The 57,671-nt window shown below is 40.7% G+C and carries 42 protein-coding genes and 1 riboswitch (2 of these 43 cut by a window edge); of the genes, 23 read left to right on the forward strand and 19 right to left on the reverse strand.

The features are described 5' to 3' along the window. Nucleotides 1-432, forward strand: the 3' portion of a protein-coding gene (locus Q0486_RS08720) for a DUF4831 family protein (RefSeq protein ID WP_299232132.1). 636 nt of this gene lie to the left of the window's left edge; 432 of the gene's 1,068 nt are visible here — the last part of the coding sequence; its start codon lies off the left edge, out of view; the stop codon is at nucleotides 430-432. A 90-nt stretch (nucleotides 433-522) separates the two neighbouring features. Further along, nucleotides 523-1,080: a DUF3332 domain-containing protein gene (locus Q0486_RS08725; RefSeq protein WP_299232134.1), complete on the forward strand. Its 558-nt coding sequence runs from the start codon at nucleotides 523-525 to the stop codon at nucleotides 1,078-1,080. 95 nt (nucleotides 1,081-1,175) lie between these two features. Here Q0486_RS08725 and Q0486_RS08730 read toward each other — a convergent pair whose 3' ends face one another. Then, complete coding sequence (locus Q0486_RS08730; RefSeq protein WP_299232136.1) at nucleotides 1,176-1,487, reverse strand: hypothetical protein; 312 nt, start codon at nucleotides 1,485-1,487, stop codon at nucleotides 1,176-1,178. 126 nt (nucleotides 1,488-1,613) lie between these two features. Next, nucleotides 1,614-4,412 (reverse strand): TonB-dependent receptor, encoded by a 2,799-nt coding sequence (locus Q0486_RS08735; protein WP_299232138.1) that lies wholly within the window; start codon nucleotides 4,410-4,412, stop codon nucleotides 1,614-1,616. Between the two features lie 188 nt (nucleotides 4,413-4,600). Here Q0486_RS08735 and Q0486_RS08740 point away from each other — a divergent pair, with 188 nt between their 5' ends. Both Q0486_RS08740 and Q0486_RS08745 read left to right on the forward strand, forming a co-directional pair. After that, nucleotides 4,601-5,647, forward strand: a complete 1,047-nt coding sequence (locus Q0486_RS08740; RefSeq protein ID WP_299232140.1) for a histidine kinase — start codon at nucleotides 4,601-4,603, stop codon at nucleotides 5,645-5,647. A gap of 2 nt (nucleotides 5,648-5,649) precedes the next feature. Continuing rightward, complete coding sequence (locus tag Q0486_RS08745) at nucleotides 5,650-6,363, forward strand: LytTR family DNA-binding domain-containing protein (RefSeq protein ID WP_299232142.1); 714 nt, start codon at nucleotides 5,650-5,652, stop codon at nucleotides 6,361-6,363. 7 nt (nucleotides 6,364-6,370) lie between these two features. Here Q0486_RS08745 and Q0486_RS08750 read toward each other — a convergent pair whose 3' ends face one another. Both Q0486_RS08750 and Q0486_RS08755 read right to left on the reverse strand, forming a co-directional pair. Then, nucleotides 6,371-6,949 (reverse strand): Crp/Fnr family transcriptional regulator, encoded by a 579-nt coding sequence (locus Q0486_RS08750; RefSeq protein WP_299232144.1) that lies wholly within the window; start codon nucleotides 6,947-6,949, stop codon nucleotides 6,371-6,373. Between the two features lie 52 nt (nucleotides 6,950-7,001). Beyond that, nucleotides 7,002-8,342, reverse strand: coding sequence for an MATE family efflux transporter (locus Q0486_RS08755; RefSeq protein WP_299232146.1), 1,341 nt, complete (start codon nucleotides 8,340-8,342; stop codon nucleotides 7,002-7,004). A gap of 132 nt (nucleotides 8,343-8,474) precedes the next feature. On the opposite strand from Q0486_RS08755, the gene Q0486_RS08760 reads away from it, so the two are divergent. The 8 genes from Q0486_RS08760 (at nucleotide 8,475) to Q0486_RS08795 (ending at nucleotide 18,799) form a co-directional block, all read left to right on the forward strand. After that, a complete protein-coding gene (locus Q0486_RS08760) occupies nucleotides 8,475-10,463 on the forward strand; it encodes an alpha/beta fold hydrolase (protein ID WP_299232147.1) in 1,989 nt (662 codons plus the stop codon). Between the two features lie 48 nt (nucleotides 10,464-10,511). Next, nucleotides 10,512-10,937, forward strand: a complete 426-nt coding sequence (locus Q0486_RS08765; protein WP_299232149.1) for a PaaI family thioesterase — start codon at nucleotides 10,512-10,514, stop codon at nucleotides 10,935-10,937. Then, on the forward strand, nucleotides 10,934-12,049 hold the full coding sequence (locus tag Q0486_RS08770; protein WP_299232151.1) for an isochorismate synthase: 1,116 nt from the start codon (nucleotides 10,934-10,936) through the stop codon (nucleotides 12,047-12,049). The genes Q0486_RS08765 and Q0486_RS08770 overlap by 4 nt, the downstream gene beginning before the upstream one ends. A gap of 75 nt (nucleotides 12,050-12,124) precedes the next feature. Beyond that, nucleotides 12,125-13,789: a 2-succinyl-5-enolpyruvyl-6-hydroxy-3-cyclohexene-1-carboxylic-acid synthase gene (gene menD / locus Q0486_RS08775; protein ID WP_299232153.1), complete on the forward strand. Its 1,665-nt coding sequence runs from the start codon at nucleotides 12,125-12,127 to the stop codon at nucleotides 13,787-13,789. Nucleotides 13,790-13,796: 7 nt separating this feature from the next. After that, nucleotides 13,797-14,618 carry a 1,4-dihydroxy-2-naphthoyl-CoA synthase gene (gene menB / locus Q0486_RS08780; RefSeq protein ID WP_154043278.1) on the forward strand — a complete coding sequence of 274 codons (822 nt, stop codon included), beginning with the start codon at nucleotides 13,797-13,799 and terminating at the stop codon, nucleotides 14,616-14,618. Between the two features lie 169 nt (nucleotides 14,619-14,787). After that, on the forward strand, nucleotides 14,788-15,831 hold the full coding sequence (gene menC / locus Q0486_RS08785; RefSeq protein ID WP_299232156.1) for an o-succinylbenzoate synthase: 1,044 nt from the start codon (nucleotides 14,788-14,790) through the stop codon (nucleotides 15,829-15,831). An 11-nt stretch (nucleotides 15,832-15,842) separates the two neighbouring features. Further along, entirely contained in the window at nucleotides 15,843-17,678 is a 1,836-nt protein-coding gene (locus Q0486_RS08790; protein ID WP_299232278.1) for an endonuclease/exonuclease/phosphatase family protein, read from the forward strand. A gap of 53 nt (nucleotides 17,679-17,731) precedes the next feature. After that, the gene (locus Q0486_RS08795; RefSeq protein ID WP_299232158.1) at nucleotides 17,732-18,799 is read left to right on the forward strand and encodes an AMP-binding protein; all 1,068 of its coding nucleotides are present in this window, start codon (nucleotides 17,732-17,734) and stop codon (nucleotides 18,797-18,799) included. A gap of 13 nt (nucleotides 18,800-18,812) precedes the next feature. On the opposite strand, the gene Q0486_RS08800 is transcribed toward Q0486_RS08795, so the two are convergent. Beyond that, nucleotides 18,813-20,075, reverse strand: a complete 1,263-nt coding sequence (locus Q0486_RS08800) for an ATP-binding protein (protein ID WP_299232160.1) — start codon at nucleotides 20,073-20,075, stop codon at nucleotides 18,813-18,815. Between the two features lie 247 nt (nucleotides 20,076-20,322). Here Q0486_RS08800 and Q0486_RS08805 point away from each other — a divergent pair, with 247 nt between their 5' ends. Then, nucleotides 20,323-22,458, forward strand: a complete 2,136-nt coding sequence (locus Q0486_RS08805; protein WP_299232162.1) for a sodium:proton antiporter — start codon at nucleotides 20,323-20,325, stop codon at nucleotides 22,456-22,458. A gap of 97 nt (nucleotides 22,459-22,555) precedes the next feature. On the opposite strand, the gene Q0486_RS08810 is transcribed toward Q0486_RS08805, so the two are convergent. The 3 genes from Q0486_RS08810 to Q0486_RS08820 form a co-directional block, all read right to left on the reverse strand. Continuing rightward, on the reverse strand, nucleotides 22,556-24,856 hold the full coding sequence (locus Q0486_RS08810; protein ID WP_299232280.1) for a family 20 glycosylhydrolase: 2,301 nt from the start codon (nucleotides 24,854-24,856) through the stop codon (nucleotides 22,556-22,558). A gap of 91 nt (nucleotides 24,857-24,947) precedes the next feature. Then, on the reverse strand, nucleotides 24,948-25,946 hold the full coding sequence (locus Q0486_RS08815) for a metallophosphoesterase family protein (RefSeq protein WP_299232164.1): 999 nt from the start codon (nucleotides 25,944-25,946) through the stop codon (nucleotides 24,948-24,950). Between the two features lie 135 nt (nucleotides 25,947-26,081). Next, nucleotides 26,082-26,618, reverse strand: coding sequence for a methylated-DNA--[protein]-cysteine S-methyltransferase (locus Q0486_RS08820; RefSeq protein WP_299232166.1), 537 nt, complete (start codon nucleotides 26,616-26,618; stop codon nucleotides 26,082-26,084). Nucleotides 26,619-26,727: 109 nt separating this feature from the next. Here Q0486_RS08820 and Q0486_RS08825 point away from each other — a divergent pair, with 109 nt between their 5' ends. Next, nucleotides 26,728-28,527: a MutS family DNA mismatch repair protein gene (locus tag Q0486_RS08825; protein ID WP_299232167.1), complete on the forward strand. Its 1,800-nt coding sequence runs from the start codon at nucleotides 26,728-26,730 to the stop codon at nucleotides 28,525-28,527. 2 nt (nucleotides 28,528-28,529) lie between these two features. On the opposite strand, the gene Q0486_RS08830 is transcribed toward Q0486_RS08825, so the two are convergent. From Q0486_RS08830 to Q0486_RS08875, 10 genes are all read right to left on the reverse strand, one after another. After that, nucleotides 28,530-28,835: a GNAT family N-acetyltransferase gene (locus tag Q0486_RS08830; protein ID WP_299232169.1), complete on the reverse strand. Its 306-nt coding sequence runs from the start codon at nucleotides 28,833-28,835 to the stop codon at nucleotides 28,530-28,532. Between the two features lie 18 nt (nucleotides 28,836-28,853). After that, nucleotides 28,854-32,246, reverse strand: a complete 3,393-nt coding sequence (locus tag Q0486_RS08835) for an SbcC/MukB-like Walker B domain-containing protein (protein ID WP_299232171.1) — start codon at nucleotides 32,244-32,246, stop codon at nucleotides 28,854-28,856. Beyond that, nucleotides 32,230-32,808, reverse strand: a complete 579-nt coding sequence (locus Q0486_RS08840) for a DUF4194 domain-containing protein (RefSeq protein WP_235326476.1) — start codon at nucleotides 32,806-32,808, stop codon at nucleotides 32,230-32,232. Before Q0486_RS08840 ends, Q0486_RS08835 begins: the two co-directional genes overlap by 17 nt. Beyond that, nucleotides 32,805-34,265, reverse strand: coding sequence for a DUF3375 domain-containing protein (locus tag Q0486_RS08845; RefSeq protein WP_299232175.1), 1,461 nt, complete (start codon nucleotides 34,263-34,265; stop codon nucleotides 32,805-32,807). Before Q0486_RS08845 ends, Q0486_RS08840 begins: the two co-directional genes overlap by 4 nt. A 176-nt stretch (nucleotides 34,266-34,441) precedes the next feature. Then, nucleotides 34,442-36,634, reverse strand: a complete 2,193-nt coding sequence (locus Q0486_RS08850) for a family 20 glycosylhydrolase (protein ID WP_299232180.1) — start codon at nucleotides 36,632-36,634, stop codon at nucleotides 34,442-34,444. 278 nt (nucleotides 36,635-36,912) lie between these two features. Continuing rightward, nucleotides 36,913-37,221, reverse strand: coding sequence for a hypothetical protein (locus tag Q0486_RS08855; protein WP_299232182.1), 309 nt, complete (start codon nucleotides 37,219-37,221; stop codon nucleotides 36,913-36,915). 272 nt (nucleotides 37,222-37,493) lie between these two features. Next, the gene (locus Q0486_RS08860) at nucleotides 37,494-39,062 is read right to left on the reverse strand and encodes a peptide chain release factor 3 (protein ID WP_299232184.1); all 1,569 of its coding nucleotides are present in this window, start codon (nucleotides 39,060-39,062) and stop codon (nucleotides 37,494-37,496) included. A gap of 16 nt (nucleotides 39,063-39,078) precedes the next feature. Continuing rightward, nucleotides 39,079-39,936 (reverse strand): dTDP-4-dehydrorhamnose reductase, encoded by an 858-nt coding sequence (rfbD, locus tag Q0486_RS08865; RefSeq protein WP_299232186.1) that lies wholly within the window; start codon nucleotides 39,934-39,936, stop codon nucleotides 39,079-39,081. Next, complete coding sequence (locus tag Q0486_RS08870) at nucleotides 39,933-40,475, reverse strand: DUF4924 family protein (protein ID WP_299232187.1); 543 nt, start codon at nucleotides 40,473-40,475, stop codon at nucleotides 39,933-39,935. Before Q0486_RS08870 ends, rfbD begins: the two co-directional genes overlap by 4 nt. 1 nt (nucleotide 40,476) lies before the next feature. Beyond that, nucleotides 40,477-41,136 carry a LysE family transporter gene (locus Q0486_RS08875; protein ID WP_299232188.1) on the reverse strand — a complete coding sequence of 220 codons (660 nt, stop codon included), beginning with the start codon at nucleotides 41,134-41,136 and terminating at the stop codon, nucleotides 40,477-40,479. Nucleotides 41,137-41,335: 199 nt separating this feature from the next. Between Q0486_RS08875 and purL the strand changes: the two genes are divergently transcribed. The 9 genes from purL to Q0486_RS08920 all read left to right on the forward strand — a co-directional run bounded on the left by purL (nucleotide 41,336) and on the right by Q0486_RS08920 (nucleotide 57,181). Next, a complete protein-coding gene (purL, locus tag Q0486_RS08880) occupies nucleotides 41,336-45,040 on the forward strand; it encodes a phosphoribosylformylglycinamidine synthase (RefSeq protein WP_299232189.1) in 3,705 nt (1,234 codons plus the stop codon). Nucleotides 45,041-45,253: 213 nt separating this feature from the next. Next, the gene (locus Q0486_RS08885; protein ID WP_299232190.1) at nucleotides 45,254-49,213 is read left to right on the forward strand and encodes an ATP-binding protein; all 3,960 of its coding nucleotides are present in this window, start codon (nucleotides 45,254-45,256) and stop codon (nucleotides 49,211-49,213) included. Nucleotides 49,214-49,225: 12 nt separating this feature from the next. Further along, nucleotides 49,226-49,768 (forward strand): chromate transporter, encoded by a 543-nt coding sequence (locus tag Q0486_RS08890; protein WP_299232191.1) that lies wholly within the window; start codon nucleotides 49,226-49,228, stop codon nucleotides 49,766-49,768. A 124-nt stretch (nucleotides 49,769-49,892) separates the two neighbouring features. Beyond that, entirely contained in the window at nucleotides 49,893-50,456 is a 564-nt protein-coding gene (locus Q0486_RS08895) for a chromate transporter (protein ID WP_299232192.1), read from the forward strand. A 96-nt stretch (nucleotides 50,457-50,552) separates the two neighbouring features. Next, a riboswitch (cobalamin riboswitch) is annotated at nucleotides 50,553-50,760 on the forward strand. 66 nt (nucleotides 50,761-50,826) lie between these two features. Beyond that, a complete protein-coding gene (locus Q0486_RS08900) occupies nucleotides 50,827-52,848 on the forward strand; it encodes a TonB-dependent receptor (protein ID WP_299232194.1) in 2,022 nt (673 codons plus the stop codon). 18 nt (nucleotides 52,849-52,866) lie between these two features. Next, nucleotides 52,867-53,949, forward strand: a complete 1,083-nt coding sequence (locus Q0486_RS08905) for a hypothetical protein (RefSeq protein ID WP_299232195.1) — start codon at nucleotides 52,867-52,869, stop codon at nucleotides 53,947-53,949. 8 nt (nucleotides 53,950-53,957) lie between these two features. Further along, nucleotides 53,958-55,097 (forward strand): ABC transporter substrate-binding protein, encoded by a 1,140-nt coding sequence (locus tag Q0486_RS08910; RefSeq protein WP_299232196.1) that lies wholly within the window; start codon nucleotides 53,958-53,960, stop codon nucleotides 55,095-55,097. Nucleotides 55,098-55,136: 39 nt separating this feature from the next. Continuing rightward, entirely contained in the window at nucleotides 55,137-56,168 is a 1,032-nt protein-coding gene (locus tag Q0486_RS08915; RefSeq protein WP_299232197.1) for an iron ABC transporter permease, read from the forward strand. Next, nucleotides 56,168-57,181 carry an ABC transporter ATP-binding protein gene (locus Q0486_RS08920; RefSeq protein WP_299232199.1) on the forward strand — a complete coding sequence of 338 codons (1,014 nt, stop codon included), beginning with the start codon at nucleotides 56,168-56,170 and terminating at the stop codon, nucleotides 57,179-57,181. The genes Q0486_RS08915 and Q0486_RS08920 overlap by 1 nt, the downstream gene beginning before the upstream one ends. Nucleotides 57,182-57,187: 6 nt before the next feature. Here the strand turns inward: Q0486_RS08920 and Q0486_RS08925 are convergent, their stop codons facing one another. Further along, nucleotides 57,188-57,671, reverse strand: the 3' portion of a protein-coding gene (locus tag Q0486_RS08925) for a nitroreductase family protein (RefSeq protein ID WP_299232201.1). Its footprint extends 26 nt past the window's final position; 484 of the gene's 510 nt are visible here — the last part of the coding sequence; its start codon lies off the right edge, out of view; it ends in the stop codon at nucleotides 57,188-57,190.

The raw sequence follows: 57,671 nt of genomic DNA on the forward strand, positions 1-57,671 counted from the left end.
GAAATGTTCATCGGAAAAAAGATTACTGAAGACAAACTTTTCACTGCGGTAATATTGCCAGAAAAAGAAGTGACCAGTAATGTTGTACTTAGATTTTCTAAAAAGCTTGGTATACTGTCATCCGACAATCTGGCAGGTGAACCTATTTATATCAAAATAGAAAGCCGTAATCCTATACAGACAGTAGCTGTAAACGAAGAAGACAGCAAGAAAAAGAAGAAAGCCCCCAAAGGAGTTTTATACAATATTCCTGGTAAAGCAAACGTATCAATAACTTTCAAAGGCAAAACAATTTTTGAAGACAAAAACATGATGTTTGCACAATTTGGAAACACCGAACTCCTTGTGGACGATCTTTTCAATAAGAAAGTGAATACACGAGTAGTTTTCGATTCTGTTACAGGAGGAATACAAAAAATAGACAAAGATTAATTAAATTAGAATATAGGTAAAATATTTGTTTTTTAGAAAAAATAGTCTAACTTTGCGTATAGTATTAATACAACTATTTATACGTAGATTATGAAAAAACTAAAAATTAAAGTAGCATGTGCTTTACTAGGTGGAAGCCTGCTATTCTCTTCTTGTATCGGTTCTTTTGCTTTATGGAACAACTTAAAAGACTGGAATCAAGGTATCGGTAACAAATTTGTAAACGAGTTGGTATTTTTGGCATTCAACATAATCCCTGTTTATGGTGTTGCATACTTTGCTGACGTTGTAGTTCTCAACTCTATCGAATTCTGGAGCGGATCTAACCCTCTAGCTGATGTAGGAACTACAAAAACCGTAAAAGGAGAAAATGGTGAATACCTAATCAGAACAAACAAAGACGGATACAGTATCTCTAAAAAAGGTGAAGATGTTTCTATTGACTTGGTTTACAATCAGGAAAACCGTACATGGAACGCTTCTTGCGATGGTGAGTCATACGAACTTATGACTATGAACGAAGACGGAACAATAACTGTAAAACTACAGGACGGAAATACTGTAACAGTTCTTCCTGACCAACAGGGTTTAGCATCAATTCGCGCTATCAGCGGCTCACAAACAGGTCTGTTTACAGCTGCTAGATAATATATAATCTGATTGATACACAAAAACTTTCAGGCATCATAAAAAAAGTGTTTTTTATGATGCCTGTTTTTATTTTTGAGCGTGCATATAAATTGTTATTTTGTCCTCTTTCTAGGTTGAGATTTCATTTTATCAAATTTTGCTTTCTGCTCGTCAGTCAATAACGATGAAATTTTAGAGTTCAATTCATCCATTTTTGTCTTCCTGTCCTCACGTGATACTTTCTGATTGAAAAAATCCTTATACAATACTGTTATCTGTTTTTCCTGTTCATCTGTCAGATTCAGCTTTTTGTCAAGATTCTCTACTACCTGTTCCGGAGTTCTCTTTTCTCCACCTTTGCGCTGCGCGTCTATTGACAGAGTGCACATAACTGCCATAACGGCTAAAAATAAAATCTTTTTCATGTTGTCAAATTTATAAGTTTATAAAAATAAATCATCTGAATCAATAAGATTTAAACAGTGTTTAAATACCATTTAAATGCTTTTTAAACACTGTTTAAAAGGTTTTGCAAGAACTTTGCAAAAGCTTTATCTGATAGTATATACAAAGCTGACCATTGCGTATGGCTTAAGCACATTGCTGTTTATATAGTCATAATAATTGCTTCCGGTACTGTGCGTAAATGCCTGGTTCTGTTTCAGAATATCGAAAGCCTCAACCTTTATTTCCGCCGCATTGTTCTTCAGGAATTTCTTTCCCAATGACACATTCCACAGGAAATAATCTTCATTACCTGTATCAAGTCCTGCATAACCTATATAATTGAATGTACTGCGTAATGTCAGTCCCCAGAAGAATGTCCACCCCAACTTGGCAGAAGCATTATGAGTGATATAATCACCAGTTCCGCTGGCTGTATTGAGAGAGCTGTATATCTTGTTTATCCCTGCCGAATACGAAGCCGTGAAGTCAAGGTTCTGACTGATATTGCTACCTATAATCACTTTCGGAATGATATTCAGTTCGTTTGTTTTGCTCTTCTCACCGTTGAAAATGGTAGGTACATTAGAGTAATTAGCCGAAACACTGAAATTAATGTTACTGCGAATCAAGTCGAGCGGAAAACCGTATGTAAGCATTGATTGCAGACTGTAATATCCATCCATATTAACAGGTTTAGTAAATTGCGAACCTTTATTAAGAGTAACATTATCAGATATCTGTATATCCTCTTTTGCAATAAATGTACTATCGGCTACATAGCCTAATTTCGCAGTACCTCCAATCATTGCAATAAATGTCTGTCCTGACTTGGTAGTACGGATGTATCTGAGATTTGCCGTATGCGAAATCTGCTGGTCCAAATCCGGATTACCTGTTGAAAGGAATAAAGGATTTGAATTATCAACCACACTCTGAAGATCAGTAACCGACGGTGATGACGAACTGCTTCTATATCGTAACATGAATGAGTTTGTTCTGTCAAGAGAATATCTCAAATTGAATGAAGGCAGGAATGAAAAATAGTTATTGTTCATTTTGTCCGGATTAGGATATACAAGATCACCAGACAATTCAGACCACTGCACATCTGCCCCAATCATGGCATTAAGTTTTCCGGCATGGTAACGAAGCCCGATATTACCGGCATGAGTTGTATATCCAGTCTGATATACATTCGACAGACTTTCATCCAACTGATCATAAAGATCTGTTACAGACGATTTCATATAAGTTTTCTTATCCGAATCAGAATCTGAGTATGAGAATTTATAACCCAACTGTAACTGCATATTGTCAGTCAGTTTTTCAGTATAACTAAGGTTTGAACGGAAACTGTACTGCTTGTTCAGTGTATTCTTATACTGGCTGTACTCCTCAGTTTGTGGAGTACCTGACAGCATGTTCAGTGTATTCAAATAGTCTGTATAAGTTCCCCCCTCAGTATTGCTTATCTTTCCGTTCATCATGAGTGACAATGTTCTACCTTCAGTAGGGAATCTGTGACGCAGAATAATGTCCGCACCTAAATTATACGCATCTGTACCACCACTGGTATTGGTGTGTGTTTCTGCATCTGTCTGTCCGTTAATCATATTTTTCCCATCAAGCAATGATATATTATCATTGTTCTGAAAACTCAATGTAGGACGGAACTGGAGTGATGTCCTGTCCGAGATTCTGTAATCAAGTTTCATATTGAAACGGTGATTCCAGTTTTCCATTGTCCGTTCCTGATATTCGTCGTATGTCATACCCGGAAGCACAGATTCAAAATATTCGCGCTCAGTCTGCTGCTGTGTCAGATTTTCAGACTGGTTGAAGAAATAACTTCCTGTAATATTCACCTTTTCACCCCATTTGTCAACATAGTTAAGTCCCACACCATTTGTAGAAGTGATACCTCCCATGCTGCTTACCATGAAATCAGAGGTATTGCCACCTCCTCCGGAACCGCCACGGCCTCCTCCGCCACCGCCACGTCTTCCGCGTCCACCACCTTTGGCAGATGATGACATGACTCCGGCAAGGTCTTCCTGAGAGAAATTCTGCTGATTGACATTATTCGACATTCCGAGAACAGAAATTCTGCGGTCATCATTAAAGAAGTTTATGTTACCGTTCACCTTATATCTGTCTTCTGTACCATATCCGGCAGAGACCTCACCGAAAGTACCCTGACGATATCCTCCCTTTGTTATGATATTGATAGTCTTTATCTCCTCACCGTCATCGAAACCGGTAAATTCAGCCTGCTCGCTCTTTTTATCAAACACCTCAATACTTGCTATGACATCAGAAGGCAGGTTTTTGATGGCAAGATTTACGTCACCCTCAAAAAACTCTTTTCCGTCCACCAATATTTTCTTTACATTCTCTCCCTGAGCCTGAATAGTTCCACCTTCAACTACTATACCTGGCATTTTAGCCAACAAGTCCTCAGCCGAACTTCCCTGCATGACCTTGAAAGCCTCGGCATTATAGAACAGACTGTCACCTTTCTGTTCGGCACGAGTGGCACGTCCCTGCACAGATACTTCTCCTAACATCAGAGCGTTTTCATCAAGTTTGAAAGTTACGATATAGCTGTCTTTCTTATCAGTTACTTTCAATCGTTTTTCATCATCCTTATAACCCACGTATGTCACTCCGATGACATAACTGTCGTAAGAAACAGATGTGAATACGAATTTACCGTCCAAATCTGTTGAGGTATATTTCTTCTCATTCTTATCTGATGAAGGAGCTATACTTACAGTAGCCGATGGCAACGGTTCACCGGTATTCTTGTCTGTCACGGTTCCGCTCACCGTAACCCTCCCCTGTGCCACCAACATCAGTGGCAATAACAAGAAAACAATAGATGTAAAAAATTTAAGTTTCATATAATGTTATATTTTTCGTTTCTGATACAAAGCTACTCAAAGAATATACTACTGAAAACACCTCCTTACGAATGCAGTGGCGAACGACACACTTCAAGTGGCAAACGACAATAAGCGTTTTTTTAACATTTCATTTATTCGCTTTTTCAGCATATTTATTTTACATTTGCATTATAACTCTATACGATATGAACAACAAGTACTTACCAATAGGCATAGACCTATTCTTCTGTATCATTCTGCTGCCTGCCATGATGATGATGCTCCCTGTGGACAAATGGCTGGAAAGCAACTCACTTTTTGTAATTTCCCTGATAGCATGGCTTTATGCCGTATATTTCTGTATCAAGCAAATCAGCGTTCCTATGGCGCTGAAAGACAGAAAACATCTGCTAATAGCAATAGCAGTTCTATTAGGTACGATATTCATTACATGGCTTATTACGCAGTATCAAATGGACTTTCCTTTCAGAGGTCACAAGCCTAAAATGGACAAGTTCATAAGAAAGACCATGAGTCTAAGCAGAATAAAGCAACATCAGCAAGCCACATGGTTCATGTATCTGGTAACAGTATGTTTCAGCATAGCCGTAGGTCTTCTGACAGAACTGTACAAGCAGATTATGGCAAGACAAGCCAGTGAGTTCGAGAAGAAGAAAGCCGAACTGGCACTATACAAGGCACAGATAAATCCGCATTTCCTTTTCAACACCCTGAACACCCTATACGGACTGATGATAACCCAAAGCCAGAAGGCTGAAACAGCCTTTATGCAGTTCATTGATCTGATAAAATACATGTACACTAAGGCAACACAGGATACTGTAAGCATTGACGAGGAAGCAGAATATATCAGCCAGTACATAGAATTACAAAAGAACCGTATAGACGAAAACCGTACCCATATATACTATTCATATTCGGCCGACGAGTCAGCGAAAAATACCAAGATAGCACCGATGATACTTATAACTTTCATTGAGAATGCACTTAAATACGGAGCCTCGTCGCACATAGAAAGCGACATCATAATAAGCCTGAAGGTGAACAATGACACACTGACGCTGTTCACAGAAAACCATACAGTGAACCCGAAACCGGAAAACAAGGAACCAGGAATAGGTATATCCAATTGCAAGAAAAGACTTGAACTCTTATATCCCGGGAAACATAATCTGGAAATAAGCAATACAAACGGTATTTTCACCGTAAACCTTATTTTAAAACTGAAATGACCATGAAGTGTATAGCAATAGACGATGAGCCTGTAGCTTTGAGTATTATAGAACAGTTCTGCAAACGCTGCGGCGATCTTGAAGTTACATCATATACAGACCCGATAACAGGACTGGAGAAAGTAAAGTCATCCAGACCTGATATAGTATTCCTCGACATAGAAATGGGAGGAATAAACGGAATTGACATAGCACGCGAACTTCCGGCAGGTATATATCTGATATTCACAACCGCCTACGCCGAATATGCCGTTGACGGATTCGAACTGAATGCTATTGACTATCTTCACAAGCCATTCTCATACTCCCGTTTCGAAAAGGCTATAGAAAGGGTACGCAGGATGAAAAAGCTGGAAAGCCTTTCCGCCGCCCCCGTACTTACGGAAAAGGAAGAGATAACCCTAAAAGTGGAATACAAAAATGTGAAAATAAAAATAGCCTCAATAGAGTATATCGAAGCTATGGACAATTATATCAAGATTTATCTTACAGACGATGACAGGCCGGTTCTTTCTCAAACCAGCATGAAATCAATCATGGAAATGCTGCCTGAGGACAGATTCATGCGTGTACATAAGTCGTATATAGTTCCATTGCACAAAGTGGCAAATTATACCCGCCGCCAACTGACCTTATATCACCGCGCAGTTGAAATACCTATCGGCCGTGTGTATGCCGATGAGTTCATAAACCGTGTAGGCGAAATGAAATCGTAAGGATATTCTATTTTTCCTTTGCCAGTTCAGCCCGTATGCGGCTCAACGACTGCGGAGTGATGAACAGATAGGATGCTATATATTTCAAAGGCACATGTTTCAACAGCATAGGATCGCGTTTCAACAGGTCGAGGTATCTTTCTTTAGCCTGGGGGATTGAGCCGGTGGCGACAATACGCTCCTCGGCCACAAGGAAATCCTGCTCAACCAACTTCCTGCCTAAGTTCGCACTTTCTATCGAGGAATTCAGAAACACTTCCATCTTTGATTTGCTTATCACATACAGTGTACTGTCCGTCATAGCCTCAATATATATCGGCGACGGACGACCGGCCATATATCCCCAACTGGAGAAAACCGTCTCGCCTGTTATTGCAAACCAGACTGACAGTTCCTCTCCGTCACGGAGTATATACCCACGCCATATCCCTTCTTTAATAAGATAATATGAACTGTTGGTCTCGCCCTCACGCACCAGGAAATCACCTTTCCGGAAACAAACTTCTTCCATATTATCAACGAGCTTCATACACTCATTCTCGGTAGCACTGTATCTCTTGCAAAAAGCATCAATAAACTGCCTCATGAAATATCACTAATTAAATTCACTGATGCAAAAATAAACATTACTTTCAAGACTATCTCTTTCTTCTGCAATAAATGGTAATGACAAACAGAAAAGTGACAAATTCAGCCGCAGGGACAGACAGCCATATTCCGGAAACTCCCAATAACCTAGGCATAATCCAAAAACACGCCAGAATAAGGATATATCCGCGAAGTAATGTCACGGCCATGGCAGGACGGTCGCGCTCCACACTCTGGAAGTATCCTATGGAAACCATATTTATCCCGAAAAATATAAACCCGGAAGCAAACAGCGGAAGACCGCTTTCGGCAATATTATATGCGGGATATGCCGGATCTATAAACATAGATACAATCTGTGGCGAGAATACTTCTGTCAGAACAATAACCACCGCACCGAAACCTACAGCAGAGAAAAGAGCCAGCCTAAACGCGTGATTTACCCTGACATTATTACCCTGACCAAAATTATAGCTCAGTATCGGCTGTGCAGATTGGGATATCGCATTATATACCATAAATATTATCGGGAAAAAATAACAGGCTATACTATATGCAGCCACACCGTCCTCGCCAGTGTAGCGCATAAACACATAGTTACCGACAAACATCATTGTAGCGATTGCACCTTCACATAAAAAAGTTGATAACCCAAGACGACACATATATCCCACATTCCGTGCAGTAAGCATAAGACTCTTCCGACTGAGTTTCACCCGCACCATATGTATGACATTTTTCCTGTTAAAAAGATATATCAGAATCATAGCCGCACCTACTATATATCCAAGACTTGTAGCAAGTGCTGCCCCGAACATTCCCCAACCTAATACAAAAATAAAGACATAATCCAGAACTATATTGATGACAGCCGGTATGATATTACAGAACATGGCATAATTGGGAGAACCGTCAAGACGGACAAAGAACATTCCTGAACTAAGCAATGCACTGAACACCAGGAACGGAATAAACCAGTTCATATACTCCACAGCCAAAGGCAAAAGTCTTTGCGAACTACCAAGTAACAATGCCACCTCCTCAAGATTCAGCATTATAGCCAAAGCATAAAGTATTAGTAGCAATGACGATACTACCACAGCCTGTGTCACATTGATACGTGCTACCTTGATTTTACCGTGCGACAAATGTATAGACGCCACCACCGAAGCACCTATACCGAACATCAGAGCCACACCGGTATTTATCAGAAACAGCGGAGCCGTGATATTAACGGCTGCCAGTGCGTCACTGCCTATACCCTTTCCTACAAATATTCCGTCGGTTATTATAAATATAGCAGAAAACACCATTCCCATAACCGTAGGTATCAGAAGTTTGACAAACAACTTCGATACATCCATTTTTCCGAAATCAATACTATCTTTCATACTCTCATTTTTTCAGGGCGCAAAGATATGACAAAGAACCAGTCAGAAAATTAACATTTGGTAAAAACGTATTAATCAATTATATTTTATTACATTTGTGACATATTCAAACTCTATTATAATTGAAAAACCATGAAGAACATTTTTATCAGAATCAAACTGCTTTTTGTATTTCTCATCATCGGTACATCATTTGCAATTGCGTCAGAACTGGACGTTGTACGTTCAGAATGGAAAGGTCATACCCGATACGATTTTAAATTCAATGACCGCCAAACCATCATAGTCCTACCTAATAAACCGGCCGACGGGAAACCATGGATATGGCGTCCTGCATTCTTTGATGCTTTTTCATGGGTTGACGAGGCACTTCTTGAAAAAGGATTTCATGTAGCATATTACGATGTAACACACCTTTATGGCAGTCCGCGTGCCGTGAAATTAGGAAATGAATTCTATAATGCCATGTGCGAACATTTCCAACTATCTGATAAAGTAACACTCGAAGGATTCAGCCGTGGAGGATATTTTGCATTCAACTGGGCAGCCGCCAATCCGGAAAAAGTGGCATGTGTATACGTAGATGCACCGGTGTGCGACATAACAAGTTGGCCGGGAAGGGAAAGAGAAAATCTATGGAATGATTTCCTTAAAGAATGGGGTATCAAAGACGAAGATGTCTGCAGCGGATTCCGTGGGAATGCCATTCAACTGTTAGACAAGATGATTGATGCACAAATCCCGATTATTGGAGTTTGCGGAGACAGCGACAAGACTGTTCCATACGAAGAAAATTTCAAAAAGGTAGCCGACTATTACCGGTCAAACGGTGGAATAGTTGAATCTATCGTAAAGCCCGGCGTTGACCATCATCCACACAGTCTGGAACAGCCTGAAGCCATAATAGATTTCATTATTAGATATCAGAAAGGATACACAGACAAACAACATATCTCATTCCGACACGACCTTACCAACTCATTCCATAAATTCATAAAAGAGAAAAAAGGATGTGTAGCATTCCTAGGAGGCTCGATTACCGAGATGCGAGGTTGGAGACAACAAGTACAGGAAGACCTGCACCAGCGTTTTCCTGATACAGAATTCACATTCATTGATGCCGGAATCGGTTCTACAGGTTCTGTTCCACACTCATTCAGAATGACACACGACGTACTTGAAAAAGGCATCCCTGACCTTATGTTTGTAGAAGCTGCTGTTAACGATTTCACCAATACTCCAAATCATACGCAGCAGTTAAGAGGTATGGAGGGTATAATACGCCATGCACGTATGGTGAATCCATACATGGACATCGTGATGCTACATTTCACCTGCGACGGTTTTATCGATTATTTTAATAACGGAATAATTCCGGATGTGATAATGAATCATGAAAGAGTGGCCAACTATTATTCAGTAACGTCCATAAACCTTGCCCAAGAGATAAACGAACGTATTAACGCAGGCGAATTCGATTGGAAAACATTCGGAGGAACACATCCGTCATGGTTTGGTCATAAGTTTTATACCGCAAGTATAAATAGAGTTTTCGACATCAGCTCCACTCATATCAACAAACAACAGCCTTCAATATATTCCATTCCAAAGAAACCTATTGACAAATATTCATATTTCCCGGGACGCTTTTTAGATATAAAATCTGCCACCAGACTAAAAGGATTTAAAATCGTTGATAACTGGCAACCCGAAAATCCACAAGGAAGTACCAGAAAAGGATTCTGTGATGTTCCAATGCTTGTAGGACTTGATGAAGGATGCTCTTTCGAATTGACTTTCGAAGGAAGAGCTATAGGATACTTTGGAGTTTGCGGTCCTGACGCTGGTATAATTTCCTACAGTATTGACGGAAAGAAATACAATGAAATAAACACATATACACAATGGAGCAAACGTCTTTATATACCTTGGTTATATATCTTGGCTGATAACCTTTCCGAAGGAACCCATACATTAAAAGTCAAGATCAAGAAAGGAACCGGAAGCGCTTGCCATATACGCAACTTTACCGTTCTTGAAGATGAGAATATGTACGGAAAAACGAACTTGAGGGAAAGTAAAGAGAACAAATCTTACTATTTTGAGGATTACAAGAAATAAATCCATTTTTTTTAATTAAGTTTGCATTCGGATAAAAAAGGAAATAATATGCAAGACAGTGACAATATGGCAAATTTACTTCCCGATTTAAAAGGTTCTATGGGAGAACATCTTGGCATAAAGTTCATAACCATGGAAGAAGGAAAAGTAATTGCCACCATGCCTGTTGACCATCGCACCTGCCAGCCGTTCGGCATACTGAACGGTGGAGCCTCACTAGCACTGGCAGAAATGGTTGCAGGACACGGCTCTGTTCCGCTCTGCGCACAAAACGAAATGCCGTGCGGCATTCAGGTCAGCGCCAACCACGTAGGAATGGTGCGAGTGGAAAAAGGAGCTTTCGTTACAGCCACAGGCACAATAGTACACCGAGGCAGAACAACACATATTTGGAACGTAGACATAACAAACCAGGATGGAAAACTCATTTCCACTGCAAGAATAGTTAATCAAATAGTGAAAAAACGGATATGAACAAACCCGATTCACACATATATAAATTTATTGACCAAATGACATGCAGCGACATGTCGTTTGCCATTTATCGCCTTCCTTGGACTGATATACCTATTCTGGTAATGCAGAATGGAGGCGAGCCTCAGACATTCAACTGTCTGAAAGAACTGAACGGACAAAAAGGATTCGTCATCTCTCCTTTCAAATTCACATGCCAACATCCAGGAATTATTATCAATCCTGACATCACAGCTACAGGCTGGAATGAAATTTCAGAAAAAATTTCATCAGTAACATTACCAGGCATAGAGCAGAAAAACACTTCCATAGATATTGACATAAAACCTGAAATAGAACTTAAGGAAAAATATATGGAAGTGTTCGCCAATTTTATATGTCCGCTAAGAAGCAAGAAAATAGGAAAACTTGTGTTGTCACGCAATGCTTCATACAAACTCAACGATAGTTTCTCACCATTGGAAGCATTCATCACTGCATGCAACAGCTATCCACGAATGATGATTTCGCTGTCGCACACTCCCGTAAGCGGAACATGGATAGGTAGTACTCCTGAAATAATACTTAGTGGCGAAGGAGATATATGGAACACAGTAGCTCTGGCAGGAACAATGCCAATGCAAGGCGAAGTAATGCCAACTGAATGGCATAAAAAGGAAAAAGACGAACAGGCTTTCGTGAGCGAATATATAAACAAAGTGATTAAGAAATTCAGCAGCAAGACTACAGTCAAGGGTCCTTACACCACACGTGCCGGACAGCTGGTGCACCTGAGAACAGATTTTCAGTTTGGACTGAAAAAGACTTCAGAACTAGGCAATCTGCTCGATGCGCTTCATCCAACCCCTGCCGTATGCGGAATGCCTAAAGAAAAAGCATACGATTTCATCATCGAAAACGAAGGTTACGACAGGAAATACTATTCCGGCATAATAGGATGGCTGGACCCCAACGGACATACCACACTTTATGTCAACCTCCGATGTCTGAACGTAAACGGAAAATACGCGACATTATATGCAGGAGGAGGAATTCTTCCTTCATCGGATGCAAACTCAGAATGGGAGGAGACACAGCATAAAATGAATACTATAAAGTTAGTTCTTAGTTGATAGAATCAACAACTTTCATTTTTAATTAACTTCGTTGACTTTTAGTTCTTAATTATTAATTTTTAATTCCCCAAAGTGTACACCGATAAAAAAAGCATACTTCAACTGGCTGCCCTGCTTAAAGCACATGGGATAAGGAAGATAGTACTTTGCCCCGGTAGCCGCAACATACCAATTGTGCAGACATTCGCCAATATACCGGAATTCACATGTTATCCCGTAACGGACGAACGTAGTGCAGGATTCTTTGCACTAGGTCTTGCCCTTCATGGAGGAAGTCCGGCAGCTATCTGTTGTACTTCGGGTACAGCCCTGCTGAATATTCATCCGGCTGTAGCAGAAGCGTTCTATCAGCAAGTGCCGCTTGTGGTAATCTCTGCCGATCGCCCAGCAGCATGGATAGGTCAGATGGACGGCCAGACATTACCACAACCTGGAGTTTTCGGAAATCTTGTAAAGAAATCCGTCAACCTGCCTGAAGTAAATACCGACGAGGATGAATGGTACTGTAACCGCCTGATCAACGAGGCTCTTCTAGAACTGAACCATCACGGAAAAGGTCCTGTTCATATCAATGTACCTGTAAGCGACCCTTTCTTCCTGCTTCCGGTAAACGAACTTCCAGAAGCAAGAGTAATTACCCGATATCAGGGACTGAGTTTTTACGACAAAGACTATGAGCCGCTTATTGAACGCCTGAACAAATACCAGCGTAGAATGATGGTAGTGGGACAAATGAATCTTATTTATCTGTTCGACAAGAAGTATACAAAATTGCTTTACAAACACTTCGCATGGTTCTCAGAAAATATAAGTAACCGTACCATACCCGGACTCCCAATAAAAAACATAGAACCACTTCTTTGCTCAATGGACTTTGAAGCTCAGAAGAAGATGCGTCCGGAACTGCTCATCACATACGGTGGACACGTCATATCCAAGCGTCTGAAGAAATTCCTTCGCCGACATCCGCCTGTAGAGCACTGGCATGTATCAGCTGACGGTGAAGTAATGGACCTCTACGGCTCTCTGACTACAATAATAGAAATGGATCCGTTCGAATTCCTTGAAAAGATTTCGTCGCGCATGGAAAACCGCACTCCTGAATATCCGCGCCAGTGGGAAGCACTGTCGAAAGCTATACCTCAGGCAGAATTCGAATATTCGGAGATGAGTGCCATAGGAAAGGTTATAACCGAACTTCCGGCACCATGCTCATTGCATCTTGCCAACAGTTCGGCTGTAAGATACGCACAGCTTTTCGATGTACCGCAGGATGTTGAAATCCTGTCAAACAGAGGGACAAACGGTATAGAAGGCTCACTGTCAACAGCCATAGGTTATGCCACAGCATCGGACAAACTTAACTTCATCATCATTGGTGACCTGAGTTTCTTCTACGACATGAATGCCTTGTGGAACAACAACTACGGTTCGAACATCCGTATACTGCTCCTTAACAACAGCGGTGGAGAGATTTTCCACGCACTGCCCGGACTGGAACTGCACGAAAATGCACGCCGTTTCGTGACAGCCACCCACACAGCATCGGCAAAGGCATGGGCTGAGGACCGCGGGCTGGAATACCTGTCTGCTCATAATGAAGAAGAGTTGGACAGCGCCACAGCACGTTTCCTCGAACCGTCTGTAACAAACCGTCCTATGCTGTTAGAAGTGTTCACGGAGAAAGAAAAAGACATAGAACTGCTTAAGAAGTATTATCATAATCTGAAAAAATAATTACATCATGGAAAAAAGAGAATGGAAAACCATAAAGGAATATCAGGATATTCTTTTCGACTTCTATAACGGAATAGCGAAAATCACTATCAACCGTCCGCGATACAGAAACGCATTCACTCCTACCACCACATCCGAGATAAGCGATGCCTTGCTTATCTGCCGCGAATGTCAGGACATCAATGTAGTAGTACTGACAGGTGCCGGCGACAAAGCATTCTGTTCAGGCGGCGACATGCATGTGAAAGGGCACGGAGGATATATCGGAACAGACGGTGTACCACGCCTCAACGTGCTTGACGTACAGAAGCAGATACGTTCCATTCCAAAACCTGTGATAGCAATGGTAAACGGTTATGCTATCGGTGGAGGGCACGTGCTTCATGTGGTTTGCGACTTGTCAATCGCATCGGAAAATGCAATTTTCGGACAGACAGGTCCTCGTGTGGGTAGCTTCGATGCCGGTTTCGGTTCTTCATATCTGGCCCGCGTAGTAGGTCAGAAAAAGGCTCGCGAGATATGGTTCCTCTGCCGCCAGTATTCCGCACAGGAGGCCCTTGAAATGGGACTTGTAAATAAAGTTGTTCCTTTCGACCGTCTGGAAGACGAAGTAGTGGAATGGGCAGAAACAATGATGCAGCACAGTCCGCTTGCACTTCGCATGATTAAAGCAGGTCTGAATGCCGAACTAGACGGTCAGGCCGGTATACAGGAACTGGCCGGCGATGCCACAATGCTGTATTACATGACCGAAGAAGCACAGGAAGGCGGAAAGGCATTCCTCGAAAAACGTAAACCAGACTGGAGCAAATTCCCGAAAATGCCTTAATTTAAGGAAAAAAGATGAGACATAATTATCTCCACACGGGCGTGTGGAGTACTCGACACGAGCGTGTGGAGATCTTGACACGGCCGTGTGGAGAACTCGACACGAACGTGTGGAGAACAAAATATATACTTGTTTCTCCAAATTAAACAGCCCTTTTATATAGAAATCTATGATTAAATCAGAAATAATTCCTTACGAACTTCACTTCAAGCAGCCTGCAGGCACGTCACGCGGTGTTTATACAACCCGCAAGGTATGGTACGTCCGACTTACGGATACAGAAACCGGAAAATCCGGAACAGGCGAGTGCGCTCCACTTCCCAACCTTAGTTGCGACGACATTCCCGAATACGAAGATGTGTTGCATTGTCATTGCCTGCAAGTAGAGAAAACCGGTTCTATAGATTATAAGAGCCTGCGTCCTTACCCGTCGATGCTGTTCGGTCTGGAAACAGCCTTTTATCATCTTCATGCCGGCAGCCTTGCTTTCTGGGACACACCGTTCTCGCGTGGAGAAGAGGGAATTACCATAAACGGTCTGATTTGGATGGGCAGTTTCGACGAGATGTATGCCCGTATCCGAGAAAAAATGAGTACAGGATTCCGCTGCATCAAACTGAAGATTGGTGCCATAGATTTCGACAAAGAATTACAGCTGATTGAATTTATCCGCAGCCATTTCGACAAGGATGAGATAGAGCTCCGCGTGGATGCCAACGGAGCATTCAAACCGTCTGACGCAATGTCCAGACTTGAAGCGCTGAGCAAGTTCGACCTTCACTCCATAGAACAGCCCATCCGTCAGGGACAATGGGAAGAAATGGCGAAACTCTGTGCCACTACTCCACTTCCGATAGCTCTAGACGAAGAACTGATAGGTGTAAATACCGAAAGCGAAAAGATTCGACTTTTGGAAACTATCCGTCCACAATATATCATTCTTAAACCGTCTCTGCATGGCGGAATTGCAGGCTCTGAGGAATGGATACGACTGGCTAAGGAAAGGAACATCGGATACTGGATAACTTCCGCACTGGAATCAAACATCGGATTAAATGCTATTGCACAATGGACAGCTACACAGGAACACACCTTACCACAGGGACTAGGTACAGGACAGCTGTTTACTGACAATATTGAATCTCCACTATGTATTAAGGGAGAGAGGTTGTGGTTTGATGCAGATAACAGAAAAATAATGCTAAAAATTTAATTTCTATGAAAATAAAAAAAACACTTGCGTTAATCTATATACTTTTGAGTATAGGTATTCTAAATATTTCTGCCCAGGAGAAAATAAGATTAATGAGTTATAATGTACATAATGGGATTGGATTGGATAATAAAACGGATTATGTACGTATAGCTGAAATTATAAAAACTTATAACCCTGATGTGGTTGCAATCCAGGAATTGGATAGCGCTACAACAAGAAGTAATAGGGCTGTCGTTCTGAATGAAATTGCCTTGAGTTCCCAAATGTACCCTACTTATGGTGCTGCTATAAACTTTTCAGGAGGTAAATATGGTTTGGGGATTTTGAGTAAGAAAAAGCCATTATCTTTTAGAAATATACCTCTTCCGGGAAGGGAAGAGGCACGTACTCTTTTGATAGCAGAGTTTGAGGACTATATTTTCGCTTGCACTCATTTGTCACTTACCGAAGAAGACCGAGATTTGTCTTTGGATATACTGAATAATGAATCGAAGAAACACAGTAAACCATTCTTTATTGCAGGAGATTTTAATTCTCAGCCTGAAGAACATTTTATGAAGAGTTTTCAGTCATGCTTCAAACTGCTTTCAAGCCCCAAACACCCCACTTATCCCTCTGATGAACCCAATATTACTATAGATTATATAGCTGTTTCTTCTAAAGATACTTCTGCTGTTGTTACAACTAAAAAAGAAGTTTTAAAAGAAAATATAGCTTCAGACCATCGCCCCGTATTGTGCGATGTGATGTTAAAATGTCCGTCAGAAAAGATATTCAGGATGAAACCATATTTACAGAATCCTTTCAACAATGGCATAACAGTGATGTGGCAGACTACAGTTCCAGCTTATAGTTGGGTAGAGTATGGTACAGATAAAAATAATTTTAAGAAAGCTCATACTCTGGTTGATGGTCAGGTGATATGTAATGACATTCAGCATAAAATAAGGTTAGAAAATCTTAAACCAGGGGAGACATATTATTATAGAGTCTGCTCTAAAGAAATATTGGTTTATCAGGCATATAATAAAGTTTTCGGCAATACTGCTTATTCAGAGATTTACTCATTTACTATGCCCGATGAAGAATCTTCAGACTTTACAGCCTTAATCTTTAACGATCTACACAAGCGGTCAAAGACATTTCAGGCTTTATATAGCCATGTGAAAGATACAGATTATGATTTTGTTGTGTTTAATGGTGATTGTGTAGATGATCCGGCAAACCATAATCAGGCTACAGACTATATAAAAGAACTGACAGAGACAGTAAAGAGCAGCAATATTCCTACTTTCTTTATTCGTGGTAATCATGAAATAAGAAATGCTTATTCCATAGGCTTAAGAAGCTTGTTCGATTATGTAAACGACAAGACATATCATGCTTTCAATTGGGGAGATACCCGTTTTATTGTTTTAGACTGTGGTGAGGACAAACCGGATGATCATTGGGTATATTACGGATTAAATGATTTTACTCAACTGAGAAAAGACCAGACAGAGTTTCTGAAGAGTGAATTGAAATCAAAAGCTAATAAAAAGGCGGCAAAACGTGTATTACTGCATCATATACCTTTGTATGGCTTGGACAGCAAGTATAATCCTTGTAAGAGTACCTGGGAAGAGATTTTAGTTAAATCTAAGATTGATGTTAGCATTAATGCACATACCCATCGTTTTACTTATCATCCTAAAGGTGAATGCGGCAATGTTTACCCTGTAATTATAGGCGGTGGTCCCAGTATAGACGATGCGACAGTAATACTGCTCAAGAAAAAAGGCGACGTTATTACACTTAAGGCTTTTAACAGTCATGGAAAAGAATTATTAAGTATAGAGTTATAAACATATTTATTACTTCCCCCAATTCATTGGCTACTGTAAAACGATAATTCCATATGCACCTACACATCACCATAAACGGAAAGACTTACACCCCCGAAGAAACATCAAACATTAAAGACAGCTTCGCAACTGAATACGGTGAAAATAGCTTCATGGCATCACTTGGCGAATTCCTTGCCGAATGGTACAACGAAAGTCCACTGCTGAAAGTACATACTTCCGGCTCTACAGGTACTCCTAAAGAACTATGGGTGGAGAAGAAAAGGATGATGAACAGCGCACGCCTCACTGTATCATTCCTGGGACTTAAGGCCGGTGACAGCGCATTACTATGTATGCCACTACCCTACATAGCCGGAAAAATGGTTGTTGTACGAAGTATAATATCAGGTCTCAACCTTATGGTGGTTACTCCATGTGGACGTCCTTTGCAGGACATAACAGAAATACCGGACTTCGCAGCCATGATACCGATGCAGGTATTCAACTCACTGCAGCATCCTGAAGACAAAAAGAAGTTGATGCAAATCCGTCACCTCATAATAGGAGGAGGAGCCATAGACAAGAATATGGCAGAGGAATTGAAATCTTTCCCCAACTCTGTATGGAGCACATACGGAATGACAGAAACACTGTCGCACATAGCACTGCGACGCCTTAATGGCAGCAATGCGTCGGAATGGTACACACCCTTCGACAATGTATCCCTTAGCCTTTCAAATGAAGGAACACTTATCATCTCCGCTCCATCAGTAAACCCTGAAACTTTAATAACCAACGATATAGTAGAATTCAACGACAAAGGACAGTTCCGAATATTAGGACGCAAGGATAATACCATCAACACCGGAGGAGTGAAAGTACAGATAGAACAGGTGGAAGAAAAACTTAGTCATTACCTGCCGGAAGGTTTATATATGATAACCTCCGTACCTGATGCCAAGTTTGGCGAAAAGATAGTAATGTTAGTATCACGCGAAATGGATACGGACGATGCGATAAACAACCTTCCGCATTACTGGCGTCCGAAACATATCATTCTTATCCCGGAACTTCCGCTTACAGGAACAGGAAAGCCGGATAGAGCGAAAGCGAAGGCTATTGCGGCGGGAATGATTTGAAACAGAATTCGTATCATTCCCTCAAAAGCCATTTCCAAACAGGAATTACTTCTATAACCTTATCATTATTAGTGATAGTCTGCTCCTCATCACGCGTGATTATGACCAAACGTCTGCATTCTATAAAGTTTGACAATTTAATCAATGCTTTTACTTCACGTTCATAAGTTTCCTTATCTGAAATAGTATAGCTCACCTGTATTGCCATCGCTGCTTCCGGAATGTAGAAATCCACTTCCACACCATCATTATAGAAGAAAACGGCATCCTCTCTACCGTATTTTCTCAACAAACTGATTGCTACAAGATTTTCCAACAAAGCAGCATTGTTATTAATAAGGAAAAGGTTCAAAATACCATTATCTGTAAAATAGTATTTGGGATTTGTTTCTTTGTCAACCAGTTTACCGGCAAAATTTGAAATCAGATTTATCAGCCAGGCATCTTTAAAATATTCTATATAATTTATCAATGTACTTTTCCCGACCTTTACTCCCGTGGAAGTTATTATATTTGCCAAACGGCTGAAAGACAAGGGCTGCATCACGCTTTCTGCAATCTTTTTGAACATCACTTTCAAGGCAAATGTATTTTCTATAGAATGTCTGGCTGCAATGTCGCCTAAATATATTTTCTGGTAAACGCTTGACAGATAATCACGTTTTGATGCCAAAGAAGCCCCTTCCGGGAAACCGCCAAAACTGAAATAGTCATTAAACATTCTCAAGACTTCAGCCCTTGACTCAGTGCCATACAATGTTGTAGGAGAGATTTTAATATTATTGGCTGTCAGGAATTCCTCGAATGAATATGGAAACACATCTACGGCTATATATCTTCCCCCCAACGTACTTTGTATCTCTTTACTCAACATCTTCGCGTTACTACCAGTTATATATACGCGATATTTTGAATCTGCAAGACGTCTTGCAAATTTTTCCCAACCATCAATGTTCTGTATCTCGTCAAGAAACAGAATAGGACGCTTACCGTACATTTCCATGTGTATCTCCAACAGTACATTAAGGTCTTGTACTGACATCTTTTCGATACGCTCATCTTCAAAATTCATATACAGAATTTCATCCCAGCCTGTTCCTGATGCAAGAAGCTGTTGAATACACTGATAAAGAAGATAAGATTTTCCGGCACGTCGGATACCGACAAAAACATAATTGCCAAATTCTTCAATCTGGAAATTACGGGGAATTACCTTATGTCGCGGAATTTCAATCTGATAATCCACTAAAACTGACCTTAATATTTCCTTATCCATACCTTTGTACTGTTAACAAGACAAAAATAAGTATTTTTTGTCTTATAAACAAGACAATAATAAGCATTTTTTGTCTTATCCACAAGACAAAAGCACAGCTTATTTCATATAAAGTAACTGAATTTTATCACATAATCCTGACAAATGAAATTATATCACATTTTTTCTCCCGAAACATCATTCTGTATTCATAATTTATTACCTTTGTTAAAACCGTGAAATTAAATTATAATTAATAATCATTACCATGGAAGAATTTGCATTTCTGCAACCTTTGCTGCTCACTATAACAGGGTTGATTATAGGAGCGCTACTCAAATCATTACTAAAACACAGTCGTTTCCCCTACACAGTAGGACTATTCGCAATAGGTCTGCTGGTAGGTATTTTGAACCGTTCCGGAGTATTTCACTCATTGCCTCAAATATCAGAAGCAGTGGACAGCGTGGCTGATATAAATCCCGATCTGATACTGTATCTTTTTCTCCCTATACTTATATTCGATGCAGCATACGAGCTGAATATGCATATTTTCAAGAAGACACTGGCCAATGCAGCCTTACTGGCAGCACCAGGACTTGTTATTTGCATGATTCTCACCGGAGTGCTTATGGTAGGTATCGGACTGACCATCCCCGGATATGAAAACTGGTCGTGGGCATTTGCCCTTATGTTCGGAGCCCTGATTAGTGCCACCGACCCTGTGGCTGTAGTCGCTCTGCTTCACGAGTTGAAGACCAGTAAACGATTCTCCACACTGGTTGATGCCGAATCTCTCCTAAACGACGGTACAGGTATCGTATGCTTCATGCTGTTCTTCGGAGTATATGCCGCAACAGGTGGATCAGACAGTTCGCCTGTCATGGAATTCATCAAGGTGATAAGTATCAGTACCATACTGGGATATTTTCTTGCACGTGTAGTGATATGGTTTATCACACGAATAAACTCTGAAGAGATGATACAGAACAGTGTAATCATTCTTTCGGCATACGTAACTTTCATCATTTCGCAATTCTACCTTGGCGTTTCAGGAGTTATAGCACTAGTAGCATTCGGCCTTACAGTGACATATACAGGAAAACCACGACTCAAACCGCAGGTAAATAATTTCATGGAACATTTTTGGGAACTTGCTACATATATAGCAAACACACTCATCTTCATAATCGTAGGTATAGTGATATCCGAAAAAGTGACATTTTCATGGAGTTCATTCGGAGTACTCATACTGATATATATATTCCTGAACCTGTTCCGCTACGCAATGATTTCAATGCTCTATCCGGTGATGAAAAGAATGGGTTACGGACTGACAAAACGCGAATCGGTAATTCTTACATGGGGAGGACTACGTGGAGCACTTGCCATGACATTGGCATTGATGGTATCATATACAGAAGCAATACCTGAAGACATAAGAAACCAAATACTATTCTTCACAGCCGGTATAGTAACACTTACGCTCTGCATAAACGCCACTACAATGCGCTGGCTGCTCAACAGACTGGGACTGATCAGTGTTCCCTCGGCAAGAGTAAAACTGGAATACAACATTCATAAACATATCAGGGAAAACTCTGAAAAATATCTGGAAAGGCTGAAGGCAAGAGATCACCTGACAGGAGCAAACTGGAGAAAAGTGGAACACTATATGGCGTCTGCTCCAGTTACCCCCATTGTTGAAACAAAGGAAAAAGATGTAATATCCGAAATACGTCTAAAAGTTCTTGACAAGGAAAAAGCAACGTGTAAAGCAATATACGAAGAAGGAATCATATCGGAAACCGCTTTCCGCCGCTTAATGAACTCTCTGGATGAATTATACGACCACGATGGGAAATATACCCTAGACTTCAGAAACTCAATCTTCAAATTCTGTGATCGCAGCAATACTATCAATACATTAAGAAAAGTCCCGGTTATACACGACTGGATAAGCTTCTATTTTCGCGAACGCATCACTGTGGTGTACGATTTGGGACGGGGTTTCATCATTCTTCAAAAAGAGGATTTAAAGTTGATAGATGAACTGTTGGCTTCAAAACTTCTGGATGACGAACAGAAATCCGTATTGCCAATTCTGAAATCGGAAATAGAAAATAACATCTCACGTATGGACGTGGTAATAAACACCCTTGCAGATGAGTTTCCGAAAGCATACGGTCATGCCCTTACGCTCAAATCAATACGTATGCTGCTCAGCAATGAAAAGCGTACAGTCAAACAGATGATAAACAACGGTATCATTAGCGAAAAAGATGCTGAACCACTTATAGAAAACATAGAGGAACGTGCGGACGAAGTAAACTCGTTCAGCCATACCATTCCGGCATCAATACTACGCTGGATGTTCTTCGTAAAGAACAAGAAAGAATGGTAATAATTTATTAATAGACAGATAGAATAAGGGCTGTTTCTTTTGTAATAATATATTACACAAGGAACAGCCCTTATTATTCTATGTCATTTCATTAAGATTAATGAAACAGTCTTTCTGGTTCTATCTTTCTGAATGAATCCTCATCAGACTTTCTTATTTTAATGCTTCCGTCATTCCAGTGTGTAGGATAACCTCCGTAAGAATTTCCAAGGAACACTACCTTGAACTCGTGAAGTCCGGCAGAAAGAGCTACAGACTTATCTGTAGGACAGAAATGTTTCACCAATCCACCGTTATCGATAAGTTTCTTACCGTCAATCCAAACTTCTTCCAAATCCGATGAGAAGAAATAAACACCGTCAGCAGGAATATCAACATATCCGGTAGCGATAGCAGCATACTGTTTGAAACCTCTCATTGTTTCTTCTGAGAACTTTCTGTATGTAGTAAGTTCGCGTGTGTCCTTAATTACTTTCTTATCTGCTACTTTCATTCCCGACTTTTCAAGCTCTGACATATTCAGATATGTTCCGTCGATAACTTCCATGTTAAGTCCCTGAGTCTTCTTTTCTACAGCGACAGCAGGAGAAAGTATCTGTTTTTCTACAGTTACAGTACGAACTCTACTCATCTTGCCTGAAGGAAGAACTGAAGCTATTTTAACAGTAGCATTTTCAGTAAAGCTCAACGGAGCATTATAAACTGTAGAATTCAAAGTTGGTTCTGTTCCATCAAGAGTATAAACCATTTTTACAGGTCTTGTAGTCTTGAATGTCAACGACACATTATCTGTGAAAGCAACATAGTCACTTGAACCATTCAGTTGTTCCGGCATAGGAATATAGTAGTTTATGCCATGTCCGTCAAGACGTACGCAAGCGTTGTCAATACGTCTGACAAAATCATTATAGTCTTTCAGTTCTGTAGACGTCCAACCTGTTTCAGCTATAGCTATTGCACGCGGGAAGGTGCGGTATTCTCTAATATCATTAGTATAAAGATATTCACTCCATACATTACCCTGAAGACCTTTAATGAAGTTTTCCTTACCCATTGTTACAAGAGTATCTGGTATAGGATTATAGCTGTATGTCTTTTCAAGTGTCGCATATCCGCCGATACCTACAGGGCCCACTTTACTGTCACCTTGATAATGGTCAAGATACATACCGTTTGAACCAGGAGTCATAATTACATCGTGATCTGTTAAAGCTGCAGCAATACCTCCCTGCTCGCCACGCCATGACATAACTGTAGCAGTCGGCGACAAACCTCCTTCAAGGATTTCATCCCATCCGATAATTTTCTTTCCGTACTTGGCTGCAACCTTCTCCATACGCTGTACAAAATAGCTTTGCAAACGTTCTTCTGCTGTATGGTTCTTGTCTGCAAAAAGTTTTTCGTCACGAATTCTTTTCTGACACAACGGACATGTTTTCCAACTTGTCTTCGGACATTCGTCACCACCTATGTGAAGATATTCGCCAGGGAACAGAGGAGCAACTTCAGCAATAACATCCTCAAGGAACTGGAAAGGCAATTCCTTACCGGCACACATCACTACGTGTTCCACTCCCCAAACAGTACGCGGAGTGATAGGCTGTCCTTTGCACGATAATTCAGGATAAGCTGCAATGGCTGCCAGTTCGTGACCAGGCAATTCTATTTCAGGAACTACAGTGATAAATCTGTCAGAGGCATATTTCACTATTTCCTTCACTTCTTCCTGAGTATAATATCCTCCATACTCGGTTCCGTCTGCCTCGATTCGTTTTGATGCCACTTCAGCCAGCTTAGGATATTTCTTAATCTCAATTCTCCAGCCCTGGTCTTCAGTCAGATGCCAATGCATACGGTTCATCTTGAAGAGAGCCATAACGTCAAGCTGTTTCTTTATCTCGTCTACAGTCATGAAATGACGGCAAGGATCAATCATCAGACCTCTATACTCGAACTTTGGTTCGTCTGTGATATTCACAGCCTGTGCCATCCATGGGACATTCTTCACAACAGCAGGACTCTCAATCTCTGCCGGGAGCAACTGCATGAATGACTGCATTCCGTAGAAGAGTCCCTGAGCTGTCTTAGCTTTTACTACCACCGATTCTGGGGTAACATTCAATGTATATCCTTCGTCATCCATAGAGGCAGAAGGGTCTAGTTCCAGACGGATACATCCGTTTTCCTTAACCTGAATGTCAAAACCTGTCGCACGGTTGATTTTTGAGATAAAATATTCGGCAACAGTCTTTTCCTCCTGACCTGCAGCATGAACAGACATACCGTCTTTCAGTTTGAAACTGCCATTACCAACCTCCATTGAAAGTGGTTTAGGTATAATATTTATACCCTCATTGTAAGATTTGATTTCTGTAGCAGAATTACCGCACGAAATCATAACACCTGCTGTAAATACAGTACAGATAGCTTTTAGACAGCTTTTTTTCATAAGCATTTAAATTACAAATTAACAATACAATATAGATTTATTACATATTCTTGTTTTTATCTTTGGTAAAATCGTCAGGACAAACTACCTTGTTTATTCTTTCGCCTTTTTCCAAAGTTATCCATGTAGTAAAAGAGGTTCCGTCTTCTGATAGTTCAATCACACGGGCACCATTCGACAAATGATTATAAACGGTATTTCCTCCACTATATCTTCCGTATGCCAATAATACCTTGTTCCAATATACAGCATAATCATTATCATGATCATGACCGACGAAAACACCTCTTACATCTCCCATTTCTTTCATCGCAGCAAACATTCCCGAATTCAGCTTTGGAGAACAGGCCGGTTCCATACGTGTACCTACCATAACAGCACTCTGTTCTTCAACAGCGTATGCATACTCCGGAAGAGGAATATGGAAAAAAGCAAATGACTGTACAGGCTTTCCTCCATTGGATGTTGTAAATTTCTTACTATTGTCACGATACCATGAAATTTGATCATGATTTATAAATCCATATCCTTTTACCCCCTCAATTTTTGAATATGAATTAGAATCCAAACAATAAAGAATTGCAGCATCCTTAGTCAAGTCATTAGACTTAACAGTCAATACATAATTCGAAAAGCCGGATATACCTTTTGCAGTCGAAGTCAGATTATAATCAAAAGAAGAAGTTATATCAAGCAACTGCTGACGCGACATACCCTGCTCATCATCGTGATTTCCAAAAGTAATTCCGAAAGGAATCTTAAATTCAGAAATCAAGGAAAGTACTTCACGAAAACCTTCCTCGGCAGGTTTACCGTATATCACATCACCGGTTATTATAACCAAGTCCGGTCTTTCAGCTGTAAGGACTTCTCTAATTCTCTGCAATGAAACTTGTGAACGTGAATCTTTGTAAATATTATGTACATCAGTAAACTGTACAATCTTGAATTTTCCTTCTTTATTGAACTTTAAAACATTTTGAGCCTCCAAATTCAAAATACTACATAAAAGGCATAAAAAAACACATAAAATTTTCATTATTACTAGATTTTTAAAGTAAATATTTTTTGCTCGGCAAAGTAAATAAATTAAATTGCAAAACACAACAAGACATTCATAATATTTTCATTTTTCTATATTTATAATACTACAATAAATTAAAAAAACAATTCTTCAATACTTTTCCCATTCCAAAAGTATCTTCTTCTTTTCTATTCCCCAGTAATATCCTCCAATTCCACCATCCGAACGCAAAATCCTATGACAAGGAACAAGTATCGCAACCGGATTCCGTCCTATGGCAGTTCCTACAGCACGCAATGCCCGCGAGTTATCAATAGCTTTTGCTATATCACTATAAGTAGAAGTTTCTCCAAAAGGGACATCAAGCAAGGCTCTCCATACCTCTATCTGAAAATCCGTACCATACAGATGCAAAACAATTTCATCGGAAGACTGTCTTCCATTTTTACTGAAAAATCGTAAAGCCCAATCGTGATATTCCGTATGACACATTCTTTGAAAAGATTTTGCAAACCTCTCGAAAAGCAGTTGCAAAGCTTCATCACGGTCATCGGCCAGTTCAATACAACATATTCCACGCACCGTTGATGCAATCAATATTTCTCCAACCGGTGTACTGTAAAATCCGTAATAAATATTCAGGTTCCGGTATTCACAATCTGTCATTCTTTCTATTCTGAACCTCATTTCTTAACCTTGATTTATATTATATCACAAAATAAATGAAATCCGCCGCATAAAACAAACAGACTTTCAAAACTTTATTATCTTCGCAGGCAAAACAAAAACAAGAATCATGAGACCACAGGAATGGTATGACAACAATCTATCTGTTACAAAACAGAACCTTAACAAAGTAAACAAAACCATATTATATATAAGTATTATAAGAATACTGCTCTTCGTGGGCTGTATATCGACTGTCATCGCCTTATGGAGCTATAGCGCTCAGACAATCATTATCGGAGCCTGCTGCACACTCATCCCTTTCCTTATAATGATAAAAGTACACAGCCGTTTTTTCATGCGCAGACAATGGCTGGAAGTAAAGGATGAGATTCTGACAAAAGAAATCAAGGGACTAAATAATGATTATTCAGAATTTGATGAAGGTAAGGAATTTGCAGATGCAGAACATCTTTATTCATTTGATCTTGATATTTTCGGTCGCAAATCACTATTCCAGGCAATAAACCGTACATGTACGCACATAGGAAAAACTATTTTGGCGGAATGGATGAAAAGCCATTTGCGTAAAAAAGAAGACATAGAAGAAAGGCAGGATTGCGTAAAAGATTTGGCAGGAAGGAACGACTTCAGACTGGATTTCGCTATCACAGGACTTATAAACAGAAGTGAAAACAACGATGACAGCGATATCCGCAAATGGGCAGAAACAGAAAGTTCTCTCACAAAATCCATTTGGGCTAAAGCCTTGACATGGCTGGTTCCTTCTGTAAATATAATACTGCTGATGTGCGGACTGGCAGACATAATATCCATGTCATGGTTCGGACTTGCTTTTTCTTTATTCGTAATACTTAGTTTCAGCGTTATCAAGCGTGCCACAGCACTTCAGGAAGAGTATGGCAAGAAACTCAAAACACTAAGCACATACGCCCGCCTGATAACATTGGCACAAAACGAGAAATGGAATGCCAAAGGAATAAAGGATATAATAAAAAGACTTGAGATAGAAGGTAAATCTCCAGCCGAGGCCCTTAATGCGCTTACTAAAGAATTGGACAGGCTAGACCTGCGTAATAATCAGATTCTGTATGTAATACTTGAAGGAAGCATGTTCTTCCAATTGCGCCAGATGATACGTATCGAGGCATGGAAAGACAGGTACGGGAAATACCTCTCAGGATGGCTGGAGGCAGTAGGCGAACTGGATGCACTCTGTTCGCTCGGAACATTTGCCTATAATCATCCCGGATACCAGTATGCCGAAATCACAGATACTCCATTCTGCTATGAGGCCGAAGAGCTGGGACATCCGCTGATGCCTGAGGAGCAATGCGTAAAAAATGATGCACTGATTCCATCAAGACCTTATTTCCTTATTATCACAGGCGCTAATATGGCAGGAAAAAGTACATACCTGAGAACAATAGGCGTGAACTATCTGCTGGCATGTATCGGTGCTCCGTCATGCTGCAAAAGAATGAAAATCTATCCGGCACAGCTGATAACAAGTCTGCGTACATCGGACTCGCTGAGCGACAACGAATCGTATTTCTTTGCAGAACTCAAACGTCTGAAAAGAATAATAGACATGCTAAACAGGGGCGACGAACTGTTTATCATACTCGATGAGATTCTTAAAGGAACAAACTCTACTGACAAGCAGAAAGGTTCGTTCAGCCTTATACGCCAGTTTATGACTCTAAAGGCAAACGGTATTATTGCCACTCACGATTTGCTGCTCGGTGAACTGGTAAAATATTTCCCTGACCAGATAAGGAACTACTGTTTCGAAGCGGACATAAAAAACAATGAGCTATACTTCAGTTACAAGATACGTGAAGGTATAGCCCAAAATATGAATGCATGCTTCCTTATGAAGAAGATGGGGATTGTGATAGAGGAGTAATATCAGATTGCGCAAGTACCTTTACCACCATAATCACAACTAACATCGCCCTGATATTCCGGATGACGCTGTAACCACACTACGGCATAAGCACATGTAGCAACCGGTTTCAGACATTTACAGCGTGCATAATCGTATGCAGCCTTTACAAGGGCTGATGCAATTCCGCGTCCGCCTATTTCTTCAGGCACTATGGTGTGGCGGATATCAAGACCGCCGTCTTCTGTCAGCTGATAGGCTACGTGAGCGGTATAACCGTCCACTTCTACCTTGAACTGTTTCTTTGATTCGTCATGTACAATTTCCATAAGATATAAATTTTAGTGTTAAAACAATGTTCCCGGATTCTTCTCAGCCCTCCACTGCTCTATAGGCATACTGTAGAGCCATGAAGTCTTTTCTTCCTTACGCTCGACGAAATACACATACGAGATGTCATTCTCTACGATATGTATATTGTCGTTCGGAGTAACCACAAGGAGCTGCAGATGAAGCTGTTTGCACAAGTCTATCAGATAGCGTGCCTTGTCTTCATCCTGTGCCTTGAAGGCTTCGTCAATGGCAATGAAACGGAACGAATTGTCCTGCATTCCGTTCTTTGTCAATCCGAACTGGTATGCAATAGCAGAGCCTAGAATGGTATAAGTAAGCTGAGCCTTCTCTCCTCCAGAAAGGTGTCCCATATTTTCGTATGTGGTTTCCTTCGTACCTGTTGAGCGATTGAACTCCTCTGCCTTATAGGTGAACCATGAACGCACATCCATCACCCTGTTTCTCCACTCCTCATTTTCCAGACGTTCCATGAATGGCTGGATATGATCGCGAAAATGAATCTTTCGTCCGTCAACTGTAGAGTTGATTTTCTGAACATTTGGCATAGCCTCATCCATAAGACGGCGGAACTCTCTGACTTCTTCATTTATCCTGGTCTGCATAACCAGTTGAATATAGGTAGCCGGCTGCTTGCGGTAATCAATACCATGAAGCGATTCATTTAGCATGCGGATATTATCATCTATCGCACTCTTCCAGTTGATAAAGAACATACGGAAATCTCCCACCTTGTCAGTAAGTGTTTTCTGCAGATAGTTGTCGAACTGCTTTTCGTATTTCGGAAGGTTTTCTTTCTGCAGACGATACAACATTTCCTGATACTCGTCTATAAGATCGATATTGTCGGCATCAGGCAATGCATTAACGTCCGAACGCCAGTCCTTGAACTTCTCAGTGATATATTCCGAAGGATATTTGAAATCACGGATATGATTCTTCGCCTTGTCTTCCGCATCGCGTTTCCTGGTGAACAGCTTGTTACGTTCACGGTCATTGCGGCTGATGAATGACTTGTATTCTTTATCTAGGTCTTCGTATGTACAGTTTCTCAGTTCTTCGTAAGCCTGTTCAAAGTCTGAGAGCAAGATAGAGCGCATTGACGAAATAGCCTTCTGGCATTCTTCCATCTCATGTTTCGTTTCCTTTATCTTGGATTTTATATCCGAAATCTGGCTCACCTTATCACGTATCTCTTCCAGCGAAATCTTGCGTATGGCCTGACGAACCTGCTCCAACTGTTTTTGCAGAGTCTGGATGGTATTGTTGTTCTTCTCAAGCTCAGCCTTGTCGGAAAGTTTCTCCTGCAGACGTGTGGCATATTCTTTCCAGTTAACGACATCGAAGTCCTTAAACATATCCACCAGTTTCTTGCTCATGTCGTAGTCATACTGGAGTTTCTGTTTCTCGGAATTTATATCATTCAGCTTAGCCATCAGCTCTATGTCTTTCTCCTGAAGTTCCTTTATCTCATGTTGCAGCAGGGCTATCTTTTCCTGATTATCCCAGCCGAGAATATAATTTGCCTTGCTCACCACCTGAGGGCGGTCATCCTTCTCATGTCTGTCATGCGAGAACTTAATAAGCCCCTCACGCGTAACAGCCTTTTCCTGATAGCGTTCAAACTCTTCAAGATTTTCCACGCATGCATAGTTGTATTTTTGGAATATAGTATCGCATATCCACTCCTCATATTCAGAGTCGGGACGTATTTCAATCTTATCGAGTAGTCTGGCGTCATCGGATGTGAACGTATCCATTCCTGCAAGCGAGTTGTAAGTGCGATAGCGGTAATAAGTAATTCTTCCCTTCAAGTCGTTGGAGTTAAGGAACTTGTTTACCTCATGATAATACTGGTCAGGCACAAGCAGATGCAGGGCAAAGTTGTGAAGGATTTTCTCTATGGCACCTTCCCACTCCATTTCCGCAGGATTTACCCTTATCAGCTCGCCGATAAAAGGTATCTCATCCTTGGTGGCTCCGGTATGTTCGAGTATCATTTCGCGTATCTCCGACTCACGTCCTGAAATATTGTTCTTGTTCTTCTTCAGAGAGTCAATGGTCCTGATATACTCATCTATTCTCTGATCTATATCTTTTCTTTCGTTTTCGAAAGTTATCGTTTCTCTGATTTTCTGCTCTATACCGGCATTCATGCTTTCCAGACGTCCGGCTACTGAGTCACGCTGACTTATGAAAGTATCCTTGTCGGGGTCTGTAGTGAGCGACAGAACGGATGCCACTTCATTATATTCGTCCATGTGCGACACACGCTCGTCACGAAGTTCTTCCAGACGCTTGATTTCCTGCTCCATTTCCTTTATCTTCCTGCCCACCTCATCATTCTCTATGGCAAGTGCAATGGAACGTTCATCCTGACGCATTCTGTCCTCATCGTCACGAAGTTTCTTTTCTTCTTTTTCAAGATGTTCCTGCTCCTCCTCCAAAGAATCTACACGTTCCTTACCCAGTTCAATTGTCTTACGGGCAAACCAGTAATCAATGCTTTCCCTGTCCATGGAAAGCTGTTTGATTTTCTGTGCATATTCTTTTATCTCGTCTGCATATTCCGATATAGGAGTAAGCAATTCAATCTGTTTTCCTGCTTTTTCGATATTGGTCTTTGCCTCCATTAGAGTCTTAAAGCTGTCTTTGAGCATTATATACTGCGACTCAGCATGCTGCTCCTCAAGCATATTGGTACGGATAAAATCATCAAGGTCGTCGAGAACCTTCACACCCACTATCTGATTGAACAGTGAAAGAGCCTTGACGGAACGCATACCGAAAAGCTGTGTGATACGGTCAGCATAGCCTACAGGACCTTCGAAAAATTCCACCATAGTGCGGTTCCCCTTATGCGAGCTTTCCAGACGGCGGCGCCACATACCCTTGCCGTCGAATGGCTGGAAGTCGGTCTTTATATCCAGTTCGCAATGAGCCAGACCGAAGGTACGCCTCAACTCACCACCAGAGAACCAGCGAACCTGAAACACAGTAACCACACGAGTATCGGTATTTGTAAAAGTGGCAAGAAGCACAGAGTATGCAGAATGATCGCGCAATGACTGTGTGCTTGCACCGCTTTCGCCATCGCGCTGAATATTTCCATAATTACCAAGAACGTATGTCTCCTCTGTTCGGTTACCTTTCTTCTCTACTCCCGACGACTGGTTATAGAACCTGTCTTTCTTGGCAGGTACCATCAGAGTAAGAAGAGCATCTATTATGGTACTCTTTCCCGAAGCGTTTGCTCCCGTAAGCAGGGCATTGTTTCCCTGGGGCTCCATGCGGAAAATTCTTTCGTGGAATGTTCCCCAGTTATATATTTCCATGTATTTCAGACGAAATCCCGACGTATCGGAACCGGTACTAAACAGACTCAACATATTCTTGCAGTTTATCCTTAAATTCTTGTAGTTTGTCCAATGTTACTTTCTCTTTTATTATTCTGTGAATCTGGTATGTATTCACATTGTCGCGCTTTATCAGTTTCAGATATCCCAGCGACACTATACGGTTAATATATGTGTCTATCTCGCTGAGTAGCTTCACTCTGTTGAAACGCTCCGGAAGGAATATCTCTATTCGTTCCTTCAACTCGTCGGCACTGACAAAACGCTCTGTGGCATACAGCTCGTCCATATTGCTGTCGAACTCTTCAAGCATCTGCCTGAGAATTATCAGAATCACCGATATCTCGAAACCAAGCTGCTGGCGAGGGATAAGTCCGGTAGTCCTGTCTTCGTCATCTACTATCTGCTTGATATATGCAAAACCTTCATCGCGTTTCACTATCAGTTCTATACCTATATTCATGAGATATTTGTTTATCTCCGACTGATAATTAAGGATATCCTCCCACGCATTAGTATCTGTAGCCTCAACGGGACCTTTCAGCAGACGCACAACAGTACGTCCGTAAGGTGCTATTATAGAATCTATATTCATTTTAAGATAATAATTTCCGGTATTACTATTGATTTTTTCAACTCGCTGTTAAACGGTATAACCTGTGTACGGTCGGCATTGATAGTATGCCTGAATCCGCGTATCACACTGATATATCCGAACAGCTCTGCCAGTCCTTTTTCCAGTCCTCCATTTTCCTCTACCACATCGGACAGAGAAATCTGCTTGCGGCGCTTCAATGAATCTTGAATTCTTTGTTTAAGAATCGAACGGTCAACCCCATGACTTACAAAAAGTTTGTCGGCATGTTCTGCCTCGGCAATGTCCGCACTTGCTATTTCTATAACATTATTGTAGCTTACATCGTCAGTCTTCTCAAGAGTAAGCTTTCTCTCTATCGGCATTGATATTTCAGGCATAGTCTCCAGTTCGAACGAAACATCCGGTTTAATGTTCTGGCTTGCCAATTGAAGAAGTACCGACTGAATATCTTGAATGACACGTTTGGAAGCAGCTGACTGAGAGTTATTGTTCTCGCAAATAATACGACTCAACTTTTCAGCCATCTTATCATTTGCCTGATATACTTTCTTTCCGCTGTTATAGAGATACTGTTTCATGTTTTTCAGAAACATATCTTCCTGACGTATTTGCGACGGATCAATAGAATGATACAAATCGTCTACCATATTGTCCCATGCATCCTGCATGGACGGTGTCATAAGGAAATCCCAAAATGCATAGAAACTTTTTCCCTGCGAACTCTCCTGAAGCTTGTCAAGCGCATCGAACGTATATCCCAAAATATCACCTTTCGAAACGTCTCCTTCAGCATGTTTCTGATATATAGATTTTGTAATGGACTTGAAATTATCTTCCACTTCCTTGAAATCGGAAAGAAGTTCCTTTGCCGTACGGGTAATATCGCGAAAACGAGGAAGCACCTGATAGTCTTCATAGACCATTGCCGACTCGCCGGCTCTCAGGCTTTGAATCTGATGCTCTATTTCCATCTTTTTCTGCTCAAGCATTCGAATACGTTCCTCGGGGTCCTCGTTGGTAAACTCAACAAGTTCCTTTATCTGCCCGTAAAGATTCATGAACTTTGACTCAGTTCCCACGAACTCATCCTTCTTCAAACTGAAAAGCCAGTCTATCACCTTACTAGAATATGACGAAAGCTCGTAGAATACCTCACCGCTTTCTTCCTGATAATTGCGGAGAAAACCTTTGTCCGTCCATTTCTGAATATATTTGTAAGCCTTTTCATCGTATGAATCGAACACATTTATATCATTCTCCTCATCCTTCTCCAAATTGATGGAAGAAAGGTAATCTGAAAGTCTCATCTTCAGTGAATCATATGCCACAGGCTCTCTGTGCTTATAAAATGTTTCATACAGAAACAATACGATAATCTCCCTGCTGCGCAGACGCAAAAGCTCCGTACAAGGAGAGTCGTTCAATATATCGGACAATAGCTGGGTTTCGGACATGTTTTTTTATTCGAAATAAGTTATCATACAAAGTTAGCTATAAAATCCGACACTGCAATGAGAGCCCCCAAATTAAGGGCAAAATTGTATCACAAAAAAACGGGCTGTCATTCGATATTAAATGACAGCCCATTCAAGTTCAAACGCGGCCGCGTTTTTTTAAAACGTATTAAAGGTCATTTTTTACGTATGAAGACAAGTCCGGAAACATCATTTCCATTATCACCACAAGCATTCAAGTCGATATAGAAAGGAGTTCCCGCTTCGAAAGTTTTCACATCAACCTCGAATGTAAAAGTAGGATTTTCTTTAGATAATACTCCTGACTTATTTACATCAGACAAAAGTTCATCTCTTTTCCACAACTTCATTCCACCAATCTTCAGATTATCATTTCCTTTTGTCTTTACGAATGTTATTTCATACGAACCGTTTCCTGAGATTTTTCCTGTACACTCAAATCTCATAGGCTGCATTGATACCTGGACCTGCATAGGTGTCCATTCTTTAGTAAACGCACCGTACTGTTTGTATTTCGAATAATCAGGAGCAAAATATGTTGGCAGAGAATAAAGTCTGTCGTTGACAACCGTCATAGCATGAAAGTCACTCTTATCATCAACCTTTACAGGACCTGCATACTCCTGCGAGTGTATATTAGGATATATGCCATTTGTAGTATATACTATTCTGGAACCTTCTACACTTGGCTTCAATGTAAATACATACTTTCCGTCAGTATCTTTATCCATAGAAACTATCTCAGGTTCAGGTACTCTGTAATGACAACCTTTAAAATCGAGCTTTTTATAATGACTGCTGATTCTTCTTTTAAAATCATCATAATTTCTGGCAGACATCTTGTCCCATGCCACTTCGGAAAGAGCAAGCATACGTGGGAATGTGAGATACTCAGCATAATTTTCCGACCTGTTTTCATTCAGTATACCGAATTCCTGAAGTACTGTACCATGTATGAACTGATCACTCCAGAAACAACCCTGCACTCCCAGTACGGTTGAAGTGTCTGAATAGTCATTGATTTCCATAGAATAACATTTTTCCAGAGAAATAGGCGGCATCCAACCGGCAGCCTTGATTTCACCAGGTGTTGAACTTTCAGGGAAATCAAAATACATGTGAGTGGCAGGAGTAAGAATGGATTTATGACCAGTTTCTGTAGCATGTATAGTGTCATTTACATTATGCCACATCACCGCCACTACAGGATTCTTCACTTTCCCTCTCTGAATAATTTCCTCCCAGCCAACTACAGTACGGTTTTTCTCCTTCATCATATCCGAAACGACATTAGTAAGATATCCCTGAAGTTGTGAAGCTTTTGTCAGTCCTTCACGTTTCATTACAGCCTGGCACCTAGGACACTCCTCCCAACGTGAATATACAGCCTCATCACCACCTATATTAATATATGAAGAAGGGAACAATTCTACAGTCTCTTCAAGGACATCCTTTAAGAATTGGTAAGAACTTTCTTTTCCTACACAAAGTAGATCACGGCTGATAAAATGCTTGTCAGGCAGTTCATGTTGTTCTCCAGTACAAGACAACCATGGATATGCCACAACAGCAGAAAGCATGTGTGCAGGGAATTCAATTTCCGGAATAATCTCCACATTACGTACTTTTCCATACTCTATCAACTCCTTTATATCCTCTTGTGTATAATAACCACCAAGACGATGTCCGTTTTTACCAGCCCACGCGCCCACCTCGGTAAGCCGTGGATATTTCTTGATTTCAAGCCTCCAACCTGAATCATCAATCATGTGGAACTGAAGCTTGTTCAGTTTATACATAGCCATCATGTCTATATACTTCTTTACGAACTCCTTGTCGTAAAAATATCGTGCCACATCCAGCATCATACCTCTCCACGGACGCTCAGGAGCATCATTAATACTTACCGAAGGAGCCTTCCAGTCAATATTACGCTGATGCTTATCGCTATAAACTTCGGAAGGAAGCAGTTGAAGAAATGTCTGAATTCCATAAAAGACACCGGCATTGTCGGCACCACATATAGAAACCTTGTCCGGAGTTACTTCCAGGTTGTACCCTTCCGGCTTAATTACTTTCTTATCTGAAACAGAAAGCTGGATTGTAGACTTTTTTAAAGATTCTGACAATCTAATATCCCAACCAGTAGACTGACTTAAAACATTCTGCAGGAACTCTGCCTGAGCCTTACAATTCGGTTCATAACCAATAGTGATTTTTTCATTAAGTCGAAAATACCCATCATTCTGTATCACACTTACAGGTTGAGGAATAATCGAAATATTGTCAGAATAGCCACATAAAAGACTTCCCGACAACAAAGCGGTTAACAATAGTTTTTTTCTCATTAAGATTTACAGTTTTTATAATTATGCTTATAAAAGAATATTTGTCACAAAGTTATAATTAATTTGTGACATTTACTTTTAATGACAATGTTATTGACCGTTTTTTGTAGCAAAATATAGAAAACTATAAAAAATAACCAGAAATATTCGCTTTGAATAATTTAATCAACTCTTCAAACCACTAATACTTTATATTAAAATTTCAGTGGAGCCAGAACATTACCTGTTCTATTCCACTGAAATCTCATTAATTACAACTGATTTAAACTCTACAAAGGTTATTCAAGCACTTCACCTTTTTCATTGAACAAAACAACACCTTCTTCACCTTCAGCATCAACCAGAGTTACCTGATAAACAGCTGTTCCGTCTTCTAAGACTTCAACTGCTGCTGATTTAACAGTAAAGTCTTTATAACTTTTTGCCAATACTTCCTGAACTGCTTTAGGAAGATCCTTGATTTCGATAGGTTTAAAATCGTTTACATTTGTTACTACAGTAACTTCAGGTGATGAAAAACTTGAAGCGAATGCAACTGTTGTTCCTAATCCCATTACCAATGCTAATGCAAAAAATACTTTTTTCATAATTCAATAGTTTTAAATGTTAGACAATTAGTTTAGTTTTCGTAGAATTAAGTGCAAAGTGCATGCCAAAAAAATACATTTTTACATAAGTATTTAATAATCAATATATTATAAACAAATTCACAAATACAGGTATTGAATCAGTATAAATATACATGTGTATTTTTACACACAATATTGTGGAATAGTATTGTCAATGGGTAAAAATTACTCACAAGAACGGATATAAAAAAAGCCGCTTCAAAAGCGGCTTTTCCATATTAAAATCTTAATCAGAATTCAGAAGTAAAGTGGAACTTGATGTGTTTGAAGTCCATCTGTGCCATCTGCAGTACATATCCACTGTCTGCAAGGAACACATCTCTTCCATCACGGTCTTTTGCCATATACTGGTATTTACGTTTCTTGAATGCCTCAAGCTCTTCCAGATCATCGCTTTCAATCCAGCAAGCCTTATAAAGACTTACAGGCTCCCAACGACATTTGGCATTATATTCATTTTCCAAACGATACTGAATCACCTCAAACTGCAACTGACCTACAGTACCGATAATCTTGCGGCCGTTGAACTGGTTGACAAAGAGCTGTGCAACACCTTCGTCCATAAGCTGGTCGATACCCTTGTTGAGCTGTTTTGTCTTCATCGGATCGGCATTCTCTATATATTTGAACATCTCAGGAGAGAAGCTTGGGAGACCTTTGAAGTGAAGGTTTTCACCTTCAGTCAGTGTGTCACCAATCTTGAATGTTCCGTTGTCCGGCAAACCGATGATATCTCCTGCCCAAGCCTCATCCACTGTAGTCTTACGCTGTGCCATGAACTGTGTAGGCGAAGAGAAACGCATTGTCTTGTTGTGACGTACATGCAGATAAGGGGTGTTACGGGTGAACTTGCCTGAACATACCTTACAGAATGCCACACAAGAACGGTGGTTAGGGTCGATATTGGCTGTTATCTTGAAAATAAATCCTGTAAATTTAGGCTCATCCGGATTTACCGTACGTTCTACAGCTGTAACAGGACGAGGACTAGGAGCAATCTCTACGAAGCAGTCGAGCAATTCCTGAACACCGAAGTTGTTGAGCGCAGAACCGAAGAACACAGGAGCTACATCACCTTTAAGATATTCTTCTACATTGAATTCAGGATATACTCCATCAATCAGTTCAAGCTCGCCACGGAGTTTGTCTGCAAGATCATGACCTATATGATTGTCCAGTTCCTCTGTATTGATATCTACCTCTACCTTTTCTGTAACAACCTGCTTTGAAGGCTGGAAAAGGTTCAGTTTCTGTTCATATATATTATATACACCGCGGAAACGTGGTCCACTCTCGATAGGCCATGTAAGAGGACGTACCTGAATAACAAGTTCTTCTTCAAGCTCGTCAAGCAAATCGAACGGATCCTTGGCTTCGCGGTCCATCTTATTGACAAAGATGATAACCGGAGTGTTACGCATACGGCACACTTCCATCAGTTTTCTTGTCTGGGTTTCCACACCTTTCGCACCATCGACAACGATGATTACACTATCCACAGCAGTAAGTGTACGGTAAGTATCTTCGGCAAAGTCCTGGTGACCCGGAGTATCAAGGATATTAACCTTATAGTCGTTATAGTCGAACTCCATCACGGATGTGGTAACGGAAATACCACGCTGCTTTTCGATGTCCATCCAGTCGGATGTAGCTGTTTTCTTGATTTTGTTTGATTTTACCGCACCGGCAACCTGAATCTGACCTCCGAAAAGCAAGAGTTTTTCTGTCAACGATGTCTTTCCGGCATCAGGATGGGCGATAATGGCAAACGTACGTCTTCTTTCAATTTCCTGATTCATATATTATTTTGAGTTTTTATTTCATTAATATCTCCATACATTCCTCTAGACTGTCCATCCAGTATGGTATCTCTATTCCGTAAGTCTCCTTAATCTTGGTTTTATCAAGCACAGAATAATGAGGACGTGTAGCCTTTGTTGGATAATCCTCTGTATGAAGCGGTTTAACATTGCATCCATGAATGCCTGCAATAGCATGAATTGCCTTAGTAAAATCATACCATGAGCATACACCTTCGTTGCTGAAATGATATATTCCAGGAACGATTCCCTTGTTTATGGCTGCAAATATTGCCACTGCAAGATCACGGGCATATGTAGGAGTTCCTATTTGGTCGAATATAACACCCAGTGTATCTCTTTCCCTTCCAAGACGCATCATTGTCTTTACGAAATTATTGCCGAAAGAAGAATACAGCCATGCAGTCCTTATAACCATTGTTTCAGGACAATACTTGAATGCTTCCTGTTCTCCGCCGAGTTTGGTCACACCGTAAACAGAGTTTGGACATGTCTCTTCATCCTCACGGTATGGAATATGTGCAGTTCCGTCGAATACATAATCTGTAGACACCTGAATTAAATATCCGTTTCTTGCTTTTGCAGCCTTGGCAAGAAAGCCTGGAGCCTGCTGGTTAAGCATCTTACAAAGTTCAACATTATCTTCTGCCTTATCTACAGCAGTATATGCCGCACAATTGACAATGATATCTATATTGTTTGACATTGCATAATTCATTACAGCCTGCTCATTGCAAATGTCAAGTTCTGCCACATCTGTAAAAAAGTATCTGTACTGTGGATATGATTCCGACAGGATACGCATTTCATTTCCAAGCTGACCGTTGGCGCCTGTCACGAGTATATTTTTCATAACTCCAATTCTCCTTTCTTATCTTTTATATAATAATCGGCAAGAATAGCCAGAAGGTCGCTTATCACTTTAATGGCTTTCTGTGTTTCCTCGCTTATTTCCTTTTTCTGAAGTTTCAGCATAAGTACGCCATACATGGCATCAAAACATGTTTCCAGCTCCGGAACATCCTTATCCGCACCTTTTGCCCTAAGTTCTACAATAAAAGGAAGGGCCTTATAATATGCTGCACTATAATATGGATATTTAGGAGAACGGAGCAATTGCAAATGCAAGTCTGTAAGCCAGACGATTATATTCTTATTTATCTGGACATGACCTTTCTCCATAACACCCTCGTCGTGCATCATGTTTGCAAGGTCCTTATACCATTGGAACAGTGTCGCTTTCTGTTCATCCGTAACAGGATAAGGATCTACGATATCTTTCTTTATCCTGTCCATGTCAAAATGATAAGCACGAAGCAAATCTTCTATCTGCCACATATAAAGCAGATATTCAGCTATATTCTGCTGTTTTAACTGTTGAGATATATACATATCAATATATTGAATTTCCTAATAATGCAAGTCCTAAACCAATGATTGATGCTACTATCACTATAATGCCTATGACACGGTTAAGCACCCAAATTCCACGGACATTAAAATGATTACGGACCTTATTGACAAAATATGTAATACTGAACCACCATGTCAGAGCACCCAACACAATAGCAAGATATCCAACCAGTTGAAAACCTACAGGACTTCCCGGCATGACAAAAGAAAAACGGGCGAAAAGACCCACGAAAAGAAAGATAATCAGAGGATTGGACAGAGTTACAAAAAATGCTGTAATGAAATTGTGAAGATATGAACCGCGTTTGCCGGATACCGGACGCAAGGCTTTGACCGGATTGCTACGGAATGTATATATACCGAAAGCCAGAAGCATTATGCTACCTACAATCTGCAGAAAAGTCTGATGCTTTATGATAAGCTCATCCATAAAACTCATGCCATAACCGGTTATCAATGAATAGCCTATATCACTCAAGGCAGCTCCAAGCCCAGTTACAAAACCGAACCAACGTCCTTTATTCAGTGTACGCTGAATACAAAGCACGCCAACGGGTCCGAGTGGTGCCGAAACCACTACCCCAATTACAAAACCCTTAACCAATAAATCCAGTATAGTAACTTGCTCTAACCAATTCATAATGCAAAGATGATACTTTTTTGCGAAAGTACCTATAATTCATGTAGATTTTCTTTCGTAAAAACGGGCTTTTATGTACCTTTGCAACATAATTATATAATTACTTTATAAGTTTTTCAGTTGTTTAAAACACTAAAGAAGTCTGTAAACTGGTACTTCAGAACTTAGAAACTTAAAAACTCAAAACAATATAAATGTTATGATTCTATTTTTCAGAACACCCGGTAAAAGCGTGATTGCAACTGCATGCAGTCAGGAATTGAATGCTGAAGACATCAAAAAGTTATGCTGGCTTTACAGTGATGCCACTGTTGAGACAGAAGATAACCTGAAAGGATGTTTCATCGGTCCCCGTCGAGAAATGATTACTCCATGGAGTACAAATGCCGTAGAAATCACTCAAAACATGGGTATAAGCGGAATACGCCGTATAGAGGAATATTTCCCTGTAAAAGATGAAAACGCTGAATACGACCCTATGCTTCAGCGCATGTACAAAGGCTTGAATCAGGAAATATTTGATGTAAATATCAAACCGCAGCCTATCATTTACATAGAAAACCTGGAAGAATATAACGAGCAGGAAGGTCTGGCACTGTCACGTGAAGAAATGGACTATCTGCTTAAAGTGGAAAAAGACCTTGGACGTAAACTTACCGACTCTGAGGTGTTCGGTTTCGCTCAGATAAACTCTGAACACTGCCGTCACAAAATATTCGGTGGAACTTTCATCATCGACGGACAGGAAATGGAATCATCACTCTTCCAGATGATCAAGAAAACAACAAACGAAAATCCTAACAAGATTATTTCAGCATATAAGGACAATGTAGCATTCGCCGAAGGTCCTGTCGTGGAACAGTTTGCTCCGAAAGATCACTCTACTTCTGATTATTTCGTAATCAAAGATATCAAGACTGTTATCTCACTGAAAGCTGAGACTCATAACTTCCCTACTACTGTAGAACCGTTCAACGGTGCATCAACTGGTACAGGTGGTGAAATCCGCGACCGTATGGGTGGTGGTAAAGGTTCATGGCCTATCGCAGGTACAGCCGTTTACATGACTTCTTATCCTCGTTCGGAAGAAGGACGCGAATGGGAAAACATTCTTCCTGTACGCCAATGGTTGTATCAGACCCCGGAACAGATTCTTATCAAGGCTTCAAACGGTGCTTCTGACTTCGGTAACAAGTTCGGTCAGCCGCTTATCTGTGGTTCTGTTCTTACATTCGAACATCAGGAAAACAATGAAAAGTATGCTTACGACAAGGTTATCATGCTTGCCGGTGGTGTAGGTTACGGTACTCAGCGTGACTGCTTGAAGGGTAGTCCTGAAGCTGGCAACGAAGTTGTGGTTCTTGGTGGTGACAACTATCGTATCGGTCTTGGTGGTGGTTCTGTATCTTCTGTTGAGACAGGACGTTATTCTTCAGGTATCGAGCTTAACGCCGTACAGCGTGCAAACGCAGAAATGCAGAAACGTGCTTACAACGTGGTTCGTTCACTTTGCGAAGAAGATGAAAACCCTATCGTTTCTATCCACGACCACGGTTCGGCAGGTCACGTAAACTGTCTGTCTGAGCTTGTAGAAGATTGCGGTGGTCTTATCCACATGGACAAGCTTCCTATCGGTGACGAGACTCTTTCTGCTAAGGAAATCATCGCAAACGAATCTCAGGAACGTATGGGATTGCTTATCGATGAAAAGGCTATTGACCACGTAAGAAAGATTGCAGAACGCGAACGTGCTCCTATGTACGTTGTAGGTGAAACTACAGGCGACCACCGTTTCGCATTCGAACAGGCTGACGGCGTTCGTCCATTCGACCTGGCTGTAGACCAGATGTTCGGTTCTTCTCCTAAGACATATATGGTTGACAAGACCGTAGAACGTAAATATGAAAATGTATCATACGATGCAGCAAAACTGAACGAATACGTAAGAACTGTTCTTCAGCTTGAAGCTGTAGCTTGTAAGGACTGGTTGACTAACAAGGTTGACCGTTCGGTAACAGGTAAGATTGCACGTCAGCAGTGTCAAGGTGAACTTCAGTTGCCATTGAGTGACTGTGGTGTGGTAGCTCTCGACTATCGTGGAAATGCCGGTATCGCAACAGCTATCGGTCACGCTCCTCAGGCTGCACTTGCAGATCCTGCTGCAGGTTCTGTTCTTGCTGTTTCTGAAGCTCTGACAAACCTTGTTTGGGCTCCTTTGGCAGACGGTATGGACAGCATTTCTCTTTCTGCCAACTGGATGTGGCCTTGCCGCTCACAGGAAGGTGAAGATGCAAGACTTTATACAGCTGTGAAGGCTTTGTCTGACTTCTGCTGCTCACTTCAGATAAACGTTCCTACAGGTAAGGACTCATTGTCAATGACTCAGAAATATCCTAACGGAGAAAAGATTATCAGCCCGGGAACAGTAATCGTTTCTGCAGGCGGTGAAGTAAGCGACGTGAAGAAAGTCGTTTCTCCTGTTATGGTTAATAAGGAAAAATCTACATTCTATCATATAGACTTCAGTTTCGACGAGTTGCGTCTTGGAGGTTCTGCTTTTGCTCAAAGCCTCAACAAGGTAGGTAGCGATGTTCCTACAGTACAGAACCCAGAATACTTCCGCGATGCATTCCTCGCAGTTCAGGAACTTATCAACAAGGGTCTGATTCTTGCAGGTCACGATATTTCTGCCGGTGGTCTTATCACTACATTACTTGAAATGTGTTTCGCTAACACAGAAGGTGGTATGGAAATCGAACTTGACAAGATCAAATGTGATGACATTGTCAAGATTCTGTTTGCAGAAAATCCGGGTATCGTTATACAGGTGGCAGATAAGGACAAGGCTGAAGTCAAGAAGATTCTTGAAGATGCAGGCGTTGGTTTCGTGAAACTTGGTAAGCCTTCGGAAGAACGTCATATCCTCGTTTCTAAGAACGGTGCTACTTACCAGTTCGGCATCGACTATCTGCGCGACGTATGGTATTCTACTTCATACCTGATGGACCGTCATCAGAGCATGAACGGATGTGCTAAGAAGCGTTTCGAAAACTACAAGCAGCAGCCAATTGAATTCGCATTCACTCCTTCGTTCACAGGTAAACTTTCTCAGTTCGGACTTGATCCTGACCGTCGTACTCCAAGCGGTATCAAGGCTGCTATCATCCGCGAGAAAGGTACTAACGGTGAACGTGAAATGGCATACATGCTTTACCTTGCAGGATTCGATGTTAAGGACGTTACAATGACTGACCTCGTAAGTGGTCGCGAAACACTGGAAGATATCAACATGATTGTATTCTGCGGTGGTTTCTCTAACTCTGACGTTCTTGGTTCTGCCAAGGGATGGGCCGGAAGCTTCCTGTTCAATCCTAAAGCTAAAGCAGCTCTTGACAACTTCTACGCACGCCAGGATACATTGTCACTCGGTGTATGTAACGGTTGCCAGCTGATGATGGAACTCGGACTTATCACTCCAGAAGACAAGAAGAAAGGCAAGATGCTTCATAACGACTCACACAAGTTTGAATCTAACTTCCTTGGCGTGACAGTTCCTATGAACCGTAGCGTAATGTTCGGATCATTGAGCGGTTCTAAGCTCGGTATCTGGGTAGCTCACGGAGAAGGTAAGTTCTCATTGCCTTATCCTGAAGACCACTATAACGTAGTTCTGAAGTATTCATACGATGAATATCCTGGTAATCCTAACGGTTCAGACTACAGCGTAGCAGGTATCGCTTCACAGGACGGACGTCATCTTGCAATGATGCCACACCTGGAAAGAGCTTGCTTCCCATGGGAAAATGCTTATTATCCGGCAGAACGTCTTGGTGAAGACCAGATTACTCCATGGATGGAAGCATTCGTAAATGCTCGCAAATGGGTTGAAGCAAACAAGAAATAATATATAACATTTTGTTATTAATAATATCAAAAAGGTTTTCCCAAGTAAAATCGGGAAAACCTTTTTTTCGTTTTATTTTGTTTTCCAATCATTTTTAGCGACATTTGCAATGTATAACTTCATAATGCCATGTTTTATAGAATTGTCCTTACATTTATCATATTATTCTCATGTATATTAAATTCATACACTCAAATATACAAATATATTGATATGAAAGACGGCCTCAGCAGCCGACGTGTCCTATCAATATGTCAAGGTAATCAGGGATATATGTGGATTCTGACACACAAAGGTGTGGACAGATTCGACGGAAAGAATTTCAAGCATTATCAGCTCAATAGGGATAAAAGCATAGTAAATTTCTATCCTAATCTGAACATCTTATCAACAGATGGAAAAAATTCCCTTTGGGAAACTGGTAAAGACGGATATGTATTCAAGTATGACGAAATGAAAGATTCATTCAGTATGGTCTTCGATATGAAGAAGGCTTATCCGCAATACACCGACTTGCCAGTATCAGCAGTCTGTCTTGCCAACAATGAAATACTAATGACATGCAATAATGACATTATAATATATAATACAGAGAAAGACAGTTCTACATGCATAAAAAGCGTAATAGATGAAGACATCTCATATATAACAGAAGGCAAGAATAATGGAGAATATTTTCTAGCATCTAAAAAACATATATATAAAATAAGTATAAAAACTGATAATTCACATTCTGTAAAAAATGTAATACTTAATGAATTTGGACTGACAGACTACATATACTATCACAAAGATACAGAATATCTTATTATTAATACTCTGACAGACGGACTATATGTATACGACACAATAAAAGCTGAGCTTTACAGTGTAGGTAAACTCCTGACAGACGTAAGCATAAACACTATTAAACCGTATGGAGGATCAGGATGCGAAGTTCTTATAGCAACAGATGGAGACGGCGTTTACAGACTGAACCTAAAGGATAGAACATTCGGAAAGTTCCTGACGGAGGACTACTCGAGACTTAACAGAATGAACGGAAGTATAGTAAAAGACTTGTGCATTGACCATGACGGAAGAATATGGAATGTTATCTACCCTACAGGTATTACTGTATACACAGAGAAATATCAACCTTACGAATGGATAAGACATTCAAAGGACAATAACAATTCACTGGTAGACAACAGAATAAACGCTATCATGACTGATTCGGAAGGTGATATATGGTTTGCCACAAGCAACGGTATCAGTTGCTATGACCGCTCAACAAAAAAATGGACAAACTACCTGTCAGCTTTCACCAAAAACCCGGAAAATGACAATCATATATTTACTTCACTGTGCGAATATAAAACTGGAGAAATTCTGGCAGGAGGATATATGTCTGGTATATACCGTATAAACAAAAAAAAGCAAAAAGCCGAATATGCCATACGGCTTACAGTGGGTGACGAAGAGACCCCAGACAAATATGTAAGAAGTATAGTCAGAGACTCAGACAATATTTTGTGGGGAGGTGGTTTCCATAGTCTGAGGGCTTATAATGAAAAAGAAAGACACACAAGTATTTATCCTTCTGTATATCCTATCACATGTATCAGAGAGAGAGACAGGTTGTCGATGTGGATAGGGACAATAAACGGACTGTATATATTCAGAAAAAAAGATGAGAAACTGGAAAGATTCAAAACAGAACATGAAGTTGGATGTATAAATGCTATATGTATAACCGGGAATGGACAACATACATTCGTTGGTACATACGGAAACGGACTGTTGATGATAGATAACGTAACAGGAGAAGTAACACATTACACTACGGCAAACTGCAGTCTTATAACCAACAATATCTACAGCATTGTTGAGAACAAGTATGGTGATATAATACTTGGAACGGAAAATGGTATATCATTATTCAAGATTAAGGATAGCGTATTCACAAACTGGACTGGCGAACAAGGGCTCGCAGCATATAACTTCAATCAGGGAGCAGCTGTAAATACAAAGCAAGGAGAGATTATTCTTGGCAGCAACGAAGGAGCTATAGTATTGGCGGACAGTATGCGGCTGCCAGAAAGATTTTCGTCTCATACAGTGCTAGACAATTTGAGCATCATGTACAGACCTGTATACCCAGGAGAAAAGGATTCACCACTGAAAAAGCATATAAATGAGACTTCTCTGTTGGAACTGGATTACGACCAGAACACTTTCTCAATAAACGTATCATCGGTGAACTATGACAATCCTTCTAACATATACTACACGTGGAAACTGGAAGGCTTCTTCGACGAGTGGAGCACACCAAGTGAAGCTGGAATGATAAGATATACGAATATATCACCTGGTGAGTACAAGCTTAGAATACGCGCCATTTTGTTGGACAACAACCAGTTGCTAGAGGAAAGGACCATTGGAATAGTAATAAACAGTCCGCTGTGGCTCACTCCATGGGCTATTATACTTTATATTATATTTGTGTTCGGAGCTGCCTTCTCTCTTTACAGATACAAGATGATAAAAAAAGACAGGCGTATATCACAAGAGAAGATAAACTTCTTCATACATACAGCTCACGACATACGTACACCTCTTACACTTATCAAGGCTCCTTTGGGAGAGATTCTTAAAAACGAGAAACTTTCTGAAGAGGGAACCATGAATATAAACCTAGCGCTGCAGAACACGGATAATCTGTCCGAATTGGCCAACAAACTGATGAATTTCCAAAAAGAAGAACTGTACACTCAGCAGGCTAACGTAAGGAAATACGAGTTGAACTCTTATCTGAAAGAATATCTGGGGCAGTTCAGAAACTATGCACAACAAGAGGGAGTGACACTAGTATATAAGAGTGACTTCGAGAGTCTTGAAGTATGGATAGACCGTAATAAAATGGACTCAATATTGAGAAACCTTATCTCAAACGCTCTGAAATATACTCCAAGAGGTGGAACAGTAAGCGTGAATACATCGCAAAACAGGAGAAACTGGAATATTGAAATATCAGACACAGGTATAGGCATTCCCAAAAAGGATCAGAAAAAGCTGTTCAGATATATGTTCCGAGGTCAGAATGCAACTAATCAGCTTATCACCGGATCTGGAATAGGTATGTTACTGACCTGGAGACTGATACAGAATCATGAGGGACGTATTACATTCACCAGCGAGGAAAATGCGGGAACGAAGTTTCATCTGTCTTTTCCAATAAACAGTAGAAAATTTATCCACCACGATGAAAAAGTTTCAGAAATTCAGGAAGTTCCTTCTCAGGACGGTTGGGCATATACTATAGCCTCACAGGACGAAGCTTTGTCCGATAATTTACAAGTAACGGAAAAGAGTGCCCCTGTTGGTGCTCCGCACGTGTTGATTGTAGAGGACAATGATGCATTGAGGAAATTTATCGTACAGTCACTGGCAGATACATACAACACATCGGAAGCCGAGAACGGTAAAGAAGCTCTGGATATTATAAGGAAAGTACAGCCTGACCTCATTATTTCGGACGTTATGATGCCTGTTATGAACGGACATGAACTATGCAGAGTTGTGAAAGGAAATATGGCCACAAGCCATATCCCATTCATCATGCTTACAGCTTTGGGAGAGAAAAAGGATATAATAGACGGACTGAAAACCAAAGCCGACTTGTATATTGTAAAACCATTTGACATGACTCTTCTGAAAGCTAACATCAGCAATGTGCTTGAGAATAGAGACCTCATAAGGAAAAGACTACAAGAACTTTTGGTGTCATTACCTGTACTAAGTGAAGATAGTCCGGAAAAGAAGAGATCGTCCGAAGGTGAGGATATTCCACAGATGGTTTCATCACTTGACGAAGAATTCATACGTAAAGTTACCGGACTCATCAAGGAAGGTCTGGGAACAGGATTGAACGTAGATACCTTGTGTGCGGCTGTGAACATGAGCCGTACAAGTTTCTATAACAAAATTAAGGCACTGACCGGTGAACCACCTGCCGAGCTTATCAGAAATATACGTATGAAAGAGGCTGTCATACTACTTGAAACACAGAAGTACACAGTATCAGAAGTATCGGATATGCTTGGATTTGCCGACCCAAAATATTTTACAGATACGTTCAAGAAGTATTATGGAATTCCGCCGAGGGACTATATGAAATCAATTAAGAATTAAAAAAACAACAACATGCTATACCTTAAATATTTTATAATATTCTTCCGTATAGGATTATTCACAGTAGGTGGCGGATATGCCATGGTACCACTGATAGAAGCGGAGATAGTAGACAAACGAAAATGGATAAAAAAAGAGGAGTTTCTGGATCTTATGGCATTATCGCAAACCGTGCCTGGTATCTTTGCTGTTAATATAGCTATCTTCATAGGCTATAAGTTACACAAATTCTGGGGGGCATTTTTCATGGCCTTAGGTACAATAATGCCTTCGTTTCTGATTATTCTAGCCATTGCACTTTTCTTTAGACAATTCCAACATCTAGAGCCTGTAGAGCGGATATTTAAAGGTATACGTCCGGGAGTAGTAGCCCTTATAGCTGCACCAACTTTCAAAATGGCAAAAACAGCACGAATCAGCAGATATAACATCTGGATTCCCGTTGTATCAGCATTACTGATATGGCTATTGGGATTTTCTCCAATCTATATTATAATACTTTCCGGATTAGGTGGATACATTTACGGACGCTATAAAAGAAAAAACGAAAGTTAGACCTATTGACGAAAAGCTAACAGTCAGTTCCTACACGCATAATTTACTTTTTAACTTTAAGTTGACTTCATCTATTCTTAATTAACTTCGTCAACATTTAATATTTAAATCAATAATTAATCAAATGATATTCCTACAACTATTCTATACTTTCTTCAAGATAGGTCTCTTCGGATTTGGCGGAGGCTATGCAATGTTATCCATGATACAAGGTGAAGTTGTGACACGTCATGACTGGCTCAGTTCTTCTGAATTTACAGATATAGTTGCTATCAGTCAGATGACACCCGGCCCTATCGGTATAAACTCAGCCACATACGTTGGTTATACAGCTGTAGTAAATGCCGGCTACTCTCATGGAATAGGTATTTTAGGTTCTGCCATAGCAACATGTTCTGTAGTCTTGCCTTCATTCATCCTGATGATATTGATAAGCAAATTCTTTTTGAAATATCAGAAACATCCTGTAGTAGCTTCTGTATTCGACGGGTTACGCCCAGGAGTAGTGGGACTTTTAGCATCTGCTGCCCTTGTACTTATGAATACCGAAAATTTTGGTTCGGACACTTACAGCATAATAACGAGCATAGCGATTTTCGCTTCAGTGTTCATTGCTTCACACAAATATAAAGTCAACCCTATACTTCTTATCATACTCTGCGGCATCGCCGGATTTATATTATATTGACACATCATCTAATTACTCATAGTATCTGAAGATTGCATTTCATATATAGTAAAAGTGCGAAAATAAAATAAATGATTTTCAATTTTCCGTTTTTTTCATATATTTGCAATGTTTTGTTCCAATATGCCTATTTACAGGATGAGGATGAAAAGGGAATCGGGTGAAAATCCCGGACAGTCCCGCTGCTGTAATCTCCACATAATAAGGATGCTTAATATCTGTTTAACCACTGTCGAACTTGATGACGGGAAGGTAAAGCCATCCGGAGTAAGTCAGAAGACCTGCAAAACAAGAAATCATGCCACACCATTCTCGAGGAAAGACTGATGCGGATACATGTAATTTTTGTAAGACACTTATTGAGTAAGAAATGGGCAAACTGAATGACTTTGTCCGGATGTGTATTTTCGTGATATCAGGTATAATTACATTTATACCGATAGTTTCTTTATATTCACAAAACACAAGCCAGGACAGCATAACAGGAAAAGTACATCAAATCCCTGATGTTACCGTCAGTGCGAGAAAAACTCCACCTTCTTTGACGGCAACATCACCGTTTCAGGTCATGAATAAAAGTGAACTGGAACGTATGGGGACATATGATGTAGCTGAAGCTGTAAAACATTTCTCTGGAGTAAGTGTAAAAGATTATGGAGGCATAGGTGGTCTGAAAACTGTTTCTGTAAGAAGTATGGGAGCGCAACACACCGGAGTAACATACGATGGAGTGAGCGTAAGCGACTGCCAATCTGGGCAAATAGATGTATCCAGATATTCACTAAGCAATGTATCAGAGCTATCAATGACTATCGGTCAGACAGATAACATCTATCAGTCGGCTAAAGCATTCGCTTCGGCAGGCGTATTGAACATACAGACATCACGCCCTGACTCTGAAAACTTATCTGCAAAAATCTACTCAAATGTCAAGATAGGATCGTTCGGTATGATAAACCCGTCCATTCTATATATGCAGAATTTTACAAAGAGAATAGGAATTTCATTATACGGCGATTATCTGCAAGCCGACGGTGACTATCCGTTCAAGATGTGGAACGGCAATCATCTGATCGACTCTAAAAGGAACAACAGCGACATTCGTACATGGCGTGCCGAAGCAAATGTATATGCATCATTACATAAGAACCAGGAATTACAGTTCAAAGCCTATATGTTCGATTCAAGAAGAGGACTCCCAGGGAGTGTGGTATATGACAACCCATACGCTGCAGAAAGACTATATGACAAGAATTATTTTGTTCAAAGCAGATATGAAAAGCTATGGAGTGAGAAGCTGAAAATCCAAGCACTGGGAAAATTCAACTATACTTGGACCCGTGACTACAATAACGAGGCTTCAGGAATAACAGACGACAGATACAAACAAACAGAAACATACCTGTCAGCTACAATATTTGCCAATCCGATAAAAAATCTGTCAGTCTCGTTTGCACAAGATTTTGCTTACAATTATTTATATACAAACCTAAGAAACTCAAAATTTCCACACAGATATACTTCACTCAGTGTAATAGCTGCCAGATATGAACTCAAAAGGTTCACAGCTTCAGCATCGCTGTTAAATACCTACATTACGGAAAAGGTAAAGACAGGCAAGGCGTCAGATGACCGCAAACGCCTTTCGCCTGCATTCAGTATGTCATGGAAACCATTCGATAATCATAATCTGAGATTCAGGGCCTCTTATAAAGATATATTCCGTACACCGACATTTAATGACCTGTATTATACACTGATAGGAAATACAAAACTTAAACCTGAAACCACACGACAGGCAAATTTGGGAATAACTTGGAGCAAATACATACCGGAAAGCCACTTGAAATTTATAAGCCTTTCCACTGACGCTTATTACAATGTAGTTAACGACAAAATCGTGGCAGTTCCAACCATGTTCGTATGGAAGATGATGAATGTCGGAAAAGTGGAAACTATCGGCACAGACATAAATGTATCTGCAGAATGTAATATAACAGAGAATGTCAATTTATATATTACAGGAAGTTACAACTTCACTCAAGCAGAAGATATCACTGACAAGACATCAAAAACTTGGAGAAACCAAATCATATATACTCCGAAACATTACGGCACATCAAGTATCACGCTGGAAACACCGTGGGTAAATATCATTTATAACATGATAGCATCATCCGAAAGATATACTTTCGCACAAAACCTGCCATCGTACAGAATAGATCCTTACACCGACCATGGCGTATCAATCTACAGAAAGTTCAACTTCGGAAAACATAAAATAAAGATTCAGCTTGACGCACTCAACCTCGGCGGAAAGAACTATGAAATAATTCGCTTCTACCCTATGCCGGGACGTAACTATAAAATATCTATTAACTATTATCTATAACATAAAAACAGAAAGACAATGAAAAAAGTATTTTATTATCTGAGCCTTTTGCCACTTATGACAGGATTGATTTCATGTGAAAACAACGATCCTAATCCTAACGATGGTAATCCTGAAGTAACAACTTATGGAGCTTACATTGTAAATACAGGAAACTGGGGAAAAAACGACGGTTCAATACAAGGATACGATGCCAAAACAAGTACCGTATCAGAGGACATATATATGCTGCAGAACCAAAAAGGTATAGGCGACTTACAGGATTTGTGTATATACGGTTCGAAACTTTATGCCATTTCCACCACATCGTCAAAGATAGAAATCCTGGAAAAGAACGGCAAGATCATCAAAACCATACCTATGATGAACGATGCCAATCAACCGAAAAAGCCACGCTATGCGGCTGCAGGTGGTGGATATGTATTCATCACGGCCTACGACGGTACCGTATCAAAACTTGATACACTGAATATGGAAATCACCAAGGAAGGTAAATTTGAAGGTAAGCTTGAGGGACTATCATACAACGCAGGGAAACTGTTTGTAAACAAATCAAACTACGATATGGACGGCAGCGGAAACATCGTTTATGTAATCAACGCCGAAACAATGGAAAAAATAGAAGATATAGAAGTTATACTTAATCCTTATACACAAAACATAGTCGGCAGTGATGGAAACATATATGTTGTATCCGCAGGAAACTACCCTACAGAAGACCAGCCTGAAGACGAACGTATCTACTCAACACTGCAAAAAATCAATCCACAGACTTACGAAGTGGAAGAACTCTTCAAAGCAAGTTATATAACAAACAGAGGCGACAAAATGTATATTATATATTCAGAATATAACTTCCAGGACAAAGCTAAATGTTTCGTATATGACATCAAGACTAAAGAAGAGAGCAAATTCATAGATATCAGCGAGGTTAACACTCCAGGTGGAATCATAGCAGATCCTAACTCGGGAGACGTATATATTATAAGCAATCCATACGGACAGTTGAGCGAAGTATATATATATGATGAAAACGGCAATTTCAAAAGCAAATTTGAAACAGGAGCCTATACTACAAACGTCAAGTTCGTAACTGAATAAATACAGACATGATAAAAAAAATACTATCTGCCAATATAGTAACATTAGTCCTGCTTCTCTCTGCATGCAGCGGAGGAAGCAGGACTTCCTCGCATTCTGAAACGCCTGTCGATACAGTAAAATTCAGTTATGCCGAAAACATCAGAATTCTGAAATTCAAGGATTACACCAAAGTGGAACTGCGCAATCCATGGGACACACTGAAAACTCTGCATACGTACATACTGACAGACAGAGAGAATACCGACACCGGCAATCTGCCCGAAGGAACTATAATTCGTACCCCATTGAGTAATGCCATTGTTTACTCATCTGTTCACAACTCTCTCCTGGCCGAAACAGGAGCCATCAAATCCATAGCCGGAGTGTGCGACATTCAGTATATCAAGCATCCACAGATAAAAACAATGTATGAAAAAGACTCTATAGCCGACTGCGGCTCGTCAATGAGTCCGGACATAGAAAAGATTATCGACCTCAATGCCGATGCGGTACTGCTCTCTCCTTTTGAAAACAGCGGCGGGTATGGAAGAATAGAAAGTATAGGAATACCCATCATAGAATGTGCCGACTATATGGAGACATCTCCCCTAGGCAGAGCAGAATGGATGAAGTTTTATGGACTCCTTACGGGTAAAGAGGAAGAGACAGACTCACTGTTCAGAAAAATAGAGAAACAATATCTCACTCTGAAACATATGACAAAAGATGTCCACGACCGCCCTACTGTGATTACTGAATTGAAATATTCATCTGCATGGTATGTTCCCGGAGGAAGAAGCACCACGGCCAGGATGATAAACGATGCCGGAGCAGACTACATATTCAGCTATACAAAGGAAAGCGGTTCAGTGCCTATGTCGTTCGAGACAGTTATGGACAAAGGTCAGAAAGCTGACTTCTGGCTAATAAAGTACAATCAGAAGCAGAACAAGACATACTCCGAACTGAAAAACGACTACTCTCCATACACTAATTTTGACGCATGGAAAAATAAGCGTATCTTTGGATGCAATACCTCGTACACAAACTTTTACGAAGAGACGCCTTTTCATCCGGAGGCTCTGCTCAGAGACCTGATTATAATCTTCCATCCGGAAATTATGAAAAATGAAAAGACACGGTATTATACAGAATTGAAGTTTTAACTGTTGATTTTGATTACTCGTCTATTAAAGAATAAAATTTTGAGAAACAGGAATACCATATATATAGCACTGCTTGCCATCCTGACTGTAACCCTTGCCGCCATAAGTCTGTATTATGGTTCAGTCAGTATTCCGGCATCTGTAGTTACTGATATACTTTCAGGTGGAGAGGCGGAAAAAGCCAGCTGGACTTACATTGTCCTGCAGTCGCGTGTGCCACAGACCATTACCGCTATACTAACAGGAGCCGCGCTTGCAGTGTCCGGACTTATGCTGCAGACTGTATTCAACAATCCTCTGGCAGATTCTTCCATACTGGGAATAAGTTCCGGCTCCAGTCTCGGAGCCGCACTGGTAATACTTGGTATGGGAGGAAGCATAACGGTATCTACCATCAGTCTCAGCGGATTTCTGTCCGTCATAGCTGGAGCTATGGCAGGCGCATTCGCCATAATGGCATTCATCCTGTTTCTATCCACACTGATAAAGAACAACGTCATGCTTCTAATAGCCGGAATTATGACAGGGTACGTCACTTCCTCGGCAATATCACTTCTAAACTTCTTCTCTACAGCCGAAGGAGTACACTCCTACGTCACATGGGGAATGGGAAATTTCGGAGGTGTATCGCTCACTCAACTTCCTGCCTTTTCTTCAATGATACTAATAGGACTGGCAATATCCGTAATGCTCATAAAGCCTATGAATGCTCTTTTGCTGGGAACGAGATATGCGGAAAATCTTGGCGTAAATATCCGCCGAACAAGGAATTTGCTCCTGCTGTCAACAGGAATACTGACTGCCGTAACAACTGCATTCTGCGGACCGATTTCGTTTATCGGGCTGGCTGTACCTCATATTGCACGGCTTCTGCTAGGAACATCAAACCATAACTCACTTCTCCCCACAACCGCACTCTGCGGAGCAGCAATGGCTCTGTTATGTTCGATAGTGAGCATACTTCCGGGCGAGAATGGTATCATACCGATAAATGCCGTAACACCGGTACTCGGAGCTCCGGTAATAATATATGTAATTATAAACCAGAAGAAAATACAATACTTTAACTGATGGAAAATAACGACGTGATTACAGCTTCCAATCTGAATATCGGCTACCACACGAAAAACAGAAAAACTACCGTACAGTCCAACCTCAACTTCACACTGAAGGGAGGCAACCTGACATGTCTGCTTGGTCCGAACGGTGCGGGAAAGTCAACTCTCCTACGCACAATCTCCGCATCGCAACCTATATTGGACGGTAGCCTCAACATTATGGACAAACCTTTAGAAAGATATTCTGAAAAGGAACTGTCGCGCACCATCGGACTTGTACTGACGGAAAGAATTTTTGCAGGAGCATTGACAGTACGACAGCTTGTAGCCCTTGGACGCCAACCGCACACCGGTTTCTTCGGACGCTTGTCTGCCTACGACAAAGAAATAATAGACCATGCGCTACATCTTACAGGAATAAGCCATAAAGCAGAAACTTATACGGCTAACCTCTCAGACGGAGAACGCCAAAAGGCCATGATAGCCAAAGCCATAGTACAGGAATGTCCTATAATACTACTTGACGAACCTACCGCATTCCTTGATGCAGTAAGCAGAATAGAAATACTCACATTACTCCACCGTCTGGCGCACGAAGAAAACAAAGCCATATTACTCTCCACCCACGACATAGAGCAGGCGCTGGTTACAGCCGACTATCTATGGCTGCTCACTCCGAAAAACGGAATACATTCCGGAGTGACGGAAGACATAATATTATCCGGACTGATGGACCGGCTTTTTCCTGAAGCAGAGATTAAATTCGACCTTATGCACGGAGGATACTCCCCTACCGTGAAAGCCAATCGTTCTATCATACTATATACAGACGACCAGATACTTAAACACTGGACACAGAACGTACTGAACCGCCACGGATTTCTGTGTCTGGACAAACAGGCTGCACAGGAAGACAAAAAACTGCCGGAACTTAAAGTCCTGTCATCATCAGAAATGCAATTACATATCGATGAAAAGAACTATAGTTGCGGCAGTTTCGGAGAGCTTATATCTATACTAAGTTAAGAAATATCAGATATATACACAGATCTCATTCATATCCTTCCTTTTCTTCTCTGGAATTTCTGTATCAGGTGTATACCCCATAGGAATAAGAGCAACCGGTTCCATGTCCTCAGGCAAGGACATCAGCTGATGACAGAGTGCAGCATCGAAATTACAAACCCAGCAAGTTCCTAGCCCCTGTTCCGCAGCAGAAAGACACAGATGTTCAATAGCTATTGCCAAATCAATATCTGCATGATCTTTATTGTCCGAACGGCGATGCCATGACTCATCATGTTTGGCACATGCCACAATGATACATGGAGCAGACATTATCCATTCACGCTTATAAGTTGACTTTATATCATTCAGCTTATCTTTGTCCGTTACAATATAGAATTTCCACGGCTGGAAGTTCACGGCTGACGGAGCCATACGAACACATTCCATGATATAATCTATCTTCTCTTTCTCAATCTGACGTTCTTCGTATGAACGTACAGAATAACGC

This window comes from uncultured Bacteroides sp. (assembly GCF_937912035.1).
GTDB lineage: Bacteria > Bacteroidota > Bacteroidia > Bacteroidales > Bacteroidaceae > Phocaeicola.

What these genes read in the sequence shown, in the direction of transcription:
- Q0486_RS08725 (WP_299232134.1), top strand. Translation starts at nt 523, where the DNA reads ATGAAAAAACTAAAAATTAAAGTAGCATGTGCTTTACTAGGTGGAAGC.
- Q0486_RS08730 (WP_299232136.1), bottom strand. Translation starts at nt 1,487, where the DNA reads ATGAAAAAGATTTTATTTTTAGCCGTTATGGCAGTTATGTGCACTCTG.
- Q0486_RS08735 (WP_299232138.1), bottom strand. Translation starts at nt 4,412, where the DNA reads ATGAAACTTAAATTTTTTACATCTATTGTTTTCTTGTTATTGCCACTG.
- Q0486_RS08740 (WP_299232140.1), top strand. Translation starts at nt 4,601, where the DNA reads ATGAACAACAAGTACTTACCAATAGGCATAGACCTATTCTTCTGTATC.
- Q0486_RS08745 (WP_299232142.1), top strand. Translation starts at nt 5,650, where the DNA reads ATGAAGTGTATAGCAATAGACGATGAGCCTGTAGCTTTGAGTATTATA.
- Q0486_RS08750 (WP_299232144.1), bottom strand. Translation starts at nt 6,949, where the DNA reads ATGAGGCAGTTTATTGATGCTTTTTGCAAGAGATACAGTGCTACCGAG.
- Q0486_RS08755 (WP_299232146.1), bottom strand. Translation starts at nt 8,342, where the DNA reads ATGAAAGATAGTATTGATTTCGGAAAAATGGATGTATCGAAGTTGTTT.
- Q0486_RS08760 (WP_299232147.1), top strand. Translation starts at nt 8,475, where the DNA reads ATGAAGAACATTTTTATCAGAATCAAACTGCTTTTTGTATTTCTCATC.
- Q0486_RS08765 (WP_299232149.1), top strand. Translation starts at nt 10,512, where the DNA reads ATGCAAGACAGTGACAATATGGCAAATTTACTTCCCGATTTAAAAGGT.
- Q0486_RS08770 (WP_299232151.1), top strand. Translation starts at nt 10,934, where the DNA reads ATGAACAAACCCGATTCACACATATATAAATTTATTGACCAAATGACA.
- menB (WP_154043278.1), top strand. Translation starts at nt 13,797, where the DNA reads ATGGAAAAAAGAGAATGGAAAACCATAAAGGAATATCAGGATATTCTT.
- menC (WP_299232156.1), top strand. Translation starts at nt 14,788, where the DNA reads ATGATTAAATCAGAAATAATTCCTTACGAACTTCACTTCAAGCAGCCT.
- Q0486_RS08795 (WP_299232158.1), top strand. Translation starts at nt 17,732, where the DNA reads ATGCACCTACACATCACCATAAACGGAAAGACTTACACCCCCGAAGAA.
- Q0486_RS08800 (WP_299232160.1), bottom strand. Translation starts at nt 20,075, where the DNA reads ATGGATAAGGAAATATTAAGGTCAGTTTTAGTGGATTATCAGATTGAA.
- Q0486_RS08805 (WP_299232162.1), top strand. Translation starts at nt 20,323, where the DNA reads ATGGAAGAATTTGCATTTCTGCAACCTTTGCTGCTCACTATAACAGGG.
- Q0486_RS08810 (WP_299232280.1), bottom strand. Translation starts at nt 24,856, where the DNA reads ATGATTTCGTGCGGTAATTCTGCTACAGAAATCAAATCTTACAATGAG.
- Q0486_RS08815 (WP_299232164.1), bottom strand. Translation starts at nt 25,946, where the DNA reads ATGAAAATTTTATGTGTTTTTTTATGCCTTTTATGTAGTATTTTGAAT.
- Q0486_RS08820 (WP_299232166.1), bottom strand. Translation starts at nt 26,618, where the DNA reads ATGAGGTTCAGAATAGAAAGAATGACAGATTGTGAATACCGGAACCTG.
- Q0486_RS08825 (WP_299232167.1), top strand. Translation starts at nt 26,728, where the DNA reads ATGAGACCACAGGAATGGTATGACAACAATCTATCTGTTACAAAACAG.
- Q0486_RS08830 (WP_299232169.1), bottom strand. Translation starts at nt 28,835, where the DNA reads ATGGAAATTGTACATGACGAATCAAAGAAACAGTTCAAGGTAGAAGTG.
- Q0486_RS08835 (WP_299232171.1), bottom strand. Translation starts at nt 32,246, where the DNA reads ATGTTGAGTCTGTTTAGTACCGGTTCCGATACGTCGGGATTTCGTCTG.
- Q0486_RS08840 (WP_235326476.1), bottom strand. Translation starts at nt 32,808, where the DNA reads ATGAATATAGATTCTATAATAGCACCTTACGGACGTACTGTTGTGCGT.
- Q0486_RS08845 (WP_299232175.1), bottom strand. Translation starts at nt 34,265, where the DNA reads ATGTCCGAAACCCAGCTATTGTCCGATATATTGAACGACTCTCCTTGT.
- Q0486_RS08850 (WP_299232180.1), bottom strand. Translation starts at nt 36,634, where the DNA reads ATGAGAAAAAAACTATTGTTAACCGCTTTGTTGTCGGGAAGTCTTTTA.
- Q0486_RS08855 (WP_299232182.1), bottom strand. Translation starts at nt 37,221, where the DNA reads ATGAAAAAAGTATTTTTTGCATTAGCATTGGTAATGGGATTAGGAACA.
- Q0486_RS08860 (WP_299232184.1), bottom strand. Translation starts at nt 39,062, where the DNA reads ATGAATCAGGAAATTGAAAGAAGACGTACGTTTGCCATTATCGCCCAT.
- rfbD (WP_299232186.1), bottom strand. Translation starts at nt 39,936, where the DNA reads ATGAAAAATATACTCGTGACAGGCGCCAACGGTCAGCTTGGAAATGAA.
- Q0486_RS08870 (WP_299232187.1), bottom strand. Translation starts at nt 40,475, where the DNA reads ATGTATATATCTCAACAGTTAAAACAGCAGAATATAGCTGAATATCTG.
- Q0486_RS08875 (WP_299232188.1), bottom strand. Translation starts at nt 41,136, where the DNA reads ATGAATTGGTTAGAGCAAGTTACTATACTGGATTTATTGGTTAAGGGT.
- purL (WP_299232189.1), top strand. Translation starts at nt 41,336, where the DNA reads ATGATTCTATTTTTCAGAACACCCGGTAAAAGCGTGATTGCAACTGCA.
- Q0486_RS08885 (WP_299232190.1), top strand. Translation starts at nt 45,254, where the DNA reads ATGAAAGACGGCCTCAGCAGCCGACGTGTCCTATCAATATGTCAAGGT.
- Q0486_RS08890 (WP_299232191.1), top strand. Translation starts at nt 49,226, where the DNA reads ATGCTATACCTTAAATATTTTATAATATTCTTCCGTATAGGATTATTC.
- Q0486_RS08895 (WP_299232192.1), top strand. Translation starts at nt 49,893, where the DNA reads ATGATATTCCTACAACTATTCTATACTTTCTTCAAGATAGGTCTCTTC.
- Q0486_RS08900 (WP_299232194.1), top strand. Translation starts at nt 50,827, where the DNA reads ATGGGCAAACTGAATGACTTTGTCCGGATGTGTATTTTCGTGATATCA.
- Q0486_RS08905 (WP_299232195.1), top strand. Translation starts at nt 52,867, where the DNA reads ATGAAAAAAGTATTTTATTATCTGAGCCTTTTGCCACTTATGACAGGA.
- Q0486_RS08910 (WP_299232196.1), top strand. Translation starts at nt 53,958, where the DNA reads ATGATAAAAAAAATACTATCTGCCAATATAGTAACATTAGTCCTGCTT.
- Q0486_RS08920 (WP_299232199.1), top strand. Translation starts at nt 56,168, where the DNA reads ATGGAAAATAACGACGTGATTACAGCTTCCAATCTGAATATCGGCTAC.